The 57,671-nt window shown below is 35.7% G+C and carries 54 protein-coding genes and 2 pseudogenes; 4 read left to right on the top strand and 52 right to left on the bottom strand.

Annotated elements, in window-relative coordinates; translation table 11 throughout:
* Window positions 1–45: 45 nt before the first annotated feature.
* From rpsB to HMPREF0877_RS01605, 3 genes are all read right to left on the bottom strand, one after another.
* Window positions 46–822: a 30S ribosomal protein S2 gene (gene rpsB, locus HMPREF0877_RS01595; protein WP_040760244.1), complete on the bottom strand. Its 777-nt coding sequence runs from the start codon at window positions 820–822 to the stop codon at window positions 46–48.
* 146 nt (window positions 823–968) lie between these two features.
* Complete coding sequence (locus HMPREF0877_RS01600; protein WP_002827391.1) at window positions 969–1,256, bottom strand: GIY-YIG nuclease family protein; 288 nt, start codon at window positions 1,254–1,256, stop codon at window positions 969–971.
* A complete protein-coding gene (locus tag HMPREF0877_RS01605; RefSeq protein WP_040760246.1) occupies window positions 1,249–2,013 on the bottom strand; it encodes a tRNA1(Val) (adenine(37)-N6)-methyltransferase in 765 nt (254 codons plus the stop codon). Before HMPREF0877_RS01605 ends, HMPREF0877_RS01600 begins: the two co-directional genes overlap by 8 nt.
* Window positions 2,014–2,100: 87 nt before the next feature.
* Between HMPREF0877_RS01605 and HMPREF0877_RS01610 the strand changes: the two genes are divergently transcribed.
* Window positions 2,101–2,733: a lysophospholipid acyltransferase family protein gene (locus tag HMPREF0877_RS01610; protein ID WP_040760248.1), complete on the top strand. Its 633-nt coding sequence runs from the start codon at window positions 2,101–2,103 to the stop codon at window positions 2,731–2,733.
* A gap of 112 nt (window positions 2,734–2,845) precedes the next feature.
* On the opposite strand, the gene HMPREF0877_RS01615 is transcribed toward HMPREF0877_RS01610, so the two are convergent.
* Window positions 2,846–3,082, bottom strand: a complete 237-nt coding sequence (locus HMPREF0877_RS01615) for a YneF family protein (RefSeq protein ID WP_002827394.1) — start codon at window positions 3,080–3,082, stop codon at window positions 2,846–2,848.
* A 72-nt stretch (window positions 3,083–3,154) separates the two neighbouring features.
* On the bottom strand, window positions 3,155–3,409 hold the full coding sequence (locus HMPREF0877_RS01620; protein ID WP_002827396.1) for a DUF896 domain-containing protein: 255 nt from the start codon (window positions 3,407–3,409) through the stop codon (window positions 3,155–3,157).
* A 134-nt stretch (window positions 3,410–3,543) separates the two neighbouring features.
* Here HMPREF0877_RS01620 and lexA point away from each other — a divergent pair, with 134 nt between their 5' ends.
* Entirely contained in the window at window positions 3,544–4,119 is a 576-nt protein-coding gene (gene lexA, locus HMPREF0877_RS01625; protein ID WP_002827397.1) for a transcriptional repressor LexA, read from the top strand.
* 79 nt (window positions 4,120–4,198) lie between these two features.
* Here the strand turns inward: lexA and HMPREF0877_RS10470 are convergent, their stop codons facing one another.
* Together HMPREF0877_RS10470 and HMPREF0877_RS01635 are read right to left on the bottom strand one after the other, a co-directional pair.
* A complete protein-coding gene (locus tag HMPREF0877_RS10470) occupies window positions 4,199–4,864 on the bottom strand; it encodes an MgtC/SapB family protein (protein ID WP_002827398.1) in 666 nt (221 codons plus the stop codon).
* A gap of 128 nt (window positions 4,865–4,992) precedes the next feature.
* Window positions 4,993–5,610: a sugar O-acetyltransferase gene (locus tag HMPREF0877_RS01635; RefSeq protein WP_002827400.1), complete on the bottom strand. Its 618-nt coding sequence runs from the start codon at window positions 5,608–5,610 to the stop codon at window positions 4,993–4,995.
* Between the two features lie 127 nt (window positions 5,611–5,737).
* Here HMPREF0877_RS01635 and HMPREF0877_RS01640 point away from each other — a divergent pair, with 127 nt between their 5' ends.
* Window positions 5,738–6,799 carry an acyltransferase family protein gene (locus HMPREF0877_RS01640; protein WP_002827401.1) on the top strand — a complete coding sequence of 354 codons (1,062 nt, stop codon included), beginning with the start codon at window positions 5,738–5,740 and terminating at the stop codon, window positions 6,797–6,799.
* 51 nt (window positions 6,800–6,850) lie between these two features.
* Here HMPREF0877_RS01640 and HMPREF0877_RS01645 read toward each other — a convergent pair whose 3' ends face one another.
* The 35 genes and pseudogenes from HMPREF0877_RS01645 to HMPREF0877_RS01815 all read right to left on the bottom strand — a co-directional run.
* Window positions 6,851–8,827 (bottom strand): LTA synthase family protein, encoded by a 1,977-nt coding sequence (locus HMPREF0877_RS01645; RefSeq protein ID WP_002827402.1) that lies wholly within the window; start codon window positions 8,825–8,827, stop codon window positions 6,851–6,853.
* On the bottom strand, window positions 8,808–9,848 hold the full coding sequence (locus tag HMPREF0877_RS01650) for a hypothetical protein (RefSeq protein ID WP_002827403.1): 1,041 nt from the start codon (window positions 9,846–9,848) through the stop codon (window positions 8,808–8,810). Before HMPREF0877_RS01650 ends, HMPREF0877_RS01645 begins: the two co-directional genes overlap by 20 nt.
* 117 nt (window positions 9,849–9,965) lie before the next feature.
* Entirely contained in the window at window positions 9,966–10,484 is a 519-nt protein-coding gene (locus HMPREF0877_RS01655) for an adenine phosphoribosyltransferase (RefSeq protein WP_040760251.1), read from the bottom strand.
* A 1-nt stretch (window position 10,485) separates the two neighbouring features.
* Window positions 10,486–12,792: a single-stranded-DNA-specific exonuclease RecJ gene (gene recJ, locus HMPREF0877_RS01660; RefSeq protein ID WP_002827405.1), complete on the bottom strand. Its 2,307-nt coding sequence runs from the start codon at window positions 12,790–12,792 to the stop codon at window positions 10,486–10,488.
* Window positions 12,793–12,806: 14 nt separating this feature from the next.
* Window positions 12,807–13,787 (bottom strand): ribonuclease Z, encoded by a 981-nt coding sequence (rnz, locus tag HMPREF0877_RS01665; protein WP_040760253.1) that lies wholly within the window; start codon window positions 13,785–13,787, stop codon window positions 12,807–12,809.
* Window positions 13,788–13,931: 144 nt separating this feature from the next.
* Window positions 13,932–14,675, bottom strand: a complete 744-nt coding sequence (locus HMPREF0877_RS01670; RefSeq protein WP_040760255.1) for a hypothetical protein — start codon at window positions 14,673–14,675, stop codon at window positions 13,932–13,934.
* Window positions 14,676–14,689: 14 nt separating this feature from the next.
* Complete coding sequence (locus HMPREF0877_RS01675) at window positions 14,690–14,962, bottom strand: hypothetical protein (RefSeq protein ID WP_002827411.1); 273 nt, start codon at window positions 14,960–14,962, stop codon at window positions 14,690–14,692.
* Between the two features lie 78 nt (window positions 14,963–15,040).
* On the bottom strand, window positions 15,041–15,964 hold the full coding sequence (locus HMPREF0877_RS01680; protein ID WP_002827412.1) for a DnaJ C-terminal domain-containing protein: 924 nt from the start codon (window positions 15,962–15,964) through the stop codon (window positions 15,041–15,043).
* Window positions 15,965–16,068: 104 nt separating this feature from the next.
* Window positions 16,069–17,904: a molecular chaperone DnaK gene (gene dnaK / locus HMPREF0877_RS01685; RefSeq protein WP_002827414.1), complete on the bottom strand. Its 1,836-nt coding sequence runs from the start codon at window positions 17,902–17,904 to the stop codon at window positions 16,069–16,071.
* Window positions 17,905–17,959: 55 nt separating this feature from the next.
* Window positions 17,960–18,526, bottom strand: coding sequence for a nucleotide exchange factor GrpE (grpE, locus tag HMPREF0877_RS01690; protein ID WP_002827417.1), 567 nt, complete (start codon window positions 18,524–18,526; stop codon window positions 17,960–17,962).
* A gap of 19 nt (window positions 18,527–18,545) precedes the next feature.
* Window positions 18,546–19,571: a heat-inducible transcriptional repressor HrcA gene (gene hrcA, locus HMPREF0877_RS01695; protein ID WP_002827420.1), complete on the bottom strand. Its 1,026-nt coding sequence runs from the start codon at window positions 19,569–19,571 to the stop codon at window positions 18,546–18,548.
* A 113-nt stretch (window positions 19,572–19,684) separates the two neighbouring features.
* The gene (locus tag HMPREF0877_RS09780) at window positions 19,685–20,752 is read right to left on the bottom strand and encodes a CAP domain-containing protein (RefSeq protein ID WP_002827421.1); all 1,068 of its coding nucleotides are present in this window, start codon (window positions 20,750–20,752) and stop codon (window positions 19,685–19,687) included.
* An 81-nt stretch (window positions 20,753–20,833) separates the two neighbouring features.
* Window positions 20,834–21,052, bottom strand: a complete 219-nt coding sequence (locus tag HMPREF0877_RS01705) for a hypothetical protein (RefSeq protein WP_002827422.1) — start codon at window positions 21,050–21,052, stop codon at window positions 20,834–20,836.
* Between the two features lie 38 nt (window positions 21,053–21,090).
* Window positions 21,091–21,783: an SGNH/GDSL hydrolase family protein gene (locus HMPREF0877_RS01710; protein ID WP_002827424.1), complete on the bottom strand. Its 693-nt coding sequence runs from the start codon at window positions 21,781–21,783 to the stop codon at window positions 21,091–21,093.
* Window positions 21,784–21,970: 187 nt separating this feature from the next.
* A complete protein-coding gene (locus HMPREF0877_RS01715; protein ID WP_002827426.1) occupies window positions 21,971–23,641 on the bottom strand; it encodes a YfhO family protein in 1,671 nt (556 codons plus the stop codon).
* A gap of 111 nt (window positions 23,642–23,752) precedes the next feature.
* Window positions 23,753–24,655, bottom strand: coding sequence for a glycosyltransferase family 2 protein (locus HMPREF0877_RS01720; protein ID WP_002827427.1), 903 nt, complete (start codon window positions 24,653–24,655; stop codon window positions 23,753–23,755).
* Between the two features lie 95 nt (window positions 24,656–24,750).
* Window positions 24,751–25,680 (bottom strand): glycosyltransferase family 2 protein, encoded by a 930-nt coding sequence (locus HMPREF0877_RS01725; protein ID WP_002827428.1) that lies wholly within the window; start codon window positions 25,678–25,680, stop codon window positions 24,751–24,753.
* Between the two features lie 50 nt (window positions 25,681–25,730).
* Window positions 25,731–27,191 (bottom strand): flippase, encoded by a 1,461-nt coding sequence (locus HMPREF0877_RS01730; protein ID WP_002827429.1) that lies wholly within the window; start codon window positions 27,189–27,191, stop codon window positions 25,731–25,733.
* Window positions 27,192–27,225: 34 nt separating this feature from the next.
* Window positions 27,226–28,284, bottom strand: a pseudogene (locus tag HMPREF0877_RS01735) (acyltransferase).
* Window positions 28,285–28,381: 97 nt separating this feature from the next.
* Window positions 28,382–29,560, bottom strand: coding sequence for a UDP-galactopyranose mutase (gene glf, locus HMPREF0877_RS01740; RefSeq protein WP_002827432.1), 1,179 nt, complete (start codon window positions 29,558–29,560; stop codon window positions 28,382–28,384).
* 73 nt (window positions 29,561–29,633) lie between these two features.
* The gene (locus tag HMPREF0877_RS01745) at window positions 29,634–30,407 is read right to left on the bottom strand and encodes a DUF4422 domain-containing protein (protein WP_002827434.1); all 774 of its coding nucleotides are present in this window, start codon (window positions 30,405–30,407) and stop codon (window positions 29,634–29,636) included.
* On the bottom strand, window positions 30,407–31,786 hold the full coding sequence (locus HMPREF0877_RS01750; RefSeq protein ID WP_002827436.1) for an O-antigen ligase family protein: 1,380 nt from the start codon (window positions 31,784–31,786) through the stop codon (window positions 30,407–30,409). Before HMPREF0877_RS01750 ends, HMPREF0877_RS01745 begins: the two co-directional genes overlap by 1 nt.
* 13 nt (window positions 31,787–31,799) lie before the next feature.
* On the bottom strand, window positions 31,800–32,432 hold the full coding sequence (locus HMPREF0877_RS01755) for a YveK family protein (RefSeq protein ID WP_002827438.1): 633 nt from the start codon (window positions 32,430–32,432) through the stop codon (window positions 31,800–31,802).
* A 129-nt stretch (window positions 32,433–32,561) separates the two neighbouring features.
* Window positions 32,562–33,185: a sugar transferase gene (locus tag HMPREF0877_RS01760; protein WP_002827440.1), complete on the bottom strand. Its 624-nt coding sequence runs from the start codon at window positions 33,183–33,185 to the stop codon at window positions 32,562–32,564.
* 30 nt (window positions 33,186–33,215) lie between these two features.
* The gene (map, locus tag HMPREF0877_RS01765; protein WP_002827442.1) at window positions 33,216–33,998 is read right to left on the bottom strand and encodes a type I methionyl aminopeptidase; all 783 of its coding nucleotides are present in this window, start codon (window positions 33,996–33,998) and stop codon (window positions 33,216–33,218) included.
* A 142-nt stretch (window positions 33,999–34,140) separates the two neighbouring features.
* Entirely contained in the window at window positions 34,141–35,496 is a 1,356-nt protein-coding gene (locus HMPREF0877_RS01770; protein WP_002827443.1) for a GH25 family lysozyme, read from the bottom strand.
* Between the two features lie 116 nt (window positions 35,497–35,612).
* The gene (locus tag HMPREF0877_RS01775; protein ID WP_002827444.1) at window positions 35,613–36,032 is read right to left on the bottom strand and encodes a hypothetical protein; all 420 of its coding nucleotides are present in this window, start codon (window positions 36,030–36,032) and stop codon (window positions 35,613–35,615) included.
* Window positions 36,033–36,043: 11 nt separating this feature from the next.
* Window positions 36,044–37,615, bottom strand: coding sequence for a C39 family peptidase (locus HMPREF0877_RS09790; protein WP_138075716.1), 1,572 nt, complete (start codon window positions 37,613–37,615; stop codon window positions 36,044–36,046).
* Window positions 37,616–37,748: 133 nt separating this feature from the next.
* The gene (locus tag HMPREF0877_RS01785; protein ID WP_002827446.1) at window positions 37,749–39,488 is read right to left on the bottom strand and encodes a glycosyltransferase family protein; all 1,740 of its coding nucleotides are present in this window, start codon (window positions 39,486–39,488) and stop codon (window positions 37,749–37,751) included.
* Window positions 39,489–39,578: 90 nt separating this feature from the next.
* Window positions 39,579–40,724, bottom strand: coding sequence for a CDP-glycerol glycerophosphotransferase family protein (locus HMPREF0877_RS01790; RefSeq protein ID WP_002827447.1), 1,146 nt, complete (start codon window positions 40,722–40,724; stop codon window positions 39,579–39,581).
* A 96-nt stretch (window positions 40,725–40,820) separates the two neighbouring features.
* Entirely contained in the window at window positions 40,821–42,308 is a 1,488-nt protein-coding gene (locus HMPREF0877_RS01795; RefSeq protein ID WP_002827448.1) for a hypothetical protein, read from the bottom strand.
* Window positions 42,309–42,470: 162 nt separating this feature from the next.
* Window positions 42,471–43,295, bottom strand: coding sequence for an SDR family NAD(P)-dependent oxidoreductase (locus HMPREF0877_RS01800; protein ID WP_040760265.1), 825 nt, complete (start codon window positions 43,293–43,295; stop codon window positions 42,471–42,473).
* A gap of 23 nt (window positions 43,296–43,318) precedes the next feature.
* Window positions 43,319–43,651 carry a hypothetical protein gene (locus tag HMPREF0877_RS01805; protein ID WP_002827450.1) on the bottom strand — a complete coding sequence of 111 codons (333 nt, stop codon included), beginning with the start codon at window positions 43,649–43,651 and terminating at the stop codon, window positions 43,319–43,321.
* A gap of 166 nt (window positions 43,652–43,817) precedes the next feature.
* A complete protein-coding gene (locus tag HMPREF0877_RS01810; protein WP_002827451.1) occupies window positions 43,818–44,594 on the bottom strand; it encodes a bifunctional 2-keto-4-hydroxyglutarate aldolase/2-keto-3-deoxy-6-phosphogluconate aldolase in 777 nt (258 codons plus the stop codon).
* Between the two features lie 8 nt (window positions 44,595–44,602).
* Window positions 44,603–44,773, bottom strand: a pseudogene (locus HMPREF0877_RS01815) (family 1 glycosylhydrolase); the annotation flags it as partial.
* Between the two features lie 171 nt (window positions 44,774–44,944).
* On the opposite strand from HMPREF0877_RS01815, the gene HMPREF0877_RS01820 reads away from it, so the two are divergent.
* Window positions 44,945–45,664, top strand: coding sequence for a GntR family transcriptional regulator (locus HMPREF0877_RS01820; RefSeq protein ID WP_002827453.1), 720 nt, complete (start codon window positions 44,945–44,947; stop codon window positions 45,662–45,664).
* A gap of 26 nt (window positions 45,665–45,690) precedes the next feature.
* Here the strand turns inward: HMPREF0877_RS01820 and HMPREF0877_RS01825 are convergent, their stop codons facing one another.
* The 10 genes from HMPREF0877_RS01825 to HMPREF0877_RS01870 all read right to left on the bottom strand — a co-directional run bounded on the left by HMPREF0877_RS01825 (window position 45,691) and on the right by HMPREF0877_RS01870 (window position 57,664).
* The gene (locus HMPREF0877_RS01825) at window positions 45,691–46,500 is read right to left on the bottom strand and encodes a Cof-type HAD-IIB family hydrolase (RefSeq protein WP_002827454.1); all 810 of its coding nucleotides are present in this window, start codon (window positions 46,498–46,500) and stop codon (window positions 45,691–45,693) included.
* Between the two features lie 80 nt (window positions 46,501–46,580).
* Window positions 46,581–46,781, bottom strand: a complete 201-nt coding sequence (locus HMPREF0877_RS01830) for a hypothetical protein (protein ID WP_002827455.1) — start codon at window positions 46,779–46,781, stop codon at window positions 46,581–46,583.
* A gap of 30 nt (window positions 46,782–46,811) precedes the next feature.
* Window positions 46,812–47,555 (bottom strand): alpha/beta hydrolase, encoded by a 744-nt coding sequence (locus tag HMPREF0877_RS01835; RefSeq protein WP_002827456.1) that lies wholly within the window; start codon window positions 47,553–47,555, stop codon window positions 46,812–46,814.
* 15 nt (window positions 47,556–47,570) lie between these two features.
* Window positions 47,571–48,356: an alpha/beta hydrolase gene (locus HMPREF0877_RS01840; protein ID WP_002827457.1), complete on the bottom strand. Its 786-nt coding sequence runs from the start codon at window positions 48,354–48,356 to the stop codon at window positions 47,571–47,573.
* Between the two features lie 354 nt (window positions 48,357–48,710).
* Complete coding sequence (locus HMPREF0877_RS01845) at window positions 48,711–49,499, bottom strand: GT-D fold domain-containing glycosyltransferase (RefSeq protein WP_002827460.1); 789 nt, start codon at window positions 49,497–49,499, stop codon at window positions 48,711–48,713.
* Between the two features lie 28 nt (window positions 49,500–49,527).
* A complete protein-coding gene (locus tag HMPREF0877_RS01850) occupies window positions 49,528–51,276 on the bottom strand; it encodes an XcbB/CpsF family capsular polysaccharide biosynthesis protein (protein WP_002827462.1) in 1,749 nt (582 codons plus the stop codon).
* 46 nt (window positions 51,277–51,322) lie between these two features.
* Window positions 51,323–53,542 carry a CDP-glycerol glycerophosphotransferase family protein gene (locus HMPREF0877_RS01855; RefSeq protein WP_002827464.1) on the bottom strand — a complete coding sequence of 740 codons (2,220 nt, stop codon included), beginning with the start codon at window positions 53,540–53,542 and terminating at the stop codon, window positions 51,323–51,325.
* 3 nt (window positions 53,543–53,545) lie between these two features.
* Complete coding sequence (locus HMPREF0877_RS01860) at window positions 53,546–55,966, bottom strand: glycosyltransferase (RefSeq protein ID WP_002827465.1); 2,421 nt, start codon at window positions 55,964–55,966, stop codon at window positions 53,546–53,548.
* Between the two features lie 22 nt (window positions 55,967–55,988).
* Window positions 55,989–56,423 carry a hypothetical protein gene (locus HMPREF0877_RS09795; protein WP_002827467.1) on the bottom strand — a complete coding sequence of 145 codons (435 nt, stop codon included), beginning with the start codon at window positions 56,421–56,423 and terminating at the stop codon, window positions 55,989–55,991.
* A 20-nt stretch (window positions 56,424–56,443) separates the two neighbouring features.
* Window positions 56,444–57,664 carry an SGNH/GDSL hydrolase family protein gene (locus HMPREF0877_RS01870; RefSeq protein ID WP_002827469.1) on the bottom strand — a complete coding sequence of 407 codons (1,221 nt, stop codon included), beginning with the start codon at window positions 57,662–57,664 and terminating at the stop codon, window positions 56,444–56,446.
* Window positions 57,665–57,671 lie beyond the last annotated feature (7 nt).

Raw genomic sequence — 57,671 nt, forward strand, 5'->3', positions numbered from 1 at the left:
TTCCGTAAATTGGAATAAGCTTTTTTGCTATTTGTCAAAAGATAATTAGTTCTTCTTACCTTCAACAAGATCAGTCAATTCTTCGATTGAAGCAGGCTTGTCACCTTCAGCTGCAAAATCAGCTTCTTCAACTGCATCTTCACCTTGGTTACCTTCAATAATAGCATCTGCCATCTTTGAAGTAATCAAACGTACGGCACGGATTGCATCATCGTTTGATGGAATCTTAACGTCAATTTGATCTGGATCAGCGTTAGTATCGACCATAGCCACGATAGGAATGTTCAACTTGTGTGCTTCTTGCACAGCCAATTGTTCCTTGTGAGGATCAACGATGAACATCAAATCAGGAATCTTAGGCATATCAGCAATACCACCCAAGAACTTGTCCAACTTCTCACGTTGCTTGATTAGCAATGAAACTTCCTTCTTTGGCAAACGATCGAAAGTACCGTCTTCTTCCATTGCACGCAATTCCTTTAGACGAGCAATACGAGCTTGGATAGTCTTCCAGTTAGTCAAAGTTCCACCTAACCAACGGTGGTTAACGTAGAACATGTTTGCACGAGTTGCTTCTTCTGCAATTGAGTCTTGTGCTTGCTTCTTAGTACCAACGAACAATACCGTTGCACCATCAGCAGCTGCATCGCGAACATAGTTATATGCTTGGTCAACCAACTTAACTGTCTTTTGCAAATCGATAATGTAAATACCGTTACGTTCCGTAAAGATGTAATCTGACATCTTTGGGTTCCAACGACGAGTTTGGTGTCCGAAGTGTACACCAGCTTCAAGCAATTGCTTCATTGAGATTACTGCCATGAGTATCTGCCTCCAAATGTTTTTTCCGCCTAGCCTCGCATGTAGCCTGGCGACCCGGTAAAGGGGCACCCGTCAAACTATTGAGAACTAGTGTGTATTTTTGGTATAAAACCAATAATTAATATTACTCAGTTTTATGCAATATGTCAACCAAAATTTTTCTCAAACTCTGGCACATGGTGTTCATATAGAAATCTCTCTTTTTGGCTACGAGTAAGCTTCTTAAACATAGCTTCTGCATGCAATGCATCATGTTTCGTTGTAAACGCCTCCGCATAAAGCAGTTTCAGTGGGTGTCGTTTGGCTGGTCTAGTAAACTTTGCCCCCTTACCTGCTTCATGGGTGGCTAGACGTTTACCAACATCATCCGTGAACCCACAATAAAGCATATTATCCGCAGTCAATAACACGTACATATAATATGGTTTATCCATGCTGCTGACGCCCTTCATAAATTGACCAAACAGCATCTGTATAGGTGTCATCTAAATTATGGGTAACAATCGGTGGTAAAATCTTTGCTCCTGTTAATTTACCGTCTTTGATTGCATCAATTAACACGATATTAGCCGGTTCACCAACTTTAGGATAGACAAATTGAATTTGCTTTGGTGATAAATGATTTTTTTGTAATGACTCTAAAATTTCAAACAAACGATCAGGTCGATGAACCATGAAAAAATGCGCCTTATTTTTCAACAACTTCTTAGCAGTATATGTTACTAAATCCAAATCTGCCATCAATTCATGACGTGCAATCGCATAATGTTTATTTTCATGCATGACTGTATGCTCGTTATCGATCGAAAAATAAGGTGGATTTGATACCACCATATCTGCTGACCCCGGACGAATGTCATTGAAAATATCACGCATATCTGCATTCATAATGCGAATTTTATCAGTTAAATCATTCATCATAACTGATCGTTGTGCCATATCGGCTAGACGTTCTTGTATTTCTACACCAACAATTTGACCAGAAACTTTGTGCGCCATAAATAGTGACACCGCACCGTTCCCGGCACCAAGATCAACTGTCAAACCCCGACCATTTTTCCGGGGTTCAGCAAAATTGGCCAGTAATACTGCATCCAGTGAAAATGAAAAGACAGATTTACTTTGAATGATGTGAACGTCGTCATTGTATAGCATATCGATACGTTCATCAGGTAACAGTTCAACTTTCATATTTTTCTCCTTATCGTTCACCATCGTTTGCCAAAAACGCCTGTTATGTGGGATAATAAGGCGTTATTATTAGGGAGGATGAACAAAATGTTCTATTCATTCATACGTTATGTCGCTGCAGGAATTGTTTGGCTTATCAATGGTCGCTACAAACTGCTAGGGACAGACAAATTACCTGAGGGCAACTATATTTTAGTTGGTCCACATCGTACTTGGTGGGAACCTGTATTTTTTGCTCTAGCGGGTTGGCCACATAAATTTAGCTTTATGGCTAAAAAAGAGCTTTTCAAGAATCCTATTTTACGCTGGATTCTTGTCCATGCCAATGCTTTTTCAGTTGATCGTGACCATCCAGGTCCATCAGCCATTAAAACACCAGTTAAGAACTTAAAAAAGACTGACTTAAGTTTGATTATGTTTCCATCTGGTAGTCGCCATTCTGAAGAAATGAAAGGTGGCGCTTTAATGATTGCGAAACTTTCTGGTGCACCATTAGTACCAATCGTTTATCAAGGACCAGTAAAGTTTTCTGGTTTATTCAAGCGCAAGAATGTCACAATGGCATTTGGTGATCCTATTTACATTGATAAGCGTATCAAAGTAAATGAAGAAAATACCGCTGAATTTGGTGATACTCTACAAGCAGCTTTTGACAAGCTAGATGATGAAATTAATCCTGATTGGGTTTATGTTGATCCAAATCCGAAGAACAAAGATTAAATCAAGTAGTTAATCAATAATTATAGAGAAGTTGGAACAGAAGGATTTGTTCCAACTTTTTTATAACTGCACAAAAAAAGTTGAGTATTGATAACTCAACTTTTTTCACACATTACTTCTTTTTTGAAGAAGTTTGTGCTTGACTCTTCATTTGTGCCATCATCTGGTTCAAACGCTTCTGAGAAGGCTTTTGTCCCATTGATGTCATCATTGATTTCATCATTTCTTCTGAAATTGGCGGATTATTCTTGATGTACGTCTCCATTGAACGACGTGCGATGAAGAATCCAGCGACAGCGCCAACTACCGCGGCAAGAACGACAATAAAAATCCAAATTGTTGTGCTCATTTTATTACTCCAAAAATATATTCAAATATCATTATAGCGAACTAAATGCCGTTTGACTAGCTACCCGAACGATTAATTATCACGTAATCCCTTATCACGCTGAATTTTCTTTACTTTTTCAGGAGTTACTTCATTGCCATTCTCATCGTAGACTTGTAGCATTTCTACTTGAGAACGAAAGGACTTTCTAAAATTATCCAAAAATTCAGCCCGCAAATCCGCACGTTCGGCAACTTCATCCTTTGTTAATCCTTCTGGAGATTTTGCTTTTGCTGCTAATTCATTAATTCGTGAACGAACAGCCATCATGTGATCTGTCTCAACCATGCTAGTTCCACCTTTTTTGAATTTAATGTTACCATTTTAACATATTTTGATTAATAATATTTGTATTAACTGATGTACATATGAGCAGATGTTTGTCGTACAATATTCAGTAGTTACAAAGGAGCAACTAACGTATGACAAAAAAGCCTAGAAAGCAATTAGATATACTACAATATATATATGAAAAACAGTTAACCAGTGGTTACCCGCCTACTATTCGTGAAATTGGAGCAAAAGTTGGTCTAGCATCATCCTCAACCGTGCATGGTCACCTAGACCGCTTACAAAAAAAGGGCTTGATTACTAAGGATGCTGAAAAGACTCGCGCAATCAAGGTAACACCACAAGGCATGTCATTACTAAATCAGGATTATCATAATGATGAAACGAAAGAGCCAGTCACTAATATAACAATACAAAATTTATTTTCATTCGATGATGATACTTTTATCCTACAGCAACACAGTAACACCATGCTCAATATTGGTATTTTAAATAATGATTATTTGATTGTTAAAAAGCAAAAATCCGTTGTCAATGGTGATATTATTGTTGTTAAAATTAATGAAATGACTAACGTGTACCGCTATTTCAAGGAAGGTACTCATTGCCGGCTACAACCAGAGAATAGTAATTTAAAACCTGTTATTATTGAAAATCCTACTATTCTTGGCCGCGTCGTTGGAATTTACCGCAATCATATCAATTAAATTCAGAAAATACCTAATAAAGCAATCAAATACCCTAATCTATCAACTCATTAATTTGATAGATTAGGGTATTTGATTGCTATAGACCCATTTCCCAACTTAAATCAATATCAGTATCAGATATCATCTGACCAACGTCCTCAAGTGATAAATTCCTTGGTGTTGATAAAGCTAAATTCACTGTCAATCCTTCTGACGATTTTTTCAAACTAGAGACCTTGCTTGAAATGTGCTGCTCTTCTAGGTAATTACGTAGTTTTTTCACATCATCAATTTTTTTCAAGTAAACTCTAATCGAAAATGACTGGCGCAAATTAAAATCATTAAAATAATGAAATGCCAGTTGCAAAATAACGATAATAAATGTCGCTGCAAAGCCCACTTCGTACAAACCGGCCCCAATGGCCATCCCCACACCAGCAGTTGTCCAAATACCAGCTGCCGTTGTTAGACCACCAATCACATTAAAGTCTGGACTACGAACAATTATCATCCCTGCACCTAGAAAACTGATACCACTAACAATCTGGGCAGCAATACGTGATGGATCGAGGTTAACATTTTGCATGCCTAAAACAGAGCCAAAGCCATATTGTGAAACAATCATCATTAACGCTGCACCTAAACTAACAATTGCATGCGTTCGTAGACCGGCAGATTTCGACCTAGTTTGTCTTTCAATACCAATTAATAAGCCTGCCAGAGTTGCTAATAATAGACGAATTAATAATTCTTTAGTTGTCATTTTACCTCCATCCCAAATAATGCCTGATATTTAGCTGATCGGTGACGTTATTTGTTTCATACTTTCTATTTAACCAAAAAAATGACTCTGATAACAGAAATTAAACCGCTATCAGAGCACTTAGTTACCTAATTTTTTCGATCATCATAATACGATTGTTCTTGCTGTTCCCAATAATCTTGATCTTCGGCTGTTATTTGCCGCATTACCTTAGCCGGATTCCCTACAGCTACCGTATTGGCAGGAACATCTTTCACAACAACTGCTCCACCACCGATAACCGCATTATCACCGATTGTGACACCAGGTCCAATAAAAACATTGGCGCCAATCCAAACATTATTGCCAATGTTAATTGGTTTACCAAATTCTAGTCCACGTGTCCGGACACCAGCATCAATGGGGTGTCCGGCTGTAATTAAACTTACACGTGGTCCAATCATCACGTGATCACCAATATGTATCTCACACGTATCTAATATCGTTAACCCAGTATTCCCATAGAAAGCTTCACCAATATAGACATTTTTACCGTAATCTATATAAACGTCTGGCTCAATGTAACTCCCCTCACCAACTGACCCAAATATTTCTGATAGTAACCCCTGGACCTGATCTTCTTCTTCATGAGCAACCTGATTGTACAAGGCAACCCTCCGCTTACATGCCTTTCGCAAAGCAATCAATTCTTTGTCAGTTGAATCATACAAATTAGCTGACAACATAATCTCACGTTCAGTTTTCATTTAATAGCCCCCTATTGTATATGAACTGTCTAATTCTAACATAAGTCTCGTCACCGTGACCAATTGTGAAAGTCGGATTTAAATGATAACATTATTTTTATCAGTTTTATTTTAGAAAGGCAATTATATGACAACGTCTAAACGAAATCTCTCCTTTGATATTGCTCGTGCAATGGCGATTTACCTGGTAATCATCGGCCATTCAATGACTGGTTTATGGGGAACATGGCAATCTAATTTTGTATTTGCCGCAAACTTACCAGTATTCTTTATTATCTCTGGTTACTTCTATCATTCAAAAAAAATGAAAGATGTCATCCAAACTGGAATTAATACATTACTAATACCTTTTTTTATTGTTACCATTCTCTATATCGGATTGAGAACGATTATTGGTGAATTTATCCAACATATTCATTATCTAAATTTTCAAACGTTACTACCACTCATATATGGAAATGGCGCAACTGCCCATTCACCATTTGGCTTTGACTTAAGTTCACATGCAGGTGCTGTCTGGTTCCTGCCAACGATGTTCATCGCAAATATCATTTTCCATTTGTTAATGAAATCAAATAAAGAATTTATCCGCTTCATTATTGTCATCATTTTATTTGGCACTGGTTATACATTAGCTCAGTATGCTTACTTTCCTTGGTCTATACAAGCTGCATTAGAAGTTCAAATTTATTACCTATTTGGCTACTGGTTAGCAAAGATTGTAAAAAAATATTCAGAAAAAAAAGTTTTTACCAATCTTCCTCTTTTAATAGTCGGCCTAGTCTTTTGGATTATGAGTGCAACTAGCGGTACATACGAACTAAATCGCGGTTTAGCAGATAACATGCTAATGGCAGTTTTAGGTGGTATCGGTAGTGCTGTTGTCCTCTTAGGTATCGCTTTTTTTATTGAAAAACATTGGCAAAAATTGGCTAATTTGCTGAGCTATGTAGGTCAATATTCACTAGTTCTTCTGTGCATCCATTCAATGGACATTGGACTATTAGATTCTGAAATAATGCATTTCTTCCAATCACAAGCTTGGTTCTTAAAGGACAGTCTGATTGCTTACATTGGTTTAATGCTAGCGAGAATTTTATATACAACCTTTTTCACATGGATTTTACTAAAAATAAAGTTTATCTATCAATTATTCGTTGATCGAAATTTCCCACTAAAAAAACTCTAATAAAAAATAAAGCATCTTGTCCACTTTTCATTAGTGACAAGATGCTTTATTTTAGTGTTTTGTAAAACTCTTTGATAGATAATGCTTACCAGAACTTAAATCGTATTGAACTAACTTAAATTCATGTAATAGCTTTTTTTGCTTCTTAGTTAAATCTTTTGTCTTTAAAGTATGACCATTATTATCTACAAATTCGCCACGCGTGTAATTAGCAAATGCTGGTAGTTCCTTTGTTACCTTCGTTTGCAATGCGTAAAATGGCGTTAATTTGCTGTTTGTGGCTTCTAATGCTAATGCAGGAAAATCACTTGGTGATGCATAAGCACGTTGATTGTGATCTGTTTTTGCATGACTCTTTTCACGAGCAGCCTTATTTTGATAAATAAAGTAGTCCGTTTCATGAGATCGTTCTTGTTGCTTGTCCTGATCAACAAATGTGAATACACCTGGCCAATGATCACCATAAAAGACAAGTGTCACCGGTCGTGAAATATTCTCTAATTTATTAATGAGATTCTTCGTTGCGACGTCTGTATAATGTACACCAGCAATATAGCTTTCAACAGTTTCTTTTGTATTACCAGTAACAGCTGGTTCTAACATTTTATATTTACTATCAGGATATTGATTTGCAGAATAAGGCATATGATTCTGCATTGTCATCAACTGGATGAATTGCGACTGATTATTATTCGCAGACGTAATTTTCTTTGTTAAGTATTTATAAGAATATTTATCAGCAGGATAATTATTTTTAGAACCAACCGACTTCACATACTTTTCAGGATACTTATATTGCTTGCCATCCGTTGTATAAAACTTTTGAATACCAATTTTTTTATAGGCATCTCGTCGGTTATAGAACGTACCAACATATGGATGAATCACTTCTCGATCTTGGAACAAGTTAGTAATTGTAGGTACGTCATGAGCAACAGGTACCAATTGTGTGTAAGGCACCACCATTTCTGGTGCATAAGTTGCTAATGGGAATCCTGCCAAAGTCATATACTCAATGTTAGCCGTTCCACCACCGTAACCTGAAGACAGCATTTTACCTGAGAAGACTGCATTCTTTTGAATCTGTTTAATATTTTTAAAGACATCAGTTCCCTTGTATTTTAACCCAGGTACATCATCAGGATCTGTTAATGACTCACTCAAAATATAAGCCACTGTTTGTCCTTTAAGATTATCCTGCCGAGTTTTATTTAATGTCTCTGAATACTTTGTATACTTTTTTTGCAAAGCAGCCATTGATTTTTGCGAATAACCTGATGGTTGACGCATAATAACGCTCGAAATATTCGAAACAAAAGTCATCACTGGACCATTAAGCATAGCATCTTCACCTGTATTAAAGCTCTGCCACTGATACTTAAAATGATCCAATAAAGCACGATTTTGGTCAGCATTAGCAATAAATGGAGATGCTAAGGTTAAGAAACTGACCAATAGAATAGCAATTCTTGTCCCAGTCTGTTTGATCATCATTCGCTTGATAGATTCTGCAAAGCGACCTGATCTCTTACGATGGAGCCAATATTCCAATAATCCTGCGCCAACAAAAACAACGACAATACCAACAATAGCAAGCATTAACAAGTTTTTATCAACCATTTGTGTTAAACCGCCAACAGCGGTAACTTCAGACATATCACTAAACAAGATTGGTTCGTTTCGTGCCTTCATTTTCATATATTCGGCAATAAAAGTTACTACTGCAATTGTCAAATATATGGCAATCCCAACAAATAATCGATTAACCAGTACCACAATAAATATGAATAAGATTAAACAGGTAACAATAGTAAACAATGCCTGAGCACGTGTTAAGAACTTAATAGATGTTAAAACAGCCTGCCCAAGATTTAAAGTTTGGTCAAATCTTCCCCAAATTTGAAAATACATGGCAAATTGTAAAACAACAGTTGTTAACACACTTAAAACAAGACCGATGATTAAAAATTTCATCCAATTATTGAACGTCGGTCCACTAAATTGTTTTCTACTTAAAAACTTTTTCATCTAACTCACCCTCTTGCCCACTAAATGTCTTTAAAATTTTTACTAAACCAAACTTAATCACAGTGCTAATAATTAACATGATTAACCAAATTATGATAAAGCTTAACATTCCTGTGGGTAACAGCCCGCCAATGTAATTATTTATCGGTATCATTGTATTAATAAATATAAACACGACTAGATTTAAACTTAAATAACTGCCAATTTTAGCGAATAAATTGGTAAGTGCAGAATTTTTTATCAAGCTACTTGCTACAACAATTACTCCTGCTAAGCTAATCAAACCAGTTAACGTTCCTAAAATCCAAAATGGTGTGTAGGCAACAATCATATCTAGGCCTGTTGAAGCTGACATCGTCAAATCAACGATTAAAGCAGCTAAAACTGTCGCTGGGCCAGCTGACCAATTGTCTAATTTTTGATAATAAACACCGAAAAGCATAAATGGTAAGGCAATCAATGCCGATTCCAATGACCAAGGTATTTGAATAAAAGTAGCTAGGTAAAAGCCTAGCCTACCAAGCAAAATAATGATTAAAACTGCCCAAAACATTTTTTTTATTTTTGAAATAAAAATCATTAACAATGTACCAGTAAATAAAGCTATTAATAGCCAAAGAAGTCCGATACCTGTATCAAAAAAACCAAAAATCGTAACAACAGGCGAACCATTCCCATATAATAAGGCCTTCAATCCAGTACGCATTGCGGGAAATGGTGTATTCAACCATGTACTTAATTGAAGGAGTTGAACTACTTTATTCATTACAATCATCAACAATCCAGCAGAAAGGTAGGGAACCAAATAACGTTTAACTGCTAAAAAAATAGACTGACCTATTTTTAAATTAACATCAATACTATAACCAGCAATAAAGAAAATAGTTGGCCATGTTAACCATGTGAAAAAATGATACAAAATACTATGATTTTGTGGGTTTATGATGCTAATAAAAATTAACATCATAAATGAAAAACTTGAAAGTATTTGTATCGTTCTATCTTTATTATTCATCACCATTTCAGATGCTCCTATATAAAAACATAAAGGAGTCGGATAAAAATAAACCCGGCTCCCTTAATTACTTAAAAGTATTATAAATCATATTTCAAAAACAAAACATAAATTTTTCTTATTTTAGTAATCCATCAACGATAAAATGTCATAACCTGCAAGTTTTTCGCGCCCATGTAAGTCATTCAATTCAATCATAAATGCCAGCCCTGCAACTTCACCACCTAATGATTCAACCAACTTAACTGTCGCAGCAATCGTACCACCTGTTGCAAGTAAATCATCAGTAATTAATACCTTATCTCCTGGCTTAATCGCATCCTTATGCATTTCTAAGGCTGCTTCACCATATTCTAGAGTATATTTTTCACTAACTGTCTCTCGTGGTAATTTACCTGGCTTGCGAGCTAAGACAATACCAGTTCCTAATTCATTAGCTACTGGTGCTCCAACCAAAAAACCACGTGATTCTGGACCAACCACAACGTTAACATCACGCATCTTTGCAAAATGTGCAATGCGGTGCGTAGCTTCTGCATATGCTTCTGCATTGCCCCAGAGTGGCGTAATATCACGGAAAATTATACCCTTTTCTGGAAAATCCGGAATAGAGGCAATATAGTCATTCAAATCCAACATCAGTCTAGCTCTCCTGCTTACTTAAATTCATTAATAAAGTTTCTAATTCAGCTGTTGTGCTGTAAATTAGTTGTTGTTCAAGATCTCGCTGAGCCATAAATCGTTGGAACGTCTTTGTCTGTGTTAATTTCATCGGCGTTGGATTAGGCACAGCATTCAAAACACCATTGTCAATTGTAACAAATTTTGCCTCTAAAAACACCTTTAAAATTAGTTTTAATGTCATATTAGAGATTTTCAGATGATTAATCATCGCATCAAATTGTGTTTGTAAGTTGATGTTTTTGAATGAATAGACAAATTTATAAACATTAGAAAAGACTTGCTTACTTGGTACAGGTTGTAAATAAACTGGTGACTGCACGTAAAACATTGGTGCTAATCTACCTGGCGTACTTGCCTTTAATAACATTTGTAATTGATCTAAGGAATCGGGCAAATCAACTAGTACCATTGTTTGAATGTCCGATTCATTCATTGCATCTTGCCACATTAAAGGTTGTGCAGCTGAATCAATATATGTTGCTAACTGTTGTAAATGATTTTCTTTGAAAAAAACGTAGGTTACGGGCTTATTAAAAGTTTGTCTGGTAAGATGGCTCGTGCGCCAATCCAAAATAGCCGCTCCTTCAGCTAACATATCACGTAACATTAATTGATATGAAATGTTCCCTCGATAAGAATTCTGACTCATCGTACCGATAATCTGTAGAGAAGAAAAATGACCTGCAAGCGCACTTGCTTGATTTCCCCAGCCGAAGGCAATCACGGGTAATTGGTCCGTATCTGTTTGTGCAATAAATCGTAAATGTTTACCATCGCTCATTGTTTTTACTTGATTAACACCCAGTAAATCCAACATGAATAAGGGTTCCGGATTACCTTCACCAAATGGTGCCAGTACTTGTAAATTATCAAAATTTTCTTTCGTAAAATCAGCAGCGCTTACTTTTGCAGCAATTTGAAGATTTGGTTTTTGTGCATTAGCTAACTCTTGTTGTGCTGCTGCATCATGCAAAGCAGCTCTCAATGCAGTTAAATTGTTAGTTGGCACTGTCATTCCTGCAGCACTTGCATGCCCACCAAAAGCAGTCATTAAATCACGATGTCCATCTAATGCTGTAAATAAATCAAAGAATGGTACTGAACGACCGGATCCTTTCATCTCATCACCATTGATATTCAAGACAATTGTTGGTTTACCTGTTTGCTCGACTAACTTGCTAGCAACGATTCCTAAGACACCTTCGTGCCAATTTTCACCAGCAACCACAAGTACTGGATCATCACGCAACTGTGCAGCCTGCTCTTGTGCTGCAGCAGTAATAGTTGTGACTAACTGTTGACGTTCTTGATTTAGGCTATTGATGTGATCAGCTAAAGGTTTGGCATCCCCAATATCATCCATTAATAATAATTGCACACCAGTAGTTGCATCTTCTAACCGACCCAATGCATTTAATCTTGGTGCAATCGTAAAACCAATCGTTGAAGAGTCAATGTCAGATAATTGCGTACCAGCTGCTGCTAATAATGCTGCAAGTCCAGGACGAGGATCTAATTTCAGATTTTCAAGACCTTGCTTAACGATAATACGATTCTCATCCGTTAATGACATCACATCAGCAACTGTCCCTAAGGCTGCTAAGTCTAATACTTCGTCAGCAGGTTCTTCAAGTAAAGCAGATGCCACTTTAAAAGCCACACCAGCTCCTGAAAGACCACCAAATGGATATTCACCCTCAGGATGGCGTGGATGGACGATAGCTGTTGCAATTGGTAGTTCCTCTGGTAATTCGTGATGATCAGTAATAATGACATCAATCCCTTGTGACATTAGCCATGCCACTTCATCTTTTCCTGAAACCCCGTTATCAACAGTCACTAGTAATTGCATTCCTTCAGCAGCAAACCTTTGATAGTTTGCCAAATTTGGACCATAGCCATCACTAAAACGACTAGGAACAAAGTAGTCTACGTTCGCTCCCATTAATTCCAACGCCCAAGTCATAATAGCTGTACTAGTCATACCATCAACGTCATAATCACCATAGACAATAATCTTTTGTCCATTATCAATGGCTTGCATCAGACGTGTAATTGCTTTATCCATATCATGCAACAAAAATGGATCATACAAACCAGAAAGATCAGGTCTTAAAAAGGCATTCGCAGCTTCAATAGTGTCATAACCTCGATTAACTAAAATCTTAGCAATCAACTCTGTGACGCCAAACGCTTCGCTGATCGTTTTAACCGCCTTTTGATTACTTACTTCAGGAAATTCCCATTGATAACGTGAATCAATCATATGCTGCCTCCTTACTACTCAACCTCACTAGGTACAGTCAATTTCACTGGTTTTGTGTTTCCTTGTTTACCAAATGGAATGTCAAAGACATCAAAATCATTGACAACACGCGTATTTGGAAAAATTGAACGTGCTTGATAAGCTAATTCATTTGCTGCCTTTCCTGCATAGCGGGCAGAAATGTGTGTTAATAATAGTCGACCAACCTGGGCTTGTTTCGCAATAGTTGCTGCTTGCACACTAGTCGTATGGAAATGATTACGAGCCTGCTTACCTTCACCTTTACCGTAAGTCGATTCATGAACTAAAACATCTGCATTTCTTGCAAGGGTCATTGTATTATTTGTTTTGCGTGTATCACCAATAATTGCAACACAACGTCCTGGTTGTGGTGCCCCAATAACATCCGCACCATGAATTGTGCGACCGTCTGCCAAAGTGACATCATTCCCTTGCTTTAATTGACCATACAACGGTCCAGCAGGCACGTTTAATTCACGTAAACGCTCAACTAGTAGCTCACCTGGATGTGCATGCTCTGTCACACGATAACCAAATGAAGTAATTCGATGATCCAATGGTAATGCAGAAACTGTAAATTTATCCGTCTGTAAGACGTCGCCCCCATCAACTGGTAGTTCAACGAACTTAATTGGGTAAGTTAGGTGTGTCTGTGAGACACGCAAACTAACTTCCACAAATTGGCGAATACCTTTTGGACCATAAATTGTTAGTTCATCTTCGCCACCTTGGAATGAACGTGATGATAACAATCCTGGTAGCCCATAAATATGGTCACCATGTAAGTGTGTAATGAATATCTTAGTGACTTTACGGGGCCGAATTGTTGATTGTAACATTTGACGTTGGGTTCCTTCACCAACATCAAACAACCATACTTCGTTAATTTCTTCAAGTAATCGTAAAGCAACCCCTGTTACATTACGAAAATGTGCTGGCGAACCAGCTCCAGTTCCCAGAAACTCAATTTGCATAGTTAGGAACTCCTTATCTTTTTTTAAATATTTGTTCATGTATAAGTATCAAACTTATTCAAAAAGAAAACCGTCTAAAATGACGGTCAATACTCTCTACAATATTATCATCTTTTAAACGTTTAATACAGCGGTTTTACATCGTTAAAAAGTAATTGTCTCAACGTCAGAAGGTTTCTCAATTTCATTACCAGCTGAATCTTTCACAGTTGCGAATTGTACGTCAAGCGACTTCAATTTGGCAACATCCTTTTTAGGCACCAAAACAGTTGTTGTCGTAACTACCGTACTATACGGTACAATGCCAGCCGTGTTCAACTGTCCATCATTATAAATACCACTCAATGCTGACATAGTTATACTCCCAGGATATTTAATTGCTGTAATCCCTGGCGTTATCGCTGTCACTGCATTATTATTCGTAACTCTATAACTAATTACCAATGTCGTAAACTTATCAGACATGTTTCGGTCATTTAACGTATGTCTTGCTGCAACCAAAGCATTTTGTGTCCGAGCTGTGTTTTCAATGGTATTAATTTGTTCAATTTTATAACTAATTGATCCATTCGTTATGGTACGATTAACCTTTTTACTGTCAACCCATTTTTGTACAAGACCATTTTCAGTGATTTGATATTGGCCAATTTTTTTAATTTGGCCAGTTTTAACATAATTTTTATCTGCCAAATCTTTCTTAGTTGGTTCATAGCTACTATCTTTGTCACTATCTTTTTTTGAAAAAGGGCGTTTGTTATGTGTTAGGTTAACCTCCGCCATCGTTCGAACACGGGTAGGTTGCTCATTACTGCGATACAACACTAAAACAACAATAACGGCAACAATACCTATAATTGTTGTTAAAAGCCATCCTATTCGTCTTTGCATACTTTCCTTCCTCATCAGCCTAACACAATAACATCCTCAATAATGCGATAGCCGTATATTTTATGTAATGTTTGATCACTATCACGAATGACAATTTCTAAATCATCATGATACTGTTGTAGATCATTAATTGTCGTTACTTGATTTTTATCTATTTCTAAAACCAAAAAGTTTCCATCTATACCGACGATTCTAATTGATTCAAACGTAGTCACAAATAGACGCGTTGCGATTGGACGGTTTATCGGCATACCACCTGTTGATATTTTTAAATCTCCTAATCGCACTTCGCACACTCCATTTCATTTATATATTATGACATATAAAAAAACAAGCAACCTTAAATAAAGTCACTTGTGGCTATATTAACCGAAAAATCCTTTTTTATGCTCACCAGTCATGGCTTCACGGAAAGCTTCAAGGGCCTTCTTCTGTTCTTTTGTTAACTTCTTTGGCACATCAACAAACAATGTCACAATATGATCTCCATTGTTGTTATTATTGCGCATGTGCGGTGCACCCTTACCACGCAAACGGAAATTAGTCTCCGTTGCCGTTCCGGCTGGTACCTTAAGCTTTACATCACCATGTACAGTTTTAACAGCAATTTCGCCACCTAATGTTGCGGTAGTAAAATCAACACCCATGCGTGAATATACTGTCGCACCTTCACGTTCAAATCCATCTTTAGATGGTGCAACATGGAATACAACAAACAAATCACCGTATGGGCCACCGTTAAATCCTGCTTCACCTTGACCAGACAAACGCATCTGTTGGCCATTCTCAACACCTGCGGGAACAGTAACTTTTAACTCTTTACTTTCTTGTTTACCATTATCTGTAGAACGCGTATATGAAATAGTTGTTTCTTTTCCAAACACCGCTTCTTCAAAGGTTAAGTTCATACGATACTGTAAGTCTTGCCCCTTACGTGGACGATTTGGATCTTGGAAACCGCCACCAAACATTTGACTAAAAATATCGCCAAGATCAGAAAAGTCCCCATATTGAGCACCACCGCCACCAAAACCACCAAAGCCGCCGAAACCGCCTTGACCACCTGGTTGACCATCGGTCGCACCGTATTGATCATACATTGCACGTTTTTGTTCATCACCTAATGTATCGTAGGCTTCTTGAACTTCTTTATACTTTTCCTCAGCACCTGCCTCATGGTTAATATCCGGGTGATATTTCTTAGATAGCTTACGGTAAGCTTTCTTAATTTCATCTTGTGAGGCATTTTTATCAACACCTAAACGCTCATATAATTCAGTATTATTCATGAGGCAAGTCCTCCTAAAATTTAAATATGTATCGCCTTGTGAGCTGCTATTCTCACAAAGGCGTACGGTCTGTAACGTAGGGGTGTTCAGATCGTTAGTTTAGTTTACTTTTTGTCGTCATCTGAGACATCTTCAAAGTCACCATCAACAGTATTGTCATCGCCTGACTTACCGTCTTGAGCAGCTCCGTCCTTGCCTTCTTCTGGTTGTGCTTGTTGATACAACTTAACGGCCAATTCTTGAGAAACCTTTTCCAAAGCTTCCTTCTTTGCCTTCATATCTTCTAAGTTATCAGCTTCTTTAGCTGCCTTCAAATCAGCAACACCGTCTTCTACTGGCTTCTTTTCGTCAGCTGGTAGCTTGTCACCAACTTCTTCCAACGTCTTTTCTGATTGGAAGATCAATTGGTCAACTTCGTTACGCAAGTCCGCTTCGTCCTTACGCTTCTTATCAGCTTCCTCATTTGCCTTTGCGTCATTCATCATACGCTCAATTTCTTCATCTGACAATGATCCTGAGCTTTGAATTGTAATCTTTTGCTCTTTGTTTGTACCTAAGTCCTTAGCAGAAACAGACACAATACCATTACGATCAATATCAAACTTAACTTCGATTTGTGGTACACCACGAGGTGCAGCAGGAATATCAGCTAATTGGAAACGTCCCAGTGTCTTGTTGTCAGCTGCCATTGAACGCTCACCTTGCAAGACATGGATATCAACAGCTGGTTGGTTATCGGCTGCTGTTGAGAAGGTCTGTGACTTTGATGTTGGAATCGTTGTATTACGATCAATCAACTTTGTGAAGACACCACCCATTGTTTCAATACCAAGTGATAATGGTGTAACATCAAGCAAAACAACGTCCTTAACATCACCAGTAATCACACCACCTTGAACAGCTGCACCAAGTGCAACCGCTTCGTCAGGGTTAATTGAGTGATCTGGTTCCTTACCTGTCAATTCCTTAACAGATTCTTGAACAGCTGGAATACGAGTTGAACCACCGTTCAAAATAACCTTATCAATATCACCCATTGAAAGACCAGCATCCTTCAAAGCACTACGAACAGGACCTTCGGCACGCTTTACTAGGTCTGCTGTCAATTGGTTAAATTGCGCACGTGACAATGTTGTTTGCAAGTGCAATGGACCTTCATTAGTAGCTGTGATAAATGGCAAATCAATTTGAGCTTCAGTGGCTGATGACAAAGTCTTCTTTGCAGTTTCAGCAGCATCCTTCAAACGTTGTAATGCTAATTTATCATTCTTTAGGTCAATGCCGTGTTCCTTCTTGAAGCCATCAGCTAACCAATCGATGATCTTTTGGTCAAAGTCGTCACCACCAAGGTGTGTATCACCATTAGTTGATAGTACCTCAAACACACCATCACCTAACTCAAGAACAGAAACATCAAATGTTCCACCACCCAAGTCATAAACCAAAATCTTTTGATCTTGATCAAGCTTATCTAGACCATATGCCAATGATGAAGCCGTTGGTTCGTTAACAATACGTTCTACTTGCAAACCAGCAATTTTACCAGCATCCTTAGTTGCTTGACGTTGCGCATCATTAAAGTAAGCGGGAACAGTGATAACAGCCTTGTCAACTGTCTCACCTAAGTAATCTTCAGCATACTTCTTGATATATTGTAGAATCATTGCTGAAATTTCTTGCGGTGTATAATCTTTGCCATCAACAGTTACCTTGTAACCAGCTTCACCCATGTGTGACTTGATTGACAAAATTGTATCTGGATTTGTAATTGCTTGACGCTTTGCTGTATCACCAACTTGTGTTTCACCATTCTTAAATGAAACAGCTGATGGTGTCGTACGACCACCGTTTGGGTTAGTGATAATCTTTGGAGATCCACCTTCCATAACAGCAACAGCAGAATTTGTAGTTCCTAAATCAATTCCAATGATCTTTGACATAATAATTTACCTCTTATTGATCAGATTTTTTATATATTATTTAATGATTAGTTGTTTAGTTATAAACAGCTACCATCGCTGGTCGAATTACTCGATCAGCTAAGACATAACCCTTTTGAAGAACCGTTGCAATCGTATCTGCAGGATGATCATCATCCGCAGGTACTGATTGAATTGCTTGGTGGAAGTTCGGGTCAAATGTTTCGCCAGTTTCACCAACTGCCTTAACATCATGTTCTTCAAGTGCTGAAATCAGTGTTTTATAAACCATTTCAACACCAGTCTTAATTTGCTTTGCTGCACCATCTTCAGCATCTACTTGTAGCGCACGTTCCAAGTTATCTACTGCTGGTAGAATTGAAGCTGCTAATTTTTGGTTTGCAAATTTAACAGCTTGAACTTGTTCTTTAGCATATCGAGATTGCATGTTTTGCATCTCAGCTTCTGCACGTAAATATTTGTCCTCAGCTTCGGCAACTTTGTCCTTTAGGTCAGAAATTTGATCTGCTTCTGTTTCTTGCTCAGGCTTTTCTGCCTCACTAGATTTAGCTTCAGTGTCAACATCCGCTTCTTCACTGACAACCTCAATTTCTTCTTCAGGGGTTTGCTTCTCTTCTGACATGTTAACACCTCTTTTCTAACTATCGATAATACTCCAGTAACTGTTGCGATAAAGCACTGCGGAACGCATCAACCAAACTCACCATGTCAGCATAACGCATAGATGTTGGACCCAAAATAGCAATTGCGCCAACGCCATACTGTGCTACACGATATGTGGCTGATACTAGACTATATGGTGACAATAAATCATTACCATTTTCATCACCGATTTGTACAATTACTCCATCATTAGCAGTTCCAACAACACGTCTCATATCTTGTGCTGAGTCAAGCAACTGATATAGTTGCTTGACATCTTGCAAGCTTGAATCAACAGTAAAGTCAAGAACATTTAAATAACCGCCAATAAATACGTTATCATGAATCGATCGAGCTAATACGTCACCAAACAGTTGTAAAAACGCAACCGGTGTACGGATAGTTCGTTCCATTTGCCAAGGCAAATCACCTGTTAGTGTCCTTAATACTTCAATAATTGGTTGGTTAACTAATGTTCTATTAATATAATCAACCATATCATCAAGATATCGAACAGACGTTCCTTCTGGCAATCTAAAACTTTGACTGGTAACTTGTCCATCATTAGTTACAATAATGGCCATTATTTGCTGACCATTTATTGGTACTAGGCGGAAACCCGAAAGCCGAATATCAGCTGATTCAGGTTTTAGAGCAACAACCGTATAGCCTGTCAGACTCGCTAATTCATCTACCATCGTTTGCATCAAATCGTCAATCTCCTGAAAGTTACGATTAAACACACGTTCTAATGATTGTTGAACAACTTTTGATAAATGATGTTGATGCATTAATTCATCAACATAATAGCGATAGCCCCGTTGTGAAGGCACGCGACCCGATGAAGTGTGCTCTTTTTGTAGCAAGCCCAATTCCTCTAGTAGTGCCATCTCATTTCGCACAGTTGCTGAACTGACTGTCAAATCTAATTCACCTAATAGCGTTTTAGATCCAACAGCTTTGCCGGTTTTTGCGTAATCGCGAATTATTGTGGCTAATATTAGCCGCTGTCTGTCCGTTAACATACGCGCCACCTTCCTTAGCACTCTCAACCACTTCGTGCTAACAGTTATTATAGTACACGCCTGAAGTTAACTTGTCAACACCTTTTAGCACTCTTTATTATTAAGTGCTAATTTTAATTGGACTTGCCAACAATGACATTACCAGAATAGCCAAAACCAACCTTAGTAACACTGTTATTTAACAACCAATCATGATGTCCTCGAGTTCCTTTTGGCAACATATTTGTTTCATTAAACCAAGCCATGATAACATTATTTCCTTTCTGCCACCCAATACCTATCACCTCGTTTGGTGTACGCCAGTGATTTGCAGGAATACCAGTCTTATTTGTGAGGCTTGCCCTATTTTGTGCCAATTGTGCGAGTTGATTATCCCATACCAGTGGGTGACGTCCATACATTTTTCGTATCTTATTTAATTCAGCAAAAGTAATATCTTCCTCAATTCGTTGATCAATTTTTTTATGTCCGATACCTTGATTATCAAAATACCAGTCAACATTATTAATGTTCCTTGTTTGATTTTCAACTTTTAAGAAGGTCACTGGATCAAAATAGTAATTATTGCCTGCCCAGTATTGTAACCCGCTTTGAACGATTCCTAGTTCATTAATCAAATACCACTTATCCCATTGTGACAAAATATAATCTCGTTTTTTTCGCAAATCATTTGTATCAATATTAAAAAAATAATAGTTGCTATCAATTTTTTGAACGCCACTCACAATAACACCATTTATATCAGCATAATATTGCTTGCCGTTTATATTGAGCCAAGTATTTTTGCGCAAAAAATGCGTACCATCATCGCCAAAATAATATTTTTTACCGGAAATTAATTGAAACCCAGAGACAGCAATACCATTCTTATCAAAATAATAAGTATTACCCCATTGATTCCTAAACACATCGTCCGACCTTAACCCTGTTTTGGGATCAAAATAATAATAATTTCCTTGCCATTTTTGGATTTCAATTTGCTTGCTGCCATCCTTAAACAAGAACCACTGCTGGCCATCATTTAAATAGCCATTTGCCAATACATTGTCCTTATAGAAACGCTGATTAATATAGCCGTTCTTATTATCTGCACAAATTTGAGTCATCGAAATTTCTTGATACGTAACACTTATGGCAACAGTAATAATTGTTATTGGTAACCATTTCTTTATTTGGATCATCTTCTTCTCCTGTATTAACTGTCATTAATTGAGCTATATACAAGGACGTTATTTGCCATTATTTGTCCACGATTTTTTAAATTATTTTTCAAACACCACTGATTTATTAATTGGATCAAAATAATAATTCGTATGACCAATCTTTTGCCAATCTGTCAGTAAAATATTGTTTTTAGCATACTGTCGATAACCTTGTTCATTCGTTTGCCAACCATTTGATACAAAAAGCCGCTGCTTTTTTAAAACAATTGGCTGAGTAGTTTTATTTTGAATCATAAAATTTATAATCGTTGTACTCATTCTTCTATAAATCATGTATTTCGGATGAACACCGTCATTCAGTGAAGAATAGCCAATAAAAATCCTGCCTGTTGCCAACTTAAAACTGGTATGCCAAAGCTCTGATAAACTTCTGTCAATGCCGCTCGTATCTCTTGCAGCTTATATTGCCTATTTTTCGTTTTTAAGTATGATTCAAAAGGCAAAATACCTATGATTACTGCATTAGAATTATTTGACTTTAGTCGGATAATATTCGCTTGTAGTCGCTGTTGGATGTAACCAATATTGTTATCACTATAATTTAAATCGTTTATACCTAATGACAATAACAAAATATCTACAGATTTAAATTGCGAATTCAAAATAATTTGTGAGACATTATTGGTCAAATCGACCGTACCCTGATTTCGATTACCGCTAATTTGTGCACCAGAAAATGAATATCGATTATTTATTACCTTTGGCCGTAATGCTTGTGATATTAATTTTGGGCAATTGTTTTTTAGTAATTTTGTACCATCCCAACCCACCATTAATGAGTCACCCACGATCCAAATTTTTTTGTTTCTAAAGTAAAGCATTTGTGACAAATTCAAGCATCCTTTTTGCCCACACAATCTACTTAAATCATTTTGCTTTACTATTTCATCCCCACAAAGAAGTCGCTCTCGTGCTAACACGCTGTGACAACCAGTGCAAACTGTTAGTAAACACATTCCAAGCGCTAAAATCAACTTTATTCCTAACATCTAAATTACCTCACTATATTTATCATTTCTATGATAATAGCGATACTTGATATTTTTAAAAATATTATTGAACGTAAAAAAACGTCCCATACTTGTTTGGCATTAAGATCTAACAAGTATGAGACGCTTTAAATATAGTAAAAATTTAGATTTGGCATATATGACAACTACCAATTTAGCCAAGTACTTATTTTTTCCTCTTCAGGGATAACAAATTAAAAATCAATAATCCAATCCATGAAAGCACACTTAACCAAATCGAGAACAGTTGAACAGGTGTTTTGATATAGCGTACATCAATTTGATTAATCCCCTTTTTTATAGGTGTCGTTATCAAATTTTGTTTTGTATAACCACCATCAACCTTTGTGCCATTCACGTAAGTTGCAAATCCTGGATAATAGATGTTTGGCAAAATTAATTTTTCATACGCGTATTGTGCTTTAATTTGATAATGAATAACATTATATCCTGTTGACCATTTTAATTGTTTGATTTGCTTTTTAGGGTTCATCACATTAATATCATGCTTCAACAACTTATCTTTTAAACCAACAGATTTACTTGGCAAATAATCATAGACATTATTGTTTAAAGTACTTTTTTGAAAATCACGCCAATTAGTCTCGTAAACTGAATTATTGACCTGACTGTGTTTGATATTAAAATTCAAGCTCGTACCAGCAAGAATTCCAATCACACAAAATAAACTAATAACTATTTTTTTATTTTGCATGCCATGAACTAATTCTGTAATGGCACTTGCTCCTAATAAAGCAGCAAGAAAATTAGCAAAATATAAGAAGCGACCCACAAATTGGATAAAACTTAAATACTTATCAAATGGTGTCCATGGAAAAACGGTTGATGCCATTAATATAGAAATAATTAGCATGACCGAAAAATACTTATATGGTACCTTAAATTTTTGCCAATAGATAGCAATGCATACAACTAGAATTAACCCTGAAATTCCTAAACTATATGATGCTAATTTATCTGTAATAAATAGATTAATTAATGGATATGCTGTCTTTGATAGCATCAGCTTCGTTACTGCTATATTTTTTACAAATAATAGATTTTGAATTAACGGGAATAGAAAAAAAGCTGTCAGACCAATTGTTAATATACCTGCGTAGACTAACCGTAAAAAGCGTTTTGCTTTGGTTTGAATTGATTCAGATTCTGTAAAGGTCACTAAGAAACTTAACAACAGTAAAAGAAGCGAGACGCTTGCATCCGGTAAATCGCTAAAAATCAGTCCCGTAACACCAAGTGATAATATCCACCACTTTCGATAATCTGCAATTGCAATTTGATAAATACCATAAAAAGCAATGGGAATAAAAATAAAAGCAAATGAGCCACCAAAACTACGATAAAACAAGTTAATTGTGAGCGTAAAATGACCTAGTCCATACAAAATACTGCTAAGTAAAGCAGTGTAATGATTACTTGATAAGTTTAGAGTGCATACATACATTGATGCAAATGTTAGAAAGAATATTAATCCAACAAAAACTAAATAAGCACCATAGGCATTACCAATAATTAATTGCAAAAAGGCCTCGGGTAACATAACGAATATCGGATAAAATATATTTTGCGGGTACCCAAACGATCCAAATGTTTTTGTCATAATACTTGGATTTATTTGGGTAATATGCCCTGCTTTTAGGTTTAAATAACTTTCAGCAACTCGTGAAATATGAAACCGACCATCCCAACCTGGCATATGTTGATAGGCAGGTCCATGTAAATATGGTAAAACAAGCAAAAAGCTCAACAAAACAAATAATAATAAACTAAACAAATTGGGATATCGATTAATTATTGATTTTATTTTTGAAATCATGGGTTCTATTATTCCTTTTTGAATGTAATTAGCTAGATTTAAATACTCAAAATAAAAAGGTTGCTAACGTAAACATTAACAACCTCCATTATAGACACTAATGAACAACTATCAGTGACTAACTTTTTTGTTTTTAGCAAATTCAACCTTTGGACGGAAGAACCACCCAGTTACAGTTCCTTTAACAATCATTTTCAAACGCAAGCGCATATTAGGTTTGTGATTTAAGAATACTCTAAAAATTTCATATAGAACCTTTAGATGTGTTCTCAAATACAATAGCAAACCTCTTTGTCGGCTAAAGTACATTTGATTTCTAAAGGCATAGAAATAACGCGGTACACGATTAATTGTGTCCAAAGAAACATTGGATGCAATATTGTTTGCCATCTTATGAATAACTCGAGATGTTGGAACCATATATCCTGGTAATACTCGCGCAGAACGTTCAGTATACTCAATGTCATCGCCCCAAATAAAGAATTCGGTAATTGGCAAACCAATATTTGCGACAATCTCTCGACTAAACATAACTGACACAAAAGTTGCATTTCGCAGTGGTTCTAATTCAGTCGCATGTAATGAAATTTTATGGAATCTACTCTTTGGAGATGGCAGATTCATTTGTGCTCGTGAATTGTCTGTCCAACGAACATCAGATGCCAAGAAGCCAAATTGATTATTAATCTTTTTTGCAGCATTTACCAACTCAGTTAAGGCCGTTGGTGTTGGTACTGTGTCATCATCCATTAACCAGACGTAGTCATCAGTCGTTTCTTCCATGAAGTAGCGAACGCCTTTATTAAAGCCGCCAGACCCACCAATATTGTCTTTTAAGCGGACATACCGAATGGCGTCGCCCAAACTTGTTAGATACTCTTGGGTATCTTCTTTACTATTATTATCAACAACGATGATATTATCTACCTTCGTCTCAGAATTTTGTAAGGCTTCAATGACCTCTTTTAACATTGGTAGCCGATTATACGTTACCACAACCGCACTCACAGTCATATTAGATAGTCTCCCAACTATTAACTATTTTTATAAATGAACATATAGCATGCTCATATACACTTATACATTTGCGACCTAAAAATATGCTTAGATTATTTCACTTTTTTAGCAACATAGATTGGTCGCTTTTTTACTTCTAAATAAATATTTGAAATATATCGACCAACAATACCAATACTCAAAAGTTGAACACCACCCAATGCTAGAATAATAACTACCATAGATGGCCAACCAAAGACCGAAGTATCTGGATACAAAATTGCACGAATAAATACAACCAATGCACCAATCAACGCCAAGACAAACGCAATACCACCAAGAACAGAAACTAATAACAGTGGTGCTCGTGAAAAGTCAATAAATCCTTCAATTGAATACCTAAATAGACCCCAGAAAGACCATGACGTCTTACCAGCAACACGATCTTGATTTTTATAATCTAAATATTTTTGCTTAAATCCAACCCAAGAAAAAATACCTTTTGAAAAACGATTGTATTCTTGCATACTCAAAATAGCATCAACCATTTGTCGGCTCATTACTCGGAAGTCACGGGCTCCTTCAACAATATGCGTATCAGACATTGAATTAATTAATTTATAAAACAAATTTGAGAACCATGAACGAATGACTGGCTCACCTTCACGGCTGGTACGACGAGCGCCCACCGCATCCCATTCACCAGATGACACACCAGCCAACATTTCAGGCAACATTGATGGTGGATCTTGAAGATCAACATCCATTACTGCAACATATTCACCCGTTGCATGTTCAAGTCCTGCATATAATGCTGACTCTTTACCAAAATTACGAGAAAACGATACTGTGTGGACATGACTATCCTTCTCAATCAACTTTTCCACAGCGTCCATTGTATTATCCGAAGATCCGTCATCAATGAACCAATATTCTAATTCATAATCGGCAAAATTTTTATGTTCCTCTTCTATTGCATCATAAAATAAATTTACAGTGTCTTGCTCATTAAAGACCGGTACAATCAAAGATAATTTAGCCATTTCTTCCCCTTTTTGAAATCTTACTGCATTCTATTATAGCAAAATTCCAATTATTTCCTATCTTTTAAAAATTTTTTTACAAAACCGACACTTTCCATTACAAGTTTAGCGCGTAATAAGAAAATAATTGCAAAATAAATAACTGCACCAACAACAATACATAGTACTGTACCACTAGGATTTGCTTGTAGCTTCATTGTCATTGGAACAATAACAGCAAACATGATTACACCAGCAACCATATATTTCCATGTACCAGAAAATAGTTTACCTATTGATAAATCATGACGGACAACAATTAACTGATAAAGCGTCACTGCACCTTCTGAAAGTACCGTTGCAACCGCTGCACCATAGAGACTCCAAAGTGGAATAGTAATAAAGTTAAGTACAATATTTATGATTGCTCCAATCGTTACGGACATCGTATAATCCTTCGTTCGACTGATTGGCATTAAATACTGTGTTCCTAGGACATTGCTCCACGCAATTAACACAATAATTGGTGACAAAATTGAGATTGTCCATCCAGCAGGTAAGAAAGGAAGTCCCATATACCAAATTGACATTTTGGGTCCCAGTGCCATCATACCAAACATTAATGGTACTGATAGAGCGGTCACAAAATCCATTGATTTATAAATGGCTTTGTTCACCGCTAAAATATTACCCTTTACAAAGTAATTTGCCACACGCGGTAGCATAACTGTTCCCAAAGCAGTAACCAGTGCCAAAGACACTTTAATGATTTTATCCGCATTTTCATAAAATGCAGATAACCCGATTGAGTTTGTTTGGAATAGTGGCAACATTGTTTTATTCAATTGTAAATAAATCTGTGTTGCAATGGTAGGCATAAACAAACCTAACGTTGGCAGAACATGTCGCTTGAACTGCAATGTTCGCAACTTAGGCAGTTTAACCTGCCCTGGAATATAAAACCACATGGTGATGTTACCAACCACCTGCGTCAAAGCTAACAGCAAAATATAGTTATTAACATCTGCTGGTGATTTAACAACCAAGAATATTAGAATAACCATCGCAATCTTTACTAAGGAATTACGAATAACTGTTTTCTTAAAATCCTCAAGTCCCATAAAATACCATGAGATGTCTAACAATCCTGAGACAATTACCCAGGTTTGCAAATAAAGTTGATGCGTGTTTTGACTAAATTCGCCTGAAACTTGGCGCATAAAAAACACAAAAATAACATAGGAGATAATTGCAATTACACTGACAAACGTGTGTAAGAGCTGAATTTCCCAAAAACGTTTGTTACGCAAGTCAATGTCATCACGGACATAAGCGATCTCTCGTTGACCATAGAGTGTAATTCCTAAAGTCGCAAACAAAAGAAAATAACTAACAATTGAATTAGTCCAAGCTTGAACACCCATACCTTCTGCACCCAATACATGTGACAAATAGGTCATGGTAATCAAAGGCGCTAAAACAACTAATAGCTGATAAAACACATTGTATAAATAATTTTTGACGACTTGCATGGTTCCATCCTCTGCTTGTAATCATTAATTTTGATTACGGAATAATTTTATTTAAGACTGGTACTCTTTTTAGTATAAGTATGATAATGAGACAAATAAGCCAGACAATCAATGGTAACCCCAACAAATGGAATAGTGAATCTGGTTTGATATGTAGAAAATGAGTAACTATTTGTATGATAAATTCATGGACAACATACACACCAAGTGAAGCGCCAGAAATACGTTTTAACCACTGTCCTGTTTTAGGATTTGGTTGCCAAGTTTTTGGGAATCGATGTTGGAAAAACAACCAAATTCCCAAAGGCAAGATGAATCCACCGATTGAAAATATATTATAAACTTCACGCGCAGTTTCACCGTGACTAATAGAAAGAAATACTGTCAATAAAAACATAAATCACACGCTCAAAAACGACAACCCGTATACCCAATGTCTCTGCCGCTCTGTTTGCTTAAAGTTATGTAGATACCAACCTACAAAAAATATACCCATTCCCATGCTCAACGCTAAAGGAATATTTGATATAAGCTGACTAAATGGTCGATGCAATAAACTATACCCATAGTTTATTATGCCAGTTCCAATTATATACAGCAAAATAATATATTCAACGACTTTCTTATTTTCTTTAGTTGCTAAAATCGATAAAAAAGGCATTGCGATATATACCGGAATTATATAATAAAAAAACCAAAAGACCGGTTGAATATGATCTTGTTCGATGCCATTAATCAAACCTGACAGTGACCAATCTGGTATTCCCAAAATAAAATGATTCCAAGCATACCAAATGATTGACCAAACCAGAAATGGCACTAGCACACGTGCCCCTCTTTTTTTCAAAAAAGTTTTGGTATCATATCGCTCGCGATAGTTGAGCAAATTTGCTCCCGATATCATAAAAAATATTGGAACTGCCCATATAAAAATTACTTGAATAAATACACCTAAATACCAATTGGGATCATTTGGCATAAAATGAAAGGCATATTCAGATGTATGAAGCCATATTACTGCAAAAGTGGCCACAATATTTAAAATATCCAAATAATAATAGTGTTGTTCACTTATGTTAACTGGATTACTCATGTCACTCCTGTTATTGTATCTAAACTTATTATGAAAAAATGAGGCACAATACACTAAAGAGTGATTGCGCCTCGATTATCTATTAATCTATCAAAAATTAATGTTCTTCATCATGTGCGAAGTTAAAATCTGATGGAATATCAAACTCTTTACGTACTGTATTAAAGGCAGCATTGAACACTTGATCCATATCATAATAGCGATATTGTCCTAAGCGACCACCAAAAATAAATTGTTCTTTATGTTTGCGTGCTTCCTTTGCGTATTCCTTATACAGATTTGTATTCTTTTCATCATTAACAGGATAATATGCTTCTTTTGAGCGATCCCATTCTTGTGGGTATTCTTTTGTAATGATGGTAACACCGTCATCTGACAAGCCATCAAAATGCTTCCATTCCATAACACGTGTGTATGGTGTTTCAGCATCAGTATAGTTAATCACAGAATTACCTTGATAATTTTCAGTCTGCTTTAATTCAGATTCAAAGCGAACTGAGCGATATTCCAATTCACCAAACTTGTAATCAAAGAATTGATCAATCATTCCCGTATAAACAATACGAGGGAACTCTGCGATATACTCGTCCTTGTGAGCGAAGAAATCTTCATTGACACGAACATCAATCAAATCATTGTCCAACATCTTATCAAAGATTTGTGTGTAACCACCAACAGGAATTCCTTGATAACGGTGATTAAAGTAATTATTATCGTAGATAAAGCGAACTGGCAATCGTTTAATGATAAATGAAGGCAATTCAGTTGCCTTACGTCCCCATTGCTTTTCAGTATAGCCCTTCACCAATTTTTGATAAATATCAGTACCAATCAGTGAAATTGCTTGTTCTTCCAAATTACGTGGTTCGCGATCGCCTAATTCAGATAAGGCTGCTTGCTTTTGCTCTTCAATCTTAGCCTTGGCCTCAGCGGGTGTTTTGGTCCCCCACATTTCGTAAAATGTGTTCATGTTGAATGGTAAATTATAAAGTTCACCCTTGTAGTTCGCTACCACTTGGTTTTGGTAACCATTAAACTCGGCAAATTGATTGATGTATTCCCAAACTTCTTTATTATCCGTATGGAAAATATGAGCACCATAATCATGGACAGTGATACCATGGTCAGTATGTGTATACGTATTTCCGGCAATGTGTGAACGCTTTTCGATGATAAGTGAACGCTTACCACGTTTAGCCGCCTCATAGGCAAAAATAGCTCCGAATGGACCGGCCCCAACAACTAAGTAATCATAATTTTTATCATTTAAAGTCATTTATTATTTTCCTCTACATATCTATAAAAAAATATCCTGAACTTACTTTACCATAAATCCAGGATATTGTGTTTTAAAAGTGAACCTTCTTATTTGTATTTTTAAAAAATTTACGCTTTAAAAATTGTGTACCCTTATCAAGCCAATTCGTTTTTTCAGTAGTTACCAAAGGAAAATCTTGGAATGTTTTATGATTCGTATACAGCCAGGTATCCATTAAACGTTCTGACAAGAAACCAAATACACGACGATCTTGTCCTTCATATGATTCGTACGGAATACGTTGTGCAACTTGGTTCAAAACGCCAAACATAAAATCAGTATATGACTGAAAGTCTGCCTGTTTCATGATTGCCATATTAAACAAGTGGGCTTTCTTACTTTGCCCCATTTGTTGAAATGCTGACAAATACTCAGGAAAACTTTCTTTAATAACATCCTGCATCATAAAATAAGGTTCATTTTTATGTGCATTTAAGTAATGATTCTCCTGTGATTCAATGTAATAATTACGTTGCTTTGGCAACAATACATCTACTTTCTCTAAAGCATCATAGATTTGCTCTTGACTAAGAATATCAGCCAAATTATGACTTGATTTCGTACCGAAATAGCGGCGATAGTGAGCAAGTCCCACTATATCTTCATCTCTCAAATTATACTTTGCCCAATATAATGCTGTAAGTTCATTAAAAAATGGATTCAAAGACGAAATATTTTCACCTTGATCATCTCGTAGATATCCTGCCGGTACCTCATCACGTAACGCAGACCCAACCATAATCGGTTGATATCCTGAAATTTCAGGTATTTGATATGGTTTATGGGTTGCAATTAAAATCTTCATTATTCTGACTCCTTTGCAAACACATCATTTTCAGCGATATGAATAACACGCCAGTAAAAGAATAGCATTAATAGAATTGGCCATGACACAACATTCGATGGCGTTACTGAACTAACGACAGCAACAGTGATAATTGTCATATAAAACGCCTTAATCGAGACGCGATAGAACATACTACGCTGATCAAATTTACCAGATAGTTCTTTTAAAACTACTAAAGAACGCTTAACTAGACCAAACAATAGCCAAATAAATATTAAGAAAAATACAAGGCCATATCTTGCTAACCAACCAAAGGTATCGTTCAAAATTGGATAAGCTTGATGTTGATAGACCTGCATATACTCGAAATTATTTTTTGACCAAGCAGGTAAGTTATCAACAATATATTGTCCTTCATAACCATAGCCAACACCAAATAGTGGATGTTGTAGCCATGTTCTAATTAGAGCAATTGTTCCACCAAGTCTGTTGTCGGTACCACCTTTTTGGAAAATCCAAGTATTCAATAAATTATGAACACTTGGCACAGTGATATATGTCAAGGCTACTCCAATTACTGCGATTATTCCCAGAAAAAATAAGCTAATTTTTTGCTTTTTGGGTGCTGCTAACCAATACACTAGTGCAAGAATACCAATTAGTAGGAATCCCGTTGTTGTCTTTGCTAACAACAATACACCTAAACTGGCAGCACCTAATATAATTGCTGTCCAGTATATCCAACGATTTTTAAATGCTCTCAATGGTTCTTGTATCAACATAAGTAGGAATGGGCTGAATGCTATACCAACTAATAATGCCAAGTATGCTGCTTCTGGCTCAAATCCATTAACACGCATCGAAGTTGTGACATAACTACCGTTGTCATAAAAGTTACGATTTTCCCAATGACGTTCGAACAAATGAGCGATTGGGTTTATCCAATGTGTTAATGATGTGAAGCCAAAAAGATAAAGTATCTGCGGCAAAACAATTACGCCAAGGTAAACAGCCATTGTAATGACGACGGATTTCATAAACTTTATTGCATCGTCATAACTACGAATAAGCATTTTTTGAATCGTATATGCCATCCAAATTGACAGTATGACTTGAATAAACATTAATAAACCATGTAATAAGCCATATACTCGCGTAGTTGCCCCTACCACAAATGATTCATAGGTCATTAAAATCAGTTGTACAACAACAAATACACCCCAGATACGCAAAGTCGACGTTTTTGGTAAAACATCTTCCAATTGTGTAGGTTGTAAATACAGCTTCACCAATATAAATAGGCCGAATACAACAACAGCAATTTGAGAAAATAAATCAAAGAAAAAGAATGTATATGTTTTTGGCAAAATCGCAAAAGGCATTAACCAATTAACCATATTTCACTCCTTTTTATGCTTTCGTTGTTTTAAAATTCTTGAAAATACCAGTAAAGAACGCTAATACAATTCCCAAGGCAACTCCTGCAACCAAGCCAAATGCAGCTGACTTCTTAGGAGATCCCGAAACAATTGAGTCAGCACGTGCCTTTTTAGCGGCAGACATTAACTCAGGCTGTGGCATATTTGAAATTAGCTTAGGGCCATTCACAGCAAATGAGTCTGTATAAGCATTAACCATTTTGACTGCTTGATTTCCCTTTTTAATACCATGTACTTGAGCATCTATTAACAATGTACTATCAGGTGTCGATAAGCTAATTGCCTGACGTAATTCATTTGCGGTCACTTTAACGTGTTGTTTCTTTAATTGCTTGACAGCAGGCTCAATAATCTGACGATCCTTACCGATTGAGCGATATGTCTTTAACATCCAAGAATTTCCCATGATACGTGAATTTGGATCTTTGACATCGCTATCACTTTTACCAACATACATATTTCGTGAAGCACTATAACTAGTAACGGTTGGTTGTTTGTTCATGACATACATGGCACCACCGCCGATAATCCCTAATACGATAATCCACCAAGCATTCCGTAACATGTGCTTAATCAAATCAGTTATAGTAAATTGATTGTCCATTTTCACTATTTCCTCTTAGTATAAAATTTCTGACTATAACATCGTCAGTTAAACGCGAAAACTCGCTACATTTCAGTATACATGAGATGTAGCGAGTTTGATAGTTATGTCACATTTTTTTAACTTTCTTTACATTGCACCTTTTCCTTTAAAAACTGCAATAACTGTCATAAATAAAATTTTAAAATCAAACCATAAATCAGCTTGATCGACATAGCCAATTTCTAATTGGGCACGTTCTGGATATTGAATTTCACTACGACCACTTGCCTGCCAAAGTCCCATTGCGCCTGGTTTAACTGATAAGAATTTATCAACATCCTGACCATATTCTACCAATTCCTTTTCAACCACTGGTCGTGGCCCAACAATGCTCATTTCACCCTTAAGAATGTTAATGAATTGTGGTAACTCATCAATCGAAGTTTTACGTAGAAATGCACCAAATTTTGTGATTCTAGGATCCTCTTCAGTTGGCAATTTGTATCCGTTTTCGACAAATTTTGCATAAAGTGCTTTATTAGCGTATAGCTTTTCTTCAGCACCGACAACCATTGACCGAAATTTGTAAATACCAAACTCACGATGGTTTTGACCAATTCGTTTTTGTTGATAAAAAATAGGACCACGATTATCACCAAAAAAATAAAACAGTGAAACAACCAAAAAGATTGGCGATAAAATAATCAATGCAAATAGTGAAACAGAAATATCTAAAAATCGTTTCGTAAATAAGTATCCAGTTTCTGACACCGCGAAACCTCCTTCTTGTTTGCTAATATTTTATAGATATTTTGCGTCAAATTCAGGATCTTGTGACGTCAAAATTTTGGGACCATCATCTGTTATGGCAATCACATGCTCATATTGTGCTGACCACGAACCATCTTCGGTTGTAACAGTCCACCCATCTTCTTTAGAGGTCTCTACTTTCCAACCACCAAGATTTACCATTGGTTCAATCGTAATTGTCATACCAGCCTTTAAGCGCAACCCATGTCCTGCTTTACCATAATGTGGTACTGCTGGTTCTTCGTGCATGGTTGGCTGAATCCCATGACCAATATATTCACGGACATTACCATAACCATTTTCATCAGTGACATATTTATCAATTGCTGCACCGATATCACCAATTCGGTTACCCACTTGAGCCTGGTCAATACCAATGTATAAGGCTTTCTTAGTTACTGCCATCAAACGCTTGACCTCATCTGACACATTACCAACAGCATATGACCATGCTGAATCTGAATAATAGCCATCCAAATCAACAACTGTATCAACTTTGACGATATCACCGTCTTTTAAAATTAATTTTTTACGTGGAAAAGCGTGTGCAACTTCGTTATTAACTGAAACCGTCGTCGCATACTCAAATCCTTCAAAACCGATTTGAGCCGCACGACCACCATGACTTTCAATGTATTGACGACTAAACTCTTCAATTTTCCAAGTTGAAAGTCCCGGTTTGATTAATTCACGTAGTCCTTTATGCATACCAGCGATAATTTCACCAGATTTTTTCATGCCTTCTATTTCACGTTGTGATTTAATTGTAATCATTTATGTTCTAACCTGCTTTTCTAAATTCAGTTTAACTAGTAACATTATACGCTTACTTTAACAATTCTTGGAAACTTTTCTTATTATCTATAAAAAATTGGCTATTTTCAATAAACACTGAAAATAGCCAATATTAGAAATATTAACGCAAATAGAACGTATCGTTATTACCAAAATAATAATGATGGTTATTTATCATTTGATGTCCTTGCACCGCACGACCGTCAGCTCCAACATAGTAGCGATAACCCCATGCTGTTTGCCACTGATTATTTTGACGGAAACCATTCGTAAACCAGTAATATGCACCCATATAATATCGGAAGCCTGTGTATAGTTTGCCATCTTCAAACCATTGCCAACCCATACGAGATTGTATATAACCTTGCCAAGGAATAAGTATGCCTTGTGCATCAGCATAAAAGGTTTGGTTACCTACCTTAATCGATTGATTTGTTCGCAAAAAGTGTGTGCCATTATCACCAAAGTAATAGTTATTTTCACCAATTTGTTGAATACCTTGTACCGCACGTCCTTGGGCATCGACATAATAACGATAACCCCATGCTGTTTGCCATTGATTGTTTTGTCGAACACCATTTGTAAACCAATAATACGTTCCCATATAATGACGGAAACCTGTATATCGTCGACCTGCTTCAAACCAATACCAACCGGTTCCATCATTTAGATACCCTGCAGCTGGTTTACCTGCTGAATAAAAAATATGATCCACTGGTTCAGTTGCAGTCGTTGCAGTGCTTAGACCTTGTTGTAAGAATGGCGATCCGTAATCAATACTCACATCAAATAATCCTGGAACACCTGGAAAACTAGTTTTTGAATTCCATTGCCACGCACCATATTGCGTGTGCCATAAATTATTAGCAGTTGGTTGATATGGGTATGATGCCATCCAAATATTACGCAATCCAAATGTATTTGGATTCAATTTTGTCGCTGCGATATAGCTTGGCGAAGTGTATAGCATATATCGCTGATATCCATTAGCTGCTAGACGATCACGAAAGGCCAATGCATTCTGTGTGACATCCCCTTGCCTGGTCGCTGAATCTTCCAAATCATCAACTAATACCGTATTGTTCGTTAACCCATATTTTTTAACAAATGTTGTAAAATAATCAACTTCATTTATCGCACTAACAGGTGTCCGATATTTGGAATAATGATAGACCGCAATTCGTAGCCCAGCAGCTTGTGCACTTGCAATTTGTGCTTGTGCATTTGGATTAATGTAATATGTGCCCTCAGTCAATTTAACAATAACACCTCTGACACCATGACTTTTCATATTGTCAAAATCAGCGGTGGTTAAACGACCGTTCCATGATGAAACATCCACAAAGTCCGTACGTGGTGTGCCTGCTTGACCAGCTGTAATACTCGGCACACCTGTCGCATAAACACGATGTACTAAAACAGCAATACTTAAAATACTAATTATTAACACTAGTATTAATTGTTTAAAATAGTGCATCTAAACCTTACCTCATATTTATATGATTACACTTTTTGTAAGTGCCTAACCATATTACAATATTTGGTAACTGAAATAAGAACTGTTATTTTACGTTGGTAAAAAAATAAGTCAGACTATTGGTTTAGTTGATTTTTAACATAGGTTGGAAAATCAATCTGTTGTTTCTTAGCTGCTTGCCAATACTGGGCAATCGTTGCATCGTCTAGATTTGAAGAATCAACACCAGCTTCATAAAGTTTAATACGCGCTTCCCGAATATTAACAACTTGAGAGTCACTGGTGTCTTGATCACTACTAGTAGTTGTTTCAGCCGAGCTAGTTTCCAATGTGAGACTCTTATCTCCGGATAACGATGTACTACTAACACTTGAACTCTGCACATGCGATGAATGGGATGATTTCACACTCGATGTATGTGAAGAAGTCATCGTTGTGTGCTTATCTTCTGATCTATTAAACACAAAGAATAATGAAATAATCACAATCATGATAATAACACCCGATACGACCCAAAGAATATGTTTACGTTTCATCTTGATCACCCCTAATTAATCGCAAACGCAGGTGTTCCTGGATCCCAATCTTGTGGATCCTTTGATAACTTACTCAAAATGCCATCTACACTATTCCAGCCACTATAAAACTGGTGATTATAGGGATCAAAAATTTCTGTGTTACCTTGGTTATAGCCATAGCCAACTACCGCATGACCAATTCCAACATTCACGAAGAAGATAACTGGTTTACCTTGTTGTAAGGCTGATTTCACTGCGTTTGGTGTACCTAAGCTTTGAATACTATGTCCATACGCATTAATCATTGTCTTTAGATCTAGACCTGATGCACCATATGACTCATGGAAATGACTCACTTGGTTACTAACCTGACGTGGGGTGACATTGATACCGTACGTTCCTTTTAGAACCATTGCAGCACTAGTTGGCACACAGCCTGTTGCACCAAATGATCCGCCACTTAACCAGGTATTTGCCCAGCGTTTATCCCATTGTGAATAATAGTAAGGTTTTGCAGCTTTTTTTGGCATCTCACGTTCGTAAAATGTCCCATTCGTGCCGAAATTATGTTTCACACCATCAATCGTGACAATTCCTTGGACAGCTCGACCATCAGCACCGACATAATATCGGTGTCCCCATGCTGTTTCCCATTGATTGTTTTGGCGCACACCATTTTGGAACCAATAATATGAACCTTGATAATGACGGAAACCAGTAAATAATTGTTCATTTTCTATCCAGCGCCAACCTAACCCTGAAACATTGACATACCCGGAAGGTACTGCACGTTTATAAAACGTCCCATTTGTACCAAAGTTATAAATATGATTATTAATGAGCTTCAATCCTTGGACGGCACGCCCATCAGCGCCAACATAATACTGGTGACCCCATGCTGATTCCCATTGGTTATTTTGACGCACACCTTGTTGGAACCAGTAGTATGCACCCATGTAATAGCGAAAGCCTGAATAAAGTTGCCCATTTTCAAGCCAACGCCACCCAACACCAGGTACATTTAAGTAGCCTGATACATTGTCCTGTCGTAAATAAAATGTCCCATTTGTGCCAAAATTATATCTTTTACCATTGATCCATTGTATGCCTTGAACGGCTCGGCCATCTGCGCCAACGTAATATTGATGGCCCCAAGCTGTCTCCCATTGGTTGTTTTGACGCACACCTTGTTGGAACCAATAATATGAACCTTGATACTTCCTAAATCCAGTATACGGTTGCCCATGCTCTAACCAATTCCACCCACCATTAGCGGAAGAAACATCTGGTGCATAGACATAACCTGATCGATGATTCACAGCAGATGATGCTGTTGTTGTTCTATTACTAGATGTCTCTGGTACGTCCGTCGAATCAGCAACACTTGATGATATAACACTTGAACTACTCGTTATACTACTTGTACTTACTGAATTAGTTGTTAAAGAGGCCTGACTAGATTGTTCAGAACTTATTTCACTGGTTATTGTCTGAGATGATGTCGTTGCATCAGCAGACACGATTGTATAGCCCAGTTGTCCTCCTGCTAATAAACTCATTCCAAATATCATCGTTCGATATAGATTATTATGATTTTGCATGCCCATTTCCACCCCTAAATTTTATGAATTACACCTATAACTGTACCCCTTTATAGCATCATGAATCTATTTTTTAGGTTAGAAAAAAGCGAGAAAGAAAAATTCTTTCTCGCTTAGCGCACAATAGTTGTGATTATATAGTTTTACGCTTATCTCGTACACCAAAAATAATTAAACATACGCCAGTTGCTAGACTAATTATCCATGCAATATAGGTTGTTGCAGGTGTCTTTGCTCGAACTGTTAAACGATTAACTTGTGCAGCCGTCGTCTTAATAACTAGTTGCTTATTTTTATTTATTTTATACTGATACTGATGCTTATTTTGATCAGTAACTTCATACTTTAAACTTTTATATCCCACCATTGGGATGACCGTCGTTGTATTTTTTGCAAATTTAGCCCGATAAACCATACCATTCGGTACAGACGTTGCTTTTGTCTTTAATAATTTGTCATCTTGAACAATTTCTTTTTTCTGTAATGACTGATTAAAATCAACATTTTTAGGTAAATAATCAAATGCACCATAAGTTACCCAGTAACCCATCAAATTTTTAAAATCCTCATTGTGTACCTTAAAATTTGCCATTGGTGTATAGCTAACTGGATGCTTGGCTGTTGATTTGTAATTTGTTTGAACAGCGACTGCGTTCACCCGATCCACAAAACCATATTTAACGTTAAACACGGCAACACCAAATGAAAATAGTGCTAATACCACGTAGATTGTATTTCGTAACCAATTTTTATTAATAACATGACGTATAGCTAAAATAGCACTCAAACTTAATAGGAAGATAGCAATAATAAACACCCGATGTGGAAATTGTATAACGCCTAGTTTCGTCCCATACAAGTATTTCCAACCATAACTCGTTCCACTAAAAATAACCCCAACAGACACAAGTGTCGCAACTTTTGTAAAACGATCCTGCTTACGCCAGGTAACTAACACACCAAAAATTGCTAAGAAAGCAATAATTCCCACCGTGTTGGTTTTAAAACGTGCATCCCCTGCAATCGCAAAGGTTGAATTAATAAATTCATGCCAATCCGGTGCGGCCCAAATAGATAATTCTGTTGCCGCTGGTGTAACCATTGTATTCCCCAACATGGCAATAATAAATGGTAGTAGAAATATCAGTGACAAAAGTATCGTAATGACTGCAGCAACTGATAAGTTCGCCAAAACATTCAGACGATTCTTTCTAAAAATCAATAAAAACAAAGTAAAAATCGCAGTATAGCCAACAACGATTGCAAATGACAAAACATGCGAAAGAATAATAAAGGTGAAACCGATGACCAACAACAAAATAGTTTTCTTATCTAATGCCACCAAATTGTTTGTTGTTGTCTTCGTTAATCTAATTAATCCTAGTACCACTAAAGGCATAAATGACATTGCCCATACTTCACCAAACAGCCATTGCTGAATAACCTGTGAAAGTGTTGGCACAGCCATTGTATAAATGAAAGCTGCCGTTGTACTTTCTGTCAAAGATAACCCCAACTCTTTACTAACCCATTTTGCAATGCTGAATTGAGTCATTAATTGCACCCACATCAACACATACATTGCCGTAACTGGTGGGAAAATAAATTGCAATACTGCCCCAATGTACACAGGAAATGATGGATACATCGTTGGTACTATACTACCAATCTGATTAGCTGAAAATGTTGAAATAACTGGTATCAAATTTCCTTGTCTTAAATTATTATAGAATTCAACAATTCTATTCGCATGGAATTGTAAATCAGCACCAGCATATAAAAAGCCAAACCGACCAACATAGGCTAAGATGATCGCAAATACTAAGCCTGGAATAAGGTAGTAGCATCCCTTCTTTATTGCACTAGCATGCATTTTTCTAACTCCTTGATTGTTTTCTAATTTTTATTTCAAATTAAAGGGCGCTATTAACTTCAACAGTCTCATAGCGTCCTTATAATTGTATCACGATAAATGCATCAAAATGTTTTTTAATGCTGTCGCAGCTTCATCACCATCATGTGGGTTGTATTGCTGACTAATGTCTGCAAGTACCTGATAATCATAATTATCTGCCTGTAATAAATCCATCAATTCTGTTTCAGAATATGCAACCGGTAACCCCAAATCTTTTTTAGCATCCAGATAAACACCACGTCGAACATGGTATTCATTAAAGTCTGGTTGAAAAAGAAAAATCTTTTTACCATAGACGGCAAAGTCAAAAAAGACGCTTGAAAAATCAGTAATCAAAATATCAGTAATCATAAACAGTTTATACAAAGAATAATTATCAGCTGTAATGATTCTACCTTTTTTTACACCCTCTGAAAAATAATGACCACGGTAAATCACGGTATAAGTTTCAGACAATTTCTCTAGTGTTGCTTGTGTTAGTGTTGTCTGTTCGCGCGCTTGGTAACCTCTAAAGGTTGGCACATACAGTAGAATTGGTTTCTCCGATTTGATGCCCAACTGATATTTAACACGTGCTGGTGTTATATTTTTTTGATAACGAGTCACAATATTCTTTCGCAATTGCCCATGTTCCACAAACCTTTTTGTCTTTGGAAATACCTCTTTGAATTTTTCCAAATCGTAATCACCATAGGTAAACATAAAGTCAAATTGTACATGGTCATACCAATATTGTACCAGTCTGGATAAGCCAATTTCAGCATGACCTAGTGTTTTCATAGGAACACCATGCCAAAATTGAATATAAATATGCCGTTTATGACTAAACGGTATTAAACGATCAATGCTCGAATTGGCCACCCAATATTTAGATTTTAATAAATGGTAAAAAAAAGTTGGTGAATTAGATGAAATCTTTCTTCCTAATTCAGGCTGAACATAAATATTTGGTTTATTCAGTGCCCATACCAACTCATAGTCTTTAAACGCTGGGTCAGTTCTTAACATATTATATGCTTCTTTTGGTGTATCTGAGTATTGCCGACCACTGTATGAAATAAACAAAATCTGTTTTTCGTTCGGTCTAATAAACAATTGTAGAACTTTAACAAATGCACCCACAAGAATGAGGTATGCCCCACCAAAAAAAGATGAATTTTTAATACGATTTTTTATTTTTTGTGCTCGACCCATATTACTACCATTACCCTCTGCCCTAAGTTAATAATTCAAGTATAACAAAAATATGTTATTGACACCGTGTAATTACATAAAAAATCCTTCAAAAACTCACTGGATTTCGTGCATAATTTCAGCACCACGATTCACAACTAGATAAGAACGTCCATTGTTATCCCAAACTTGTGATTCAAACTCTCTGGTTGATTGTTTTGGTGATACATAGACACCACTTTTAATATCTGATTTTTGCAATTCACCATTCGCCCATCTTGAAGCTGGAATAGCATAATAGGCACCATCCGTGAGGTAAAATAATTGGTCAGTATTATTATTAATTGATAAAAATTGACCAAAGTAGCCTGGTTTTTGTCTAATCAGTGTTCGTGACATATACAATCGGAGTTTACCGTGCGACACAGCACCACGATAAAGCATCAAATCACCCACTTTAATATTCTTAGCAGCAAAATTTTTCTTGGTTTGGTTTGAAACCATGCTAACAATCGCCACATTACCATCCCCATCAATACTTAATGTTTGTTCACCGTGAAATGACTGATGAGTTTTAGTGTCTCTAAAAATAAACTGGTGTTGATCACTAGGATATAGCGTATCTAATTTAATTCTGATCAAACGCTGTTGTCGTGATTTTTTTGCTAACGCAATCATCCAAATACGATTATCTTGGGCATTATAAGCGACCGCTTGACCATGCCCCATATAAAATTCTGGTCCAACCTTAATTGCCTGCAACAGTCGATCATCATTAGTCGTTGCAAATTGGTGATGGTTAACACGATTCTCTATTCTTCTAAGCATGTCAGCTTGACCAGTTTGCCACACGCCAAGTCTTTGTAATTGTTGAATATCATATCGCACAACGCGCCCATAATTTTTTCGTTGCTGTGACTCATAAACAACATACAAGTAGCGACCATTCATCACACTTCCTTGTGGTAATTGCCAATTGACTAACTTTGTTGACACAGTGGGTAACAATAGCGCTGTTTGATAACCTTTAATCGGTGACACTGATCGACTTGTTGCCCGTAAAGTAGAAAATTTGCTTTTAGCTGCTGTATACGTTGGTTTCTTCAAATATGAAATACCCGTATCGGGTGCTTGAATAATGCGATACTTTTTTGGCGTAGTGCGACTATTTTGAAAAACATTTGACCAATTACTCGTCTTTATTTTCGTTTTTGGTTTATTCAAAACCTGCCATTGTGCTGGCTTAATTTGTGTTGCACCCGTCAAATTTCTGCCAGCTTTATCCTGCAATGACAACGTAATCCGATCACTGCTACGCAAAGGACGAGATAATTTTGCGGTAAACGCTTGGTTTAAAATAATAACCTTTTTTAATAAAACACTTTGCTGATTCTTCATAACAAGTGTATAAGCAACTGATCCACTTTCATTAGCATCATAAATTGCACCTTTTATCTGATTACTACCTGTTTGCAATTGAATGTTACGTTTCAAATCAACATTTGCTACTGGATTATTTATCTGACCATAAATTTTATGATTAGGTATGCAAAATGACAGCAAAAGAACCATCCCAAAAGCAAATAATATTTTTAAATACCTCATATTAGACCATCATCACCTCACAATCTTTTATCACAAAAATATTTTTTCTATTCTATCATAATTAACGTTTATTGACCGCTAATAGTTAGCGAAATACAAAAAAAGCGTACATGAATTGCCAAAATTAGCAAAACTCATATACGCTCATAAAACATCAACCAATTAATCCACTAAATGTAATAGCTCTTTCGTCTTATCCCAAAGTTGCTTTTGTAAAGTTAAATCATTTACTTGTGGATTAAACTTTTTTGCTTTTTCTCGTTTATTATAATATGCGCCTGATTCCCAGGTTTCGCCTGGTGTACCTTCGATAAAGAAACGCAAAGTCTCACCACCTGCTTCGGCACTTTGTAAAATCACCTTATTCAGCACCGTATGGTAAATACGATACATCCAGCTCTTTTTATCATTCGCAAAATTTGTACGAATCATACCTGGGTGGAAAGAAACCGCAGATAATCCATTTTTATGGTAACGACGGTCTAGCTCGTTAGCAAATAAAATATTTTCTAATTTGGCATCCCCATAAGCCTTGGTTGCTTCATATTTTTTATGACTATTGTTCAAATCATTTAAATTAATATGTCCAAATAATTGATGCGCAATACTTGAAGTATTAATGACAATTGCTTGCTTTGGATTAAAGTTTGGTAGCAACAGTTGCGTCAGTAAAAATGGTGCCAGATAATCCACCTGCAATGTTCTTTCAAAACCATCATTCGTTAATTCATACGACCCAAACAATCCACCCGCATTATTGACCAAAATATCAATTTTTTGCTCACCTAATGTTGTTTGCAAAGCCGCTGCTAGATGACGAACTTGATCTAATTGCGAAAAATCTGCAATAAAATAAGGTGCATTGACTTCCTTAGCAATCTTAGCGGTCTTTGCTTTATTACGGCCAACCAAGTAAAGATTATACTCATCTTGATTTAATCCACGAACTGCTGCTGCCCCGATACCATCAGAAGCTCCTGTAATAATAACGTTTTTTCTTTGTCATATACTCACCAATCCTTTCGAATCACAGTACGTTTGATTGTCTTTTTTGTCACCAAAAATGGTTTGTAATCTGCTTGATCTAGTACCATTAAAGTATATGTTGCTTGATCCACATCACACACAAGATAATTCACATCTGAACGCAATTCTCTTTCAGCACTTATTTTGATAGTCTTACTGACCGTAAAAATATCATTCAAACCTAACTGGCGACGCTTCTGATGATGAATCAAATGTCTTGCAAAAAATCCAATCGTCCATAATGTGCCACCAATAAATGCTGACTGTCCAAATTGATGGGTTATTTTTATTTTAGTCTTACGATCATCTTTCTGCATAATTCCCCCTCAATTAATTTGAGTATAGCATAAATCAAGTTTGCCTAGTTAAAATTCATGAATGTATCCTTTATTTTAAAACAAAAAACAACCTTCTTAATATAGTAGAAAGTTATTAATTATCATGCGAAACTCAAACTTTAATTTTTATGGAGAGATAAGTAATTTAATTTTTAATTCGCAAATATTCTTGATGATAGTCTTTTGCACGTTTTGTCACACTATCAAAATCACCGACTGCTGCTGCACCAGTCAAATCGCTTCCTGCGCCAACTGCGACAACGCCTAAATCAAACCATTCATGCATATTTTCTAAATTTACACCACCTGTTGGCATAACATTACCAAATAGTAAGGGTGCTTTGAAAGCTTGAACAAATTCTTTACCAACTGAGCTGCCAGGGAAAACTTTGACAACATCAGCACCATAACGTAAAGCAGACTTAATCTCATTAATTGTCATACATCCTGGTAAATAAGGAATTTGATATTCATTGCAAATAAATGCTGTCTCACGGTCAAATGCTGGGCTAACAATAAACTCTGCACCAGCCATAATTGCAACTCTAGCAGTAATCGCATCAAGCACTGTGCCAGTACCGACAATTACTTCTGAATCATTCGCAAACTCTTCGTTTAGTTGCTTAATCAATTCATCTGCTGAAGGTGCCGTAAATGTTAATTCAATTGCTTTTACGCCACCCTTTATACAAGCTATCGCTGTTTTTCCAGAACCTGAAACCGAAACCAATACATCACCCGCCTGAATGGAAGGCGTAATTGTCTCACCAATCACATAGACGGTGTATCCAATATGCACAAGTCTCATTGCAAAGCCCCTTGCCATTAAGCCTGAGCGTCCGGCACCTAAAATAAATATACGCTTATTTTTATCAATCAATTTTTCAGCCTGTTCTAGTTGACTTCCATCAACTAGGGACATAAGGATATGTTTAACCCCTCAATGACACCATCAATTATTTCGCGATGCTTGTAATTGGTACCCGCGGTCAAAATGTCAGCAATCGATACCCCCTTACCATCTTGATTCCATGCCCCTTCAGCTTGATGAGCAGCAATTGCTCCTCCCCATAGAAAGTCATCGGCTAATTCTAATCCCATGTTCGCCTCCCCATATTCGTCCATGAATAAGATTATCTTTACTCAGCAATTTATTTTAGTTAAAAATCTTTGACTCACTTAAATTGTATATGTACACTATAATAGTGCATATACTGTAATGCAATCGTTTTCACTGAACGCATTCGAATGTGTCATAGAAGGAGTCGATTCGTGCTGAAATATCAACAAATTGCTAAACAAATTTTTTCATATATCCAAGATAGCCAGTTAAAACAAGGTGACCAACTACCTAGTCTGACAGAATTAGTGACTGACTATCAAGCAAGTAAAATTACCATTCAAAAAGCCATCGCCGAACTGGAAAAAGAAGGCTTTATCTACCAAGTTCAAGGTAGTGGTACCTTTGTTCGTAGCATGCCTACCGATGATTACATCAATTTCAATTTGAGCAATGGTTGGAACAGCGATTTCACCAAGGAGCCCACTGAAAATTCAAATATTAATGTGCAAAAAATTTCACCATCGTTGGCTGTAGCACAAAAACTAAACTGTACCGTAGACATCCCTGTTTTTAAAGTGCAGCGTACCAAATCAATAAACAATAAGGTATTTTGTTTTGAAACATCATACTATAATTCAAAACTTGTGCCTTATTTGAATGATTCAATCGCCCAACAATCTTTATTTAATTACATTAAATTGGCATACAACATTACCATTAGTTTCACTGATAAGTATTTTGATGTTCGTGAATTAACTTCAATCGAGTCCGAAAAATTAGGCTTTCCAGAAAAAATTTTGGACTGTCAGTTCATGAAACATTTTATTCAACAAGTGGTGAAATATTTGATTATTCCGAAAATGTTTATCACCCTGATAATTCGAAGTTTTATTTATAAAATTAACGACGAAAAAATTCCTGTGAGTTGACGATTACTCACAAGAATTTTTGCCTGTTAAATAAATTTATCTAGTGCTTTCGCAATACCATCATTGTCATTGGTATCCGTAACAAATGTTGCATAACTTTTTGCTAATTCTGAGCCGTTACCCATCGCGATCGCATGGCCGGCAAATTTAAACATGGGGATGTCATTTTGTTCATCACCAAACACCATTACTTCTTCAGCATCTATTCCAAGTTCAGCTGCCAAAATTTCTAAAGCTGCTCCCTTACTTGCTGATGCATTCATAACTTCTAAGAAATTATCAGCAGCTCGTACAACGTAATATTGACCACCAAATTCTTTCACTACTGCTGGTTCAATCTGATTTAATTCATCAGTCTCACCCACAAAGATCGCTTTAACGATTGAGAAATCATTGCCTAATTCATCAGGTGTACGAATCAATAACCCCGCATCGTTCTCCCATGCCTGAATGACGGTAATGCGACTAACATTAGTATTGCTAGTATAAATTTCACCATCTTCGTCGAGCACATTGTACTGCAGCTGATGTTGCTTAGCATATTCATCTATGTGGCGGTATTCAGCATTTGGAAGGCCTAATTTATTGATAACTTTCCCAGTAACGGACTCAATCACACTGCCATTATAAGTAATGACATACTGGTCATCACTATTAATACCAAGCTCATTTAAAAATGGTCGCACCCCTGGCAAGGGTCGTCCCGAGCAAAGCACCACTTTTATACCATTCTCAAGTGCCTTTTTTAAAGCAATTTTTGTACTAATGAGAATCTTCCCCTCTGAATTTAAAAGTGTATCATCAATATCTAGCACAATTAATTTGATCATCGTCATATCTCCCCTAAGTTATTGTTAACGCTTTCATGTTAATTGGTCTACACCAACAAGTCAACAAAAAAGAAGTTAAACCGTAATCAAATTTGCTTGAAAATTAGTGCTATCCCAATCCCTAACATTGCTACACCAAACACAATGCCACTCCAGAGAGCTGCTGGTAGAAAATGAGACGTACTTTTTGTACCATGTCGCTTGCTATTTAGGAAAACCCCTCTAACACTATAAAATTCCCAAAAGCTAATTAAAATTAGTACAACACCTGTTATTTGTTCTGCCAAAATATTTTCCCCCTGTCTTCATGAAATTATTTAAGCAAATGCATTTTCATCGATTAACTTAATAACCTGTTGAATGGCTTTATCCCATACGACCCACTCATGGCCACCACTGACCGCAACAAACTCATGACGTAACCCCTGTTGTTCAATTCGTTCGTTAAGGGCCAGATTCATGTCATAAAATGGATCATCAGTCCCACATAGTTGCCAAATATATGGTGTCTGCGCTCCCTGTTGTGTTATCAAGTAATTAATGTCATTAATAGAATTTTTCACTTGATCTGGTGAACCAAATAGTCCTTTGAACCAAACATCACGTTTTGGACTCTCATGCCATTTTTGTACAATATCAGTCATCGCAGACATTGGAAAAATTGCTTGAAATTCTTTTGGATGTGTCAATCCAGTTTTCAATGCTCCAAAGCCACCCATCGAAGTTCCCGCAATAAATGTTTGTGATCGTTGATCTGACAAATGAAACCATGCACGACAACGTTGTAGTAGTTCCTGGCTAATGTATTCAAAATACTGACTCTCACCATCCCGGCTCGTGTAATAACTTCGGTCTACTCGTGGCATAATAATCGTGATATCTGTCTGACTGGCATAATCGGTCAGCCGTGTTTGATTTAGCCAAGCATTTTCATCTTCACCTAAACCATGTAACAACAATAGTGTTTTCTCTGATCCTTTTGGGTACTCCGGCAAAATAATATTGACACTTGTATTCATTTTTAATGTCTTAGAGTAAAATGACAATCGACTTACCGCCATAAAAATCTCCCCTCATTAAGATAAGCGTTCCTCTTGCACATAGTTAATTGGTAACCATTCCAATACTCGTTCAATTTGTTTATCCCAATAATACCACTCATGACGACCAGGGGATGTTTCATAGGTGATGTCGTATGATAACTGCTTTAATTTAGACACAGCTGTATCATTTAATTGTTTAAACTCGTCCTGCTCCCCTATCCAATCATATAATTTCGGTTTGTTTTCACAGCGCTCTGCTAACGTCAAAATGTCATTATCAGAGCCAATAAAATGATCTAAATCACCAAAAATGCCTCGCCAATAAGTTAATGATTCCAAATCAAGTAATGTATCTGTCTCACCCACAAGGGCTCCGGAAAGTGAAGCAGCATAACTAAACTTATCGGTTGCAAACGCCATTTTGAAAGCACCATAACCACCCATTGATAATCCAACCACAAAATTTTTTGATCTTTTAGTTGAAAGTTGTGGAAAAAAACTGGCAACTTTTTCTGGTAATTCTTTTGCAATTGCATCAAAATAATTTAAGCCATACTGCGTATTGGTATACCATGCCAAATCGGTTGATGGCATAATAATTGCAAGTGGCGTTTGTCTGACCAATCGTTCAATATCCGTACGACGTTGCCAGGTCGATTGGTCACCCGACATGCCATGTAGTAAGTAAAGAACTGGTATATCTTGTAATGTTTCTGCAGTCCAAGTTGGATTGTGGTTTGACAATTCAGGTAAGATAACGTTCATCGTACGATCCATGCCGAGTACTTGTGAGTAATAGTCAACTTGTAAATGAGCCATAGTGAACCTCTTTTCACAGAAATAATGATAAAGTTTTAATTTGACTTTCGAACATATTAACATGTAAAGAATATAAAAATATTATTTAATCATCAATTTATTCAAAAAAGCCGAATTTTCTGTTGAAATAACAATTTCTGTGTAAAAATTGTTATCTGTATACACTAATTTTATGACTTTACTAACTAAAAAAGCTTGCAAGCCTGATAAAAATTATCAGATTCACAAACTTGATTTATTAATTTTATGATGTGCATACTACTTAATACTCTACACTATAAAAATTTTATATTTTTCGTAATATTAAGTGTCTGAGTTCAATAATTCTTTTAATCGGTGATAAAACCTATTATACTAATATATAGCTGTTTTACTACTACCTTCAATGATTGGAGCTTGTTCAGGCATTTTCCCTCCTTCGAATACATTGTAGTATGCTGAGGCCACATGTCCAAGATCAATTGCCCACTTACCCATTTTACTTAAATCAGAAGCTAAAACAGTTGCTGTTGGTCCTAAAGAAAGAATAATTAAATCAGATGAATCTTTTTTCAATCTCTCTCTTAAGTCATCAATATCATCATAGGCATCTACTGCCTTGGTATATACATATTTTACAGACTTGATAGTGTTAAACATATCCGGAATTAAATCAAATCTACTTCCTTTACCTGTAACAACAGTAATATCTAGCCCCCGCCATAACTCCCTATACATTTCTACAGCAGTTCTATCATATTTCTTAAAAAAAAGTGGACGTGATAGATGGGTACTTACAAACCTAGAATGTGCATTCTTTTCCAATAAAGGTTTTAATTGAATAAACGAATTAGACCATAGTCTAATATGACTTTCATTTAAAATTGGAGATGGTTGACCCACAATTAAATTATGATTAGGATTAATTAAAATATCCTTCAATTCCTTAGACAAATTTGCTGAATTTTTTTGAAAAGGTGTATTAAAATAAGGCGTTGCAATTAGAGTGTTCTCACCATCACCAAATCGTGACACAGATAATTTATTATCTTTAATAACTTTTAACGACTCAGGCATGTCATACATCTTATCCCAAATCAATCGTTGTAGTTCGCTATACATAGGAAGTGCTGCTAATTTTAGTTGTGTTAATGAAGTGTCCATCTTAATGCACTCTCTTTTCTTTCGATTTTTAAATTAGTTTATAAAATGCCATGTTTAAATACATTAGCTGTTCTGGGACAGTATTTCTAGATAGCACAGAATGTTCTGTTACTGTATCATCTTTCACATCAATAAGCTGTAACTTATTCTGCAAATTTAGTCGTTCTAAATACTTCCAATTATTTTGTATAAAGTGATTAGAAAGAATTAGCCCTGACGCAGTACTATGACTCAAATATGACTCAATCTTACTAGTTAAGTCTACCTCACGATTTTGTCCAACATAATGTACATCCTGTTTATATTTTACATAATATTCATCATTAATAATTGGATCAACAGCAACTATTCGTGAATTCAACCATGCACCATGAATTAATGCTCCGACTCCACCCCTTGATACCCCATACGTAACAACATTATCAACAGTGATATCATTTTCTGTCATAATTTTCCGTATCAAAGACTGTATTTGTTGCTCATAGTCCTGAAAATTGACTGAGTTGGCATAAAATGAACCCCTAACTAAATTCAAATCGGCAATTCGTAGAACAAAAGTGTCCTTTACTAAACTACGCTGTATATTTAAAAACATTTCCGTAAAAGATCTATCTTGGGGATCATTTGAAATCAGGCCATCTACTGGGGGAAGACTCAAGAAGAAGACCACTAACTTGTTTCTTTTATTAGTTATTCTCTTTTTTTCTGGAATATTTAATTGATAAAATACATCCTTAAATCGTTTAAGGCTTCGTGAATCGTAAAGCCTTCTTCTTATAAACCAAGCCGATTTCTTTGTACCACGATATAAAATATAATCCATACCAGCTAATTCATTAAGCAAATTAACCAAATCTGGATGTTTTCCCGCACCAGACAACAGTTTTTCTCTATTAAAATTATGGTCTAACTTAATTATTTCAGCACCTAACTTCGGTTTATCATGATTATCAAACTTAATCGTTTCCATGCTAAACCCTTTAATCGACAAATTTCTTTTTAAACTATTCTCCCCAATAAAGTAAACTTCATTTTTGTTGAAAGAATAGTCAAGAAGTAATTGTTCATATATATCTTTGTTTCCAGTAATTAATCCATCTACCAAAAAAATTTGCTGTTTGATTTTTTTTATTTCAGGTGAACGGTCCACAATGTTAAATATTTTCCCAGTAGCATGTCCAAAATAATTGAGTTCAATGTCAATTAGTGACAAATCACTTGTGACTAATACGTCTCCATCGTGAATTATATGACTTAAATAAAAATGAATTAATTCTTCTTCTGAAAGAAATTTTATCTCGCTTCCATTTATTTTTATTTTAAGAGCATCAGTCACATACCCACTTGCTTCAAGATGAATCTCTGTTTTCAAGAATATTTTACCTTGACTGTTGAGATACCATCTTTCAGTCCCCTGTCCATTCGTTCCACGAATAAACACTAAGCGAATTTTATTTTCATGCATCCAAAAATCAGAAACGTTTTTCCCACCACTAAAATTAGATATAAATTTCCCATTATTTTTTTGAGTTTCAATATTACTCATATAATCGTCACTAAAAAAATCGCTGTGATCTGAAAGCCACCATGTTATTTGTTCAAAATCCGTATCTTTGTCTATTTTAGACCTAACATAAAACATATCTTGCATATAGCCAATATGCAATAATTTATATTCATTTTTTGAGTTTTGTAATAATTTACTAAATTTTTGAACAACTTTGTCAGAGTCATTTGATAAATTATCAATATTCTTTATTAATTGAATTACAGCCATACGTCCACTTTCACTATACTAAAAACTCTAGAAATAAATTGCAATATTATACATTCATATCAATGATATTTATTTTTTTGTTAACTATATATGAATAAAAAGTTTTAAAATATTTATTCATATCTTTAGTATCAAGCATTAAATCAGAAAAATTTAATGCAAGTGGCAGAAGATTCATTAAACTAATATTTTTTGAATCAATCAAATAAACACTCTTCTCATTTTTAAAATAATTACCAAATATTTCTTCATTGCCATATATATATACCGCATCATAATAATTTTGAGCCACAATACGTTGCAAATTATAAATTCCAAATAATTCATCAAAATCAGAAAAATTATTAGCAATCATCATTAATTTTCTGCCCTTTTTTAACTTAATTACATTAATCTTTTCATTATTGAACATTACCGGAATATATTTATTCTGACTAATCACCACAGGATTACTATTAATAGCCGTTAAATCAATAATTTCATCATATTGAGGTAAAACATTTTTAATAATATGCTTATTTTTAGATACATTTATTCTTGTTTTTTGATCATTATAAAAAAGATTTGTTTTTACGTAAGTTTTATTTGTAGCCGTAATACCAAATGCAAATAGATTATTTTCAAAAACATCCATCATTTTACCTAGATAAATAAAGTGATCAATTCTTTTTAACGGAACTATCCTTCGAATTTCTTCTTTTAATATGTTTTGTACATTTTCTTCTTTATACATTGACATATCACCTTGGTTAGTTAAGGAGTATGCTACATAATTATCGACTGTGTAATTAACTTGCCCTAACCGGAATATATGATTGTATTTAATCCTGATTTGAGAAAGCAGTAGCAATTCTTCATTGCTAAGATGGTCTTTGGTAAGTAATATGATATTACTGTCAATGTTTTCAGTTAAAGAGTTAATGAATTGTACCTTAGAGTAGTAATCATTATTTTCAAACCCATCCAAATACAAAACAACGTTTTTTCTATTATTATTTATTTTCACTTCATATTCATATTCGACTTCATCCTTATTTTCGAATAATTCATCAATAATACGTGTTGCTGCATGACCAGTTTGCCATTTTATATACTCACTGACTCTATTACTATTATTCATTGTATAGTCTTCTAAATTAGCTAAAGCGTTCGCTAATTCTTCTATATCCAACACAACATTTCCAGGAACCGAATTGATGTCAAGCAACAATCCTCTATCAGCGATATATGATTCTAGGTCGTATACATACAAAAACACTGGCTTACCTGTGACAAGATAATCAAAAAATATGCTTGAATAATCTGAAATTAGAACATCTGTTACACTTAACAACTCCGATGTATCCACATCGTTTGGAACAAGAATATCTTTAATCCTTCTATCAGATTTAGCTTTATCATAGGCAATTTGATGTGCTTTCACTAACAACTGATATCCTTCAGGTAAAGCATTCTGAATATCCAAAGAATTTTGCACAAATTCTTCTGTCATATTTGAAACACTCTCCTGATTTCCACGCCATGTAGGAGCATACAATACTATTTTTTTATCATCTTCAATTGGCACTATTCTATTCAAAAAATTGAAAAAATTCTCTTTATCTGTAGTTTGTATTAAATCGACCCTTGGATATCCAACGGTCAGTTGAATACCATCATAAATTCCATTTAAGTCATAACTATCATTCATTATGTTTTGAGTATATTCATTTGGATGAACCATATAATCAGTCATCAAAAATTGCCTTTGAACGTTAGCCCATTGTCCAAATCTTCCGCCCATATACTTTCCCATACCCTTAATCGGTGTACCATGCCACATATTTATCAAAATCTGATCTGGTCTTTTGACAAAATAATACGGCATAGACGTATTGATTATTAGATACTTTGCTGTCGCCAAATATTGTAAGTGTTTTTTTGTATATGGCCTAATAAATTCCACATTGGTTAATTCTGAAAATCTGCTAGACTGCACATTTTCAGGATTTTCTAAAATCCAAACATGATGGTACTTATGGTGAACATCTTTCTTTAAAATTTCTAAAAAAATTGCATATGGGTTATCCGTCATGCTTTTCCCTAAGAAAGAATCATACAGTATTACATCTTGTTTAATAGGATGTTCCTTGCCAAGGATATACTCACTATACTCATTGATTCTTCTAAAGTTTCTGTTTGATACAACTCTTTTTTCAATTTCAGTCTGATGCTTTTTTATAAATTCTTTTCTCAAATCAATATCGAAATTGTCCAAATTACTCATTAATTATTCCCCCAAAACCGTTTTTTCAAGTACTTGATATGATACCTCGTTGTATTGATCGATATCAAAATCAGGTTTCTTTAAGTCCAATGGGTTTTCAATGGTATTCCGCATTGCTTCCTGCAACCCTTCCACTGTATTTTCTACCAATTCGCCACCAAATTTGGAAACCACACTCCTATTTCCTGGTATGTCAGTAGCTAGAATTGGTAATCCCATAGACGCTGCCTCTAATAGAACCATAGGCTGTCCTTCATGATCTGATGTCATTAAAAAGGCGTCAGAATGATCAAAATAATAATAAGGATTAGCTACTTGCCCAACAAACTTAACAATGTGTGATACTCCTTGTATTAAACTATATTTGTTTAATTCTTCTTTTAGAGGACCTTCACCCAAAACCAATACTTCAAATTCCACATTGCTATTGTCCTGAACAAGTTTTACAGCATCTATCATTTTTTTATGTCCTTTTTCAGGAGATAGCCTTCCCGCCATAACAAATGTGAACTTTCCATTTGAGGGAGCAAGAAAAGTTCCAGAATCAATACTTGTATCATTTTCACTATCATATGTTATGTAATAGTTTTCATTCCAATATTGAATCATTGCTATATTTGGATCAAAACGCTTTTTTTGGATATCAAATTTATTTATTAAATTGTTAACTGTAAAGAATTTGTTTTTATCGGTATAGTCGGAAAGTTTTATTTGATTTTGCTTCATTACTTCTTCCGACACACTAACATAACAGTCAAAAAACTGATATAACTTAAATATTCGCATAAGAGTGTCCTGCATAATGAATTGACCATCAACAAACCGTTTTGTCTCTTCCCACATATCATTGTGTAAGAAAATAGTATGCTTTTGGGCCTTTACAGACAAAATTAGTGCTTCATAGTAACTACTATAACCACCAAAATCTACAGCATAATCGAAGCTACTTAGTCCTGTCATTCGCTTAATTTCTCTACGATATTGATTAAATGGATTGATTTTTTCCATCCAATTTTCATATCCGGATTTCAGTGTAATCATTTCGTGAATTGCCTGCTCTTGCTCATCAAAAACACTTACTCCAAAGCGCTGAATTACAGTAGCTTTGGGACTTAATTTTTGTATATTATCCTTGTCTGAACTTTTAAATTCACCTTTTTCAATAATAATCAAATTATACTTTTCATAGTCTAAATAGTTGGATAAATTCAAAACAGAAGATGTTATTCCATTATTGTAGAATCCTCCCCCATACATTAAAATATTTTTCTTATCATTGATAAGTCTAGACGTATGCTCCATAATCCGTAATGGATTGACATCTTCTAATGAATAAGTATCATTATCTAGATAATTAAATAGTTTCACTTCAATATTAGTGAATAGGCTAGAATAACCAAGACTATCTGTGTATAATTCTGTTACATTTTTTAAGTATGGTTCTATATTACGATTTATACCAATTATATATTCTTTAAGAAAAGCATCTTTATACAATTGCTTATGAATATGGGGGGCAACATCTATTAAAACTAATTTTTCTGTTTCTTGACTAATGATGCGTTTTAAAGTGGTTGAAATATTTAAACTTTTCGATTTCTCTAAATGAATCAACAAAATATTTAAAGTAGAGTGGTCTTTTGTATACTTTCTTACAGCATAAGGTGTTTTTAATGGGAATTTTTTCCCTTCTTTTTTAACATTTTCTTCAAAATGCATGCTTAGATTATAATTTTCAACTATCTTCCCCTGGTAAATTCTGTCTATGCCAAGAGTACGAAGAATTTCTATAATATTAACACCAGGTAATCCGATTAATTCTGTTGACTGAAGTATTGAATGCTGCAACCTAACACCAGGTGTCTGTAATGGCCATACTATATTTTCAATCTGCTCATTAACCTCATCTAACGTATTTACAACATCTTGACCATCACGCATTTGGAAATAATATGGTAAAAGACCTTGAGTTAATACTATTCTAGATTGTGCTAGTGCTTTTACAAAATCAATACTATATTTTTTGACTGTTCTAATCTTTGCATAGGGAAAAGGGTCAGTTAATTTATCTAGTGCAACAATAACATCCATTTCCTTGTTATTTATAATTTCAGCAAATTTTGAAATTGTGGTCCCAGAAAAACTCCCCCCATTACTACCAATAACAATAATTTGTTTTTTTAATGGTTTCCCAAGATGTTCAACATATGTAGCCCGAATATCAAAATTTTTATTTTCTTTACGCTTGAGTTTCTGTTTTTCAATCAGATGCTGTAACTCAATTCCTGATTTATCACTACTATTCTCATTTACTTCATTACTTACTTTAGATTCATCAACAGATACTACACTTTTATTTATCTTATCCTTAATTATTTTTTTTACTGGATTAGGTATAATTTTTTTTATTTGTTCGACTCTCATCAGTTTGCCCCATCTTCTAATATTACAATTCAATATTATTTTTTTGGATTAAAACAGTTCCAATGACTGTTTTTGAACGTAACTTTACATTTCTAAGACCAAAATTTATAAACATTGGTCGAACAATTTGATTTGTTCCAAAAATTCGGTTAACTAAAATTAGCCGTTGGTTAAGCACCAATTCTTCTACTGGTTCAAAAATTGCACATTCATCCTCATCTAAAATAATTTTCAGTCCTACATTAAGTACTTGTGGAGCAAATAATGTTTTTAGATCAGAATTTTCTCTAAATCCCTTTAACTTTTTAGGTAACTGTAAAATATTAATACCCTTGAAAAACGGATTATTTACTGCTGAATCAATAACCACATCTTCTGACAATGTTACTTCATATCCTGGCAAATTTTCTGCTCGTTTAAGAGTGATTTCTTGTCCTTGTTCGTTTAAAAATTTCATCCCACAACTCCACTTTTATCTTAAATTTCTAAGGGTTCTACTTGTCCAAATTGATCATTACGCCATACGTAAACTTCATCCTTTAACGAAATATAATGTTTTAGCCAAAGTTTATTAAATTGTTCACTGGTCATTGCATCTGACCAATTACCATCAAAATTTTTCACCGAAATCTGATTTTCTTTACTAAAGCGTATAAACGGCACATTGTTTGAATTAAATAATTCTCCTTCTTTCAAAGATAATTCATCCAATTCACTGGTATAACGTAATGGCGCCGCATAATATTGATAGATATTAGTTATTTTTAAGTCTGTTGGTAATTTATTCTTAGACAATAAATCGTCTAAATTGGCTTGGTAATTTTTATCTAAGACAAACCACAAAATTTCGGCTCGTTTGCCTTGCAGTGATTGCTTTCTAATTTCACTAAACAACGATTGTCGCTTTTTAGAGTCTTCAAACAAATTGTCAGGAAAAATAAATTTAACCGTCTCTCCGAACCGTTGTGTTGGTGATTGATACCCGTGACGTACAAAATCCGCCAAGGATTTAGCAATTTGCTTGTGCACGGGCAAGGTGAAGTGGTCACGATCATCAACATATTCGTCCATATGATTACCTAAATGATAATCCCGGATATCAAATATCGGCACATCACACTCTTGATAAACCTCGATAAAGGCTGATAACATTTCCTGATAAGTAAAGACATTTGGCCCTTCTAAATGCCAAGCCGGCTTGTATTTCCGAAAGGCCAGCGTCTCTAGGACACCAACTAACTGAACATGAGGGTTAATCAGTTTGATACGCTGGATATTCTCACGTAATTTTATCTTAACCTCATCTAATGTATGTAATGAACCATCTGGATTTGGTTGCTTCCAGTCATTATTACCATAAGCAATAAGTACGACATCAGCTTGTTGAATCTCTTGTCGATAATGTTGAATACTTCCTTCAAAACTGTGCGTCCAACCAGTTAGATGATCAAGATGGTATTGGCCTTTAAATTGTCCCGTACCTGTTTCAGCAAAATTTTCTAGCTTATGAGCATTCAAATAGTATGATGCTAATTTGGCATATACTGCATCACGATAAGGGGTTTCCTCTCGCACGAGTTCTTGACCAGCAACAATACTGTCACCAAAAACAACGACATTTTTATTTGTCCAGTCATTTTGTACTTTTTTATGACGCCATTGCCCTAAGATTTTTTTTACTTTGCTTTTAACTTCCATACAGCTA

The organism is Weissella paramesenteroides ATCC 33313 (assembly GCF_000160575.1).
In the GTDB taxonomy this organism is placed as follows: Bacteria; Bacillota; Bacilli; order Lactobacillales; family Lactobacillaceae; genus Weissella; species Weissella paramesenteroides.

Excerpts from the sequence above, each read along its gene's own strand:
- HMPREF0877_RS01705 (WP_002827422.1), bottom strand. The coding sequence starts at position 21,052 with ATGAGTACAACGATTATAAATTTTATGATTCAAAATAAAACTACTCAG.
- lexA (WP_002827397.1), top strand. The coding sequence starts at position 3,544 with ATGACAAAAAAGCCTAGAAAGCAATTAGATATACTACAATATATATAT.
- HMPREF0877_RS01640 (WP_002827401.1), top strand. The coding sequence starts at position 5,738 with ATGACAACGTCTAAACGAAATCTCTCCTTTGATATTGCTCGTGCAATG.
- HMPREF0877_RS01710 (WP_002827424.1), bottom strand. The coding sequence starts at position 21,783 with ATGTTAGGAATAAAGTTGATTTTAGCGCTTGGAATGTGTTTACTAACA.
- grpE (WP_002827417.1), bottom strand. The coding sequence starts at position 18,526 with ATGTCAGAAGAGAAGCAAACCCCTGAAGAAGAAATTGAGGTTGTCAGT.
- HMPREF0877_RS01620 (WP_002827396.1), bottom strand. The coding sequence starts at position 3,409 with ATGGTTGAGACAGATCACATGATGGCTGTTCGTTCACGAATTAATGAA.
- hrcA (WP_002827420.1), bottom strand. The coding sequence starts at position 19,571 with ATGTTAACGGACAGACAGCGGCTAATATTAGCCACAATAATTCGCGAT.
- HMPREF0877_RS10470 (WP_002827398.1), bottom strand. The coding sequence starts at position 4,864 with ATGACAACTAAAGAATTATTAATTCGTCTATTATTAGCAACTCTGGCA.
- HMPREF0877_RS01645 (WP_002827402.1), bottom strand. The coding sequence starts at position 8,827 with ATGAAAAAGTTTTTAAGTAGAAAACAATTTAGTGGACCGACGTTCAAT.
- HMPREF0877_RS01855 (WP_002827464.1), bottom strand. The coding sequence starts at position 53,542 with ATGAGTAATTTGGACAATTTCGATATTGATTTGAGAAAAGAATTTATA.
- HMPREF0877_RS01610 (WP_040760248.1), top strand. The coding sequence starts at position 2,101 with ATGTTCTATTCATTCATACGTTATGTCGCTGCAGGAATTGTTTGGCTT.
- HMPREF0877_RS09795 (WP_002827467.1), bottom strand. The coding sequence starts at position 56,423 with ATGAAATTTTTAAACGAACAAGGACAAGAAATCACTCTTAAACGAGCA.
- HMPREF0877_RS01715 (WP_002827426.1), bottom strand. The coding sequence starts at position 23,641 with ATGATTTCAAAAATAAAATCAATAATTAATCGATATCCCAATTTGTTT.
- map (WP_002827442.1), bottom strand. The coding sequence starts at position 33,998 with ATGATTACAATTAAATCACAACGTGAAATAGAAGGCATGAAAAAATCT.
- HMPREF0877_RS01720 (WP_002827427.1), bottom strand. The coding sequence starts at position 24,655 with ATGACTGTGAGTGCGGTTGTGGTAACGTATAATCGGCTACCAATGTTA.
- HMPREF0877_RS01650 (WP_002827403.1), bottom strand. The coding sequence starts at position 9,848 with ATGGTGATGAATAATAAAGATAGAACGATACAAATACTTTCAAGTTTT.
- dnaK (WP_002827414.1), bottom strand. The coding sequence starts at position 17,904 with ATGTCAAAGATCATTGGAATTGATTTAGGAACTACAAATTCTGCTGTT.
- HMPREF0877_RS01785 (WP_002827446.1), bottom strand. The coding sequence starts at position 39,488 with ATGCATGCTAGTGCAATAAAGAAGGGATGCTACTACCTTATTCCAGGC.
- HMPREF0877_RS01755 (WP_002827438.1), bottom strand. The coding sequence starts at position 32,432 with ATGGACAATCAATTTACTATAACTGATTTGATTAAGCACATGTTACGG.
- HMPREF0877_RS01770 (WP_002827443.1), bottom strand. The coding sequence starts at position 35,496 with ATGCACTATTTTAAACAATTAATACTAGTGTTAATAATTAGTATTTTA.
- HMPREF0877_RS01750 (WP_002827436.1), bottom strand. The coding sequence starts at position 31,786 with ATGGTTAATTGGTTAATGCCTTTTGCGATTTTGCCAAAAACATATACA.
- recJ (WP_002827405.1), bottom strand. The coding sequence starts at position 12,792 with ATGATTGATTCACGTTATCAATGGGAATTTCCTGAAGTAAGTAATCAA.
- HMPREF0877_RS01670 (WP_040760255.1), bottom strand. The coding sequence starts at position 14,675 with ATGCAAAGACGAATAGGATGGCTTTTAACAACAATTATAGGTATTGTT.
- glf (WP_002827432.1), bottom strand. The coding sequence starts at position 29,560 with ATGACTTTAAATGATAAAAATTATGATTACTTAGTTGTTGGGGCCGGT.
- HMPREF0877_RS01600 (WP_002827391.1), bottom strand. The coding sequence starts at position 1,256 with ATGGATAAACCATATTATATGTACGTGTTATTGACTGCGGATAATATG.
- HMPREF0877_RS01730 (WP_002827429.1), bottom strand. The coding sequence starts at position 27,191 with ATGCAAGTCGTCAAAAATTATTTATACAATGTGTTTTATCAGCTATTA.
- HMPREF0877_RS01680 (WP_002827412.1), bottom strand. The coding sequence starts at position 15,964 with ATGAATAATACTGAATTATATGAGCGTTTAGGTGTTGATAAAAATGCC.
- HMPREF0877_RS01810 (WP_002827451.1), bottom strand. The coding sequence starts at position 44,594 with ATGTCCCTAGTTGATGGAAGTCAACTAGAACAGGCTGAAAAATTGATT.
- HMPREF0877_RS01835 (WP_002827456.1), bottom strand. The coding sequence starts at position 47,555 with ATGGCGGTAAGTCGATTGTCATTTTACTCTAAGACATTAAAAATGAAT.
- HMPREF0877_RS01860 (WP_002827465.1), bottom strand. The coding sequence starts at position 55,966 with ATGAGAGTCGAACAAATAAAAAAAATTATACCTAATCCAGTAAAAAAA.
- HMPREF0877_RS01790 (WP_002827447.1), bottom strand. The coding sequence starts at position 40,724 with ATGGGTCGAGCACAAAAAATAAAAAATCGTATTAAAAATTCATCTTTT.
- HMPREF0877_RS01805 (WP_002827450.1), bottom strand. The coding sequence starts at position 43,651 with ATGCAGAAAGATGATCGTAAGACTAAAATAAAAATAACCCATCAATTT.
- HMPREF0877_RS01775 (WP_002827444.1), bottom strand. The coding sequence starts at position 36,032 with ATGAAACGTAAACATATTCTTTGGGTCGTATCGGGTGTTATTATCATG.
- HMPREF0877_RS01725 (WP_002827428.1), bottom strand. The coding sequence starts at position 25,680 with ATGGCTAAATTATCTTTGATTGTACCGGTCTTTAATGAGCAAGACACT.
- HMPREF0877_RS01850 (WP_002827462.1), bottom strand. The coding sequence starts at position 51,276 with ATGGCTGTAATTCAATTAATAAAGAATATTGATAATTTATCAAATGAC.
- HMPREF0877_RS01745 (WP_002827434.1), bottom strand. The coding sequence starts at position 30,407 with ATGAAGATTTTAATTGCAACCCATAAACCATATCAAATACCTGAAATT.
- HMPREF0877_RS09790 (WP_138075716.1), bottom strand. The coding sequence starts at position 37,615 with ATGCAAAATCATAATAATCTATATCGAACGATGATATTTGGAATGAGT.
- HMPREF0877_RS09780 (WP_002827421.1), bottom strand. The coding sequence starts at position 20,752 with ATGATCCAAATAAAGAAATGGTTACCAATAACAATTATTACTGTTGCC.
- HMPREF0877_RS01845 (WP_002827460.1), bottom strand. The coding sequence starts at position 49,499 with ATGGACACTTCATTAACACAACTAAAATTAGCAGCACTTCCTATGTAT.
- HMPREF0877_RS01605 (WP_040760246.1), bottom strand. The coding sequence starts at position 2,013 with ATGAAAGTTGAACTGTTACCTGATGAACGTATCGATATGCTATACAAT.
- rnz (WP_040760253.1), bottom strand. The coding sequence starts at position 13,787 with ATGCAAATTGAGTTTCTGGGAACTGGAGCTGGTTCGCCAGCACATTTT.
- HMPREF0877_RS01635 (WP_002827400.1), bottom strand. The coding sequence starts at position 5,610 with ATGAAAACTGAACGTGAGATTATGTTGTCAGCTAATTTGTATGATTCA.
- rpsB (WP_040760244.1), bottom strand. The coding sequence starts at position 822 with ATGGCAGTAATCTCAATGAAGCAATTGCTTGAAGCTGGTGTACACTTC.
- HMPREF0877_RS01615 (WP_002827394.1), bottom strand. The coding sequence starts at position 3,082 with ATGAGCACAACAATTTGGATTTTTATTGTCGTTCTTGCCGCGGTAGTT.
- HMPREF0877_RS01840 (WP_002827457.1), bottom strand. The coding sequence starts at position 48,356 with ATGGCTCATTTACAAGTTGACTATTACTCACAAGTACTCGGCATGGAT.
- HMPREF0877_RS01870 (WP_002827469.1), bottom strand. The coding sequence starts at position 57,664 with ATGGAAGTTAAAAGCAAAGTAAAAAAAATCTTAGGGCAATGGCGTCAT.
- HMPREF0877_RS01795 (WP_002827448.1), bottom strand. The coding sequence starts at position 42,308 with ATGAGGTATTTAAAAATATTATTTGCTTTTGGGATGGTTCTTTTGCTG.
- HMPREF0877_RS01825 (WP_002827454.1), bottom strand. The coding sequence starts at position 46,500 with ATGACGATGATCAAATTAATTGTGCTAGATATTGATGATACACTTTTA.